Raw genomic sequence first — 57,671 nt, 5'->3', positions numbered from 1 at the left:
CCATCACCGTCGGGCAGGCCGAGGTCGAGCAAGACAAGTTCTGGCAGGCATACATCAAGTTGATGCAGAGCATCCACTTTTCGGCGAACCCATATGACGTCTAATCCCTGGTCTGTGAGGGCAATACGTACGCCGTTGCCGAGATCGATGTCGTCTTCGATTAGGAGAATTTTCACAATAGTGACTTTATCAACAGTGAATGAAGAACGTCTGAAGAAAAAACGGTATCAGTAAATCTATCAGGTTTGCAGAACGGGTACTTACTTCAGTATTTCTTCATTTTGGGCTCATGAGAACTTCAGGGTCAGCATTCAAACTGAGCGTTCTGGCGTTTAAAACCGCTTGCATCGTAGTCAGTTGACCCAACAAGGACTTCCTTAATGAGAAACATCGAACTGAGTCATAAGTTCCTCCCTTCACTCTCGGGGCAACCCCTGGGAAAATTGTTGTCAGGATTTGTCCTCGCGTTACTGGCAACCCCAATACTGGCAGCAGAACAGAAACAGGGCAACGAGTTGACCCTGGGAGGAGGCGTGGATGTTGCGCCACGTTATTCTGGTTCGGATGAAAGCCGAGTCACGACGGCCCTGGTGATTGATTACTCTATGGTAAATGGTTTCTTCGTCAGCTCCACGCGTGGTATCGGTTACGGTAACAACATCGGTAAATTTGATTACAGCGCTGCGCTGAGTTATCGCGCAGGCAGAAAGGATCGTGACGTGGACAGCGACTCGCTCAGCTACGGTAGCGACGACTTGCGAGGTATGGGTGACGTTAAAGGCTCAGCTATCGTTGTGCCTGGCCTGGGATACAAGGTGACCGACTGGCTTAATTTGCAATTGCAGGCTGAGGTGCCGATTTCTCAGCGAAGCAATGGTGAGGCCCTGCATTTCAGCATTGTCAGCCCGCTCTATACGTCATCGAAAAACGCTGTGACGCTGGCGCTGACCAGTAGTTGGGGGACCAGCAAGTACATGCAGACTTACTACGGGGTAAGTGCATCACAGTCGGCCGCATCGGGGTTTACTCGATATGAAGCCAGATCGGGAATTTATGCCTATTCACTGAATATGGACTGGACGCACAAGCTTAATCAAGACTGGAGCGTAGTTGCCGCAGCAGGTTTTACGCAGTTGGCTGGTGATGCACGCAACAGCCCAATTGTTCAACGAAAAATATCGCCCACTGGCAGCCTGAAAGTGACATATAGCTTCTGATCGTTGTTCGACGTGTGCTTCCCGGTAGCTTGTGGCTATGCACTGTCAATAAATACACATTCGCCCCACCCCATTTCAGATGATGGGGCGCTTGTAAGTATCCCGCTTAAGTGCCCGTTATGTGAGACGGGCATTTCGTATCAGGTTGCGTTGTTATATTCGGATGTCGAGAGCAGTGTTTTACTTCCTTTCAAGGTAAATACTGAAATAAGGGTAAAGCTCAGTGTGATACAGCCTAAAACAAGATAAGCCTGGTGGAAGCCTACGGTGTCATACATCCGGCCTACCCATGTCGACAGTACGACGCCCGAAAGTTGCTTTGATAAATTAAAACCAATCAGGAACAAGGTTGCCGAAAGTTTTGGGTTAAATGCGGAGGAGATATATTTAAAGGTGCCGACCAGGAGGAACGGCAGTTCGAACATATGGAGCATTTTTAAGATAACCACTTCTGTGGCTGAAGAGGCAAAAGAAGAACCCAAAATACGCGCCGACATAATGACGCCTGCGGCCAGGAGGGCGTTCTTCGCACCAATGCGATTAACGATGGCAGGGGCAAAAAACATAATCGTTGCATTGAGTATTTCCCCACCGGTAGTGACAAAACCAAACACTTCGGTCCCGCGTTGTGGGCTGGAGAAAAAACCTTTGAAGAAGTTAGCAAACTGCTGGTCGAATACGTCATAGACACTGGCGACGCCTACAACGTAAATAATAAATCCCCAGAAGCGTGGCATCCGCAATAGCTCGGCGGCGGTACGCATAGAAAATGCCTGGCGGTTGGCACCAAGCGCGTCGATAACCCGCTCGCTGTTGCTCCCTTCCGGGCGTGACATCCATAACAGTACGGCAAGCGCCAGGGCAAAACCGGAGGCAATCCAGAATGTAATATTAGGGTCGATGCTAAATAAAATACCGGTGATTGATGCACATAACGCCCAGCCAATACAGCCGGAAACGCGAACCTTGCCGTACTCAAAACGGTTAGCCCGACTTACGCGTTCAATATAGGCTTCTACCGCTCCGGATCCACTGGAGAAGACGACGCCCAGATAGATCCCGCCAGCCAGTGCACCAGCAAAAATATTCATCTGCAGTAGAGGGGACAGAACAAAAATAAAGAATGGCGCAAATAAAATCAGTAAGACCGTGATAATCCAGAGCAGGTGTTTGCGTAATCCCAGTTTATCGGAGAGCAGTCCAAACACCGGCTGGAAAATAATTGCAAACAGCGAGATAGATGAAAACACAATCCCTGTTTCTGTTTTGGTTAAGTGGTTAACTTCTGCCAGCCAGACCGGAAAGAAAGGAAAGTAGGCCGACATAATGAAATAATAGAAGAAAAAGAACAACATAAAGTAAATGAAGTTATGTCGTTCTCTTGGTGCGAGTTCAGAGAGTTTCATTTTGACTGTTCCATCTGGTTATGCCGGTAAGCCCGGGGCTCACGCTTCGATTATTATTGGAAATGAATCGTTAACTGATATTTCCATTGTGTTTCAAGCAATAGCCATTGCTGCAGTACGCTGGGCGTCCAGGAGTCATCACCGCCGACGCCCATGTGCTGCCCATCAAGGGTTATCCAGACGCCACTTTCCGGCTGCATCCAGTGCCAGTGGTCAGTCTTCATTAATTGCTCGGTGCCGTAAGGCTGTAGGGAAAAGTGGAAATCGCCCGCCACGTGCCAGCGCCCCCAGTCCAGTGCTTTGTTATCACAACGCAGGCCATTCTCGGTGGGGAATATGTACGGTGTCGTCATCTCGTCCAGCGGCAGTTCCCAGCGGGAGAAACAGGCGCTGGTGCGACGATCCGGGTAGTTCTCATGCGGGCCGAATCCCAGCCATGAGACCGGTTTGTTCTGATCCAGTACCTGGAAATTCAGCCCGATGCGTGGCAGCGGCGGCAGGGTGCCAGCACGTTCGCCGTCAATGGCCAGGTGCAATTTGCCCTGCGCGTCAAAGGTCATCTGCCAGTGGCTGACGATCATAACCTCGTCCCCGTTCAGGTAATGCCAGCGGCTATCTACCACAACGCTGCTGTTCAGACGCTGCGCGTCACACTGCACGCAGCGGGTAGTGAGGTTGTACAGGCCAGCACTTTTCCAGCGTTCAACCCAGGCGTTGGGATCGATGCGCTCCACTTCACTCACGCCAATATCATTATCCAGTGGTGCGCGTACAAACTGGTCGCGCAACGGGGTCAGCAGTTGCTCCACGCCGTCCACCTGCCAGTGTGTCAACAGTCCGCTTTGACGGTCGATCACCCACTGCTGGGAGCCGCTGCGCACCGCCCATGCACTGTCACTGACCTCAAGCTCAGGGGCATTTCCTGCTGACAAAGGCGCCCGAAGCACCAGCGGTGCTGCGAGGGCAAACTGCTGCCAGGCGACGCGATGCCCGGCATCGGACCATTTCGTGGCCTGCGGCTGGATAACCTCCAGCGTGAGCCATACCTCTTTGGCCCCGGCAGGCAGTGTTAATGTCCCCGACAGCGTCAGCTCGCGCTGTCCTTCAGGGCGAAGCTCAAGTGTTAAGCTGCCACTGGCAACCGTTTCTCCCGCAGCCTGGACCTGCCAGTGCAACTCCTCGTTATCCGTTGTGCGAAACAGGTACTCACTGGTGATGCTAATGCAAAGCGGAGTTTGCGACAGCAGGGTAAACTGGAAGTATTGCTGTGCATGTTTGGCTTCAATTAATGACGGATGAGGGCTACGGTCGGGGAAGACAAGACCGTTCATACAGAACTGGCGATCGTTGGGTTTATCGCCAAAATCACCGCCATATGCCCAGCCGACGCTGCCATCATCGAACGTTTTAGTGATGGCCTGATCGGCCCAGTCCCAGATAAAGCCCCCCTGCAGGCGCGGATAATCACGGAATGCCTGCCAGTAATCGGCAAAATTTCCCAGGCTGTTGCCCATGGCGTGAGCGTATTCGCAAAGGATTAACGGGCGCTGCTCGCCAGGCAGGCTGATCCACTTTTTAATCCCCCATTTCGGTACCGCAGGGATAAGCTGATCGCTGTCTACGCGGGCATACATCGGGCAAAGAATATCGGTGGTCGTGCTGTTAGCGCCGCCGCCTTCATACTGCACCGGACGTGACGGGTCGTTACGCTTGAGCCAGTGGTACATAGCTTCGTGATTGCCACCCACGCCGGACTCATTGCCCAGCGACCAGATAATAATCGACGGATGGTTGCGATTGTTTTGCACCATCCGTGTGACGCGGGCGCTCCAGGCCGCTAACCAGGACGGATCGTCGGAAAGACGGCTCATTGGCACCATGCCGTGGGTCTCGATATTAGCCTCATCGACCACGTACAGGCCAAAGCGGTTACAGAGTTCGTACCAGCGTGGCGCGTTAGGATAGTGAGAGCAGCGAGCCGCGTTAAAGTTATTCTGCTTCATCAGCAGAATGTCCTGCACCATATCGTCTTCGGTAACAACCTGACCGCGCTGGTGGTGGTGCTCATGACGGTTTACCCCCCGGATCAACAGCGGTTTACCATTCAACTTCAACAGGCCATTATCGATTTCAACCCGGCGAAACCCGATATCCCAGGCTTCGGCTTCAATCAGTTCATCGCCGCGCCACAGTGAGACGACTGCCCGGTAGCAGTTCGGTGTTTCCGCGCTCCACAGTGCCGGACGTTCCACAGGGAAACGTATCACCGTGCGTTCAGCATAATTGCCGCGTTCATCCGTGACGGGTGAGCCGAGCGACTGCTGATGTCTGGCGACCCGTTGCGTGTCATTCCACAGCTCAACGGCCACCGTCAGTTTTTCCAGCAACGGTGTCGGGGCGGCGACGGTGGCATTGACCTCCAGTTCGGCATCGCGATAAAGCGCATCGAGTTGCGGAGTGAGGTGGACATCGCTCAGGTGCAGCGTCGGTTTATTCAGCAGCCAGACGGAACGGAAGATCCCGCTCATACGCCACATATCCTGATCTTCAAGCCAGGTGCCTGCGCTCCAGCGCATCACCATGACGCAGAGGCGGTTCTCGCCCGCCTGTAGGAACGCACTGAGATCGAAGGCCGCGGGCAGGCGACTGTCCTGCGAGTAACCGACCCATTCGCCGTTGCACCACAAGTGGAATGCGGAGTTCACGCCATCGAAGATAATCTGCGTCTGGCCCTCAGCCAGCCAGTCTTTCTCCACGCTAAACGAGAGTGAATAGCAGCCGGTCGGGTTTTCGTCTGGTACGCGTGGCGGCGTCGTATCGATGGGGTAACGCACATTGGTATAGATTGGCGCGTCATACCCCTCCATTTGCCAGTTCGAGGGGACCGGTGTACTGCGGCTGCCCGCCAAATCGTTTTCCAGCCAGCTGGCGTCCACCTCAAACGGGCTGCGGGCATAAGAAAATTGCCACTGACCATCCAGCAGGCGGCGCTGTGCAGAGAGCTGATTCTCCCTTGCCGAGCGAAGATCGCGCCAGCTGGCAAAGGTCGGATGGGCCGGTAAACGGTTCAGGTGCGTAATGGTCTGGTTTTGCCAGTCTTCACGGGCAAGTACGTCATGAAAAAGAGGACCACCGGAGAGGTGGCAATCGTGATGTCGCATAGGTCTACCTGTAGGATCAATGTAAAATGTCATTCGCCAGACAAGATAGAATGAGTTATCAGATATTTTGTTCAAAGCGGCAATCATGTTGAAGTTGAAACTCACGGACGATCACGAAACAAGGCTAAAGCAACAATGTATTGTCGTCTTTCTGACATAAAATGTTAGCGAACGACATTATTGTTAACGGGTAAAGGAGAAGACGATGGAGCGCCGTACGGCAACCTTAGAAGATGTGGCTCGCGAGGCCGGGGTATCCCAGCAGACGGTCTCACGCGTGCTGAATAAACCTGATGTGGTGGCTGAGCGTACCCGCGATAACGTCATTCGTGCAATGCAGGCACTGCACTATGTACCGAACCGCTCAGCACAATTGCTGGCGGGGAAGTCGGCACCGTCTATAGGGTTGATTACCGCGTCGTTGACCCTGCACGCGCCCTCGCAAATCGCTGCTGCGATAAAAAGTCACGCAGGTACACATCAACTGGAGGTTGCTATCGCGATGCCGGTGATGGCTGACTACGCCTCACTTCAGGCGCGGCTGAATGAATTTCGCGCACAAAATATCCGGGGCGCGGTGATTAATCTGCCCCTTGAGGATCACATTGCGGAAAAACTGGTGAATGAGAACCCGGATATTTGCTGTCTGTTTTTAGATGTTTCGCCGGAAACGGATGTCTGCTGCGTACGGTTTGATCACCTTAATGGCTGCGGAGCATGCATCCGTCATCTCTGGGAACTGGGGCATCGTGAGTTCGGCCTGCTTGCAGGGCCAGAGAGTTCCGTTTCGGCGCGTATGCGATTGAGTAGCTGGCGTGAGACATTGCACCGGCTTGGAGTGAGTAATGCGGTTACGGTCTTTGGTGACTGGAGTGCCGCCAGTGGCCGGAATAAGGCCCTTGAGCTGTTACATCAGTATCCGCGGATTAGCGCGATCGTCGTCGCGAACGATCAAATGGCGCTAGGGGTTTTGAGCGCCCTCGCGCAACTGAATCGCACCGGCAGCAGGATGGTTTCCGTCACCGGTTATGATGATACGGCGGACAGCCTCTATTTCCAGCCACCGCTCACCACCGTTGCGCAGGATTTCAACAAGCTGGGTAAGCGGGCCGTCGAGCTGTTAATCCAGCAGATGGCCGCCCCTCAGATTCACATCCGTGAATTGCTGCCGACACATTTGATTATCCGCCAGTCAACCTGTCCTTACGGTGGAGAAGAAGAGGATGAGAAAAAATCTGTCATTGCACAATTAAAATCACTGGTAGAAAAGCTGTGAAAATTATCAAATCCTCCCCGACAGGCAGAGGTGTTACCGCTGATAAATCTGTGCCTCATAAGCCCGTAAGCTTTGTTGTTTCCCCTGCTCCTGATAGTTGCTCAGCAACGGTTGCCAGCCGTCCAGTAACAGCTCTTGCGGATCTATCTCCTGTTGATGGGCACTGAAATTGACGATCACCAACACCTGCTGCTCATTCAGACTACGGGTATAAGCATAGATCTGCGGATGTACCGGCAGCAGGAGTTGATAGGCCCCTTCGATCAATACCGGCATCTGCCGGCGCAGGCGAATGAGCGCACGATAGAAGTTCAGCACGGAACCGCTGTCAGCGCGTTGATCCGCCACGTTGATCTCAGGGTAATTACTGTTCGCAGGGAACCAGGGGGTAGCATTGCTGAAACCGCCGTGGGTACTCTGATCCCACTGCATTGGGGTGCGCGAGTTATCGCGCCCAGTGCGGCTGAGAAATGCGAGGATCTCGTGCTCTTCCCTGCCCTGTCGGCGCATTTCAACGGCGAGTTTCTTCGCGGCAACGTCGTCAAAATCCTCCAGGCTGGCGAAATGCGTATTGGTCATGCCAAGTTCCTGCCCCTGATAAATAAACGGCGTACCTTTCATCAGGAAGAACATCGCCGCAATGGCGGTCGCGCTTTCACGTTGATAATTTTTATCGTCGCCCCAGCCCGATACCACACGGGGAAGATCATGATTTTCTACGTATAACGCGTTCCAGCCTTTGTTTTCCAGCAGTGTCTGCCAGCGCGTGAAAATCTCTTTTAAGCCGGGTAAATCGAGACTGGCCTCCTGGGTGTCCTTTTGCCCATCCTGCCACAGCTTCACGTGCTCAAACTGAAAGATCATATTCAGCCTGCCCCGCTGCTCGCCAACCCACTCTTCACCCTGTTCAGCGGAGGCACCGTTCATTTCGCCGATGGTCACAATGTCATAGTGACTGAACACCTGTTCGCACATGTCATCGACGTAATCAAGCAGCCCGTCATAGTTGAGGTGGCGCTCGAATGACGGCACGTAAGGCAGCGCCAGGGGATTAGGCATATCGCTGAAAGTCGGCTCTTTTTTCATATGGCAGATGGCATCAATGCGAAAACCATCTACCCCTTTGTCAAGCCACCAACGCATCATGGTGTACACCGCCGAACGCACCTCGGGGTTTTCCCAGTTCAAATCTGGCTGCTTTTCGGAGAACAAATGCAGGAAATACTGCCCGGTCGCCGCGCTGTATTTCCAGGCAGAACCGTTGAAGATGCTTTCCCAGTTGTTCGGCTCGGCGCCCGCTTTACCGTCGCGCCAGATGTACCAGTCGCGTTTCGGGTTATCCCGTGAGGCACTGGACGCTAAAAACCACGGATGCTCATCAGAAGTATGGTTCACCACTAAATCAATAATCAGGCGCATACCGCGCGCATGCACCTGTTCAAGCAGACGGTCAAAATCCTCCATCGTGCCAAACTCAGCCATGATTTTCTGGTAATCGCTGATGTCATAGCCGTTGTCATCATTGGGGGACTGATACATGGGGCAGATCCAAATCAGATCGATGCCCAAATCTTCCAGGTAATCGAGTTTTTCCGTGATGCCATTCAGGTCACCAATGCCATCGTTATTGCTGTCGTTGAAGCTGCGCGGGTATATCTGATACGCCACGGCCTCTTTCCACCAGTTTGCCATCACAGCCTCTCAATAAGTAATGCAAAGGATTCATAAGGTTGCAGTTCCATAATCGGCTCCAGCCGCTCCCGTGGCGCGTAATTGTTGATGAGACAATGGCCCTGCTGGCTCTGCAGGTTGTCGGGGATCGCCAGCATCACAGCGTCTCGCGTGAAATTGTTGATCACCACCAGCGTCTGCTCCCCCAGCGTGCGCAGCCAGGCAAACACCTGCGGATGGTCGACAACGATCTGCCTGAAGTCGCCGTGCACCAGCAGCGGCAGCTGCTTACGCAATGCCACCAGCTTCTGGTAGTGGTAAAAAACAGAGTCAGGATCGTCAAGCGCAGCCGCAACATTCACTGTACTGAAGTTGGGATTAGCCTCAATCCAGGGCTGACCGGTGGTAAACCCGGCATGTGGACTGCTGTCCCACTGCATCGGCGTTCGCGCATTATCGCGCCCGTTGGCGTGGATACCGCGCATCATCGCTTCATGGCTCATCCCTTCGGCGATCCGCTCCTGATAAAGATTCAGGCTTTCAATATCCCGATAGTCGTCAATATCAGCAAAACTCACGTTGGTCATGCCAATCTCTTCACCCTGATAAATGTAGGGTGTGCCTTTAAGGCAGTGAAGCGCGGTGGCGAGCATTTTTGCTGACACCACGCGATATTCACCGTCATCACCAAATTTGGAGACCGCGCGAGGCAAATCATGGTTGCTCCAGAACAACGAGTTCCAGCCATGGTCAGCCAGTGCCGTCTGCCACTTGTCAATCACGGCCTTAAAGCGCAACAGATCAAACGGCTGGTTGCACCACTTCCCGTACTGTTCATCCCAGAAAAGTTTGATGTGCTCAAACTGAAAGACCATCGTCAGCTCTTGCCGCTCTTCGGCACTGTAGAGCAGGGCGTCTTCCGGCGTTGCGCTCCACGTCTCCCCTACCGTTACGCTGCCGCGCGGGCCAAAGGTCGCCCGGTTCATCTGCTGAAGATACAGGTGAAGATGACGGCCATTCGCCATGATCTGTTGATCCACTTCTTTCCCGATCAGGTCGATAACGTCCATTCGGAATCCCCCGATGCCCTTATCCAGCCAGCGGTTCATCATGGCGTGGATGGCTTCGCGAACGCGCGGGTTTTCCCAGTTGAGATCGGGCTGGCGCGTGGAAAACTGATGCAGGTAGTATTCACCGCTGGCCTCATCAAGCGTCCAGGCACTGCCACCAAAGTTCGAACGAGAGTCATCAGGCGGCCCGCCGTCTGCCGCCGGTTTTCGCCAGATATAAAAGTCACGGTAAGCACTGTTTTTTGAGGTCAGTGCGTCGATAAACCAGGGATGCTCGTCAGAGGTATGGTTGACCACCAGATCCATCAGGATCCCGATATCACGCGCTTTAGCTTCTGCAATCAGGCGCTCCATGTCGCTCATCGAACCAAAAATGTCGGCAATCTCTTCGTAATCAGAGATGTCATAGCCGTTATCGTCCATCGGCGAACGGTATACGGGCGACAGCCACAACAGCGTGATGCCGAGCTGTTGCAGGTAATCGAGCTTGCTGATAATACCGTTGAGATCGCCGGTACCGTCGCCGTTACTGTCCATAAAGCTGCGCGGATAGACCTGATAAACCACGGCCTCTTTCCAGTGCGGTGTGCTGTGCATAGCATTGATCACGTGATTTTCCCCCAGACGAATTAGTGTACTTTTGCCAGATGACGTTGGAATGCCTGGCCGTGACTGTCGAACAGGTAACAGCATTCCACCGGAAGCCGTACCCCAACGGTTTGGCCAACATGGATGGCGGAACGCTCGGCATGCCGCACGACCCAGGGTTCGCCCGCATTGCCGTTGTCCAGATACAGCAGGGTTTCATTGCCCATCTGTTCCACAAACATCACCTCGCCCTGGTATTCGCACTGTTCCACATTGCCACTGCGAATATGTTCTGGACGAATACCGATGTTGACGCTGCGGCCCTCCGCCTCGGCCGGGGTGGCGATGGATAACACCAGCGTTTTGCCATTGTCCAGTTCCACCACGCTTTGCTGTTCGCCCGACCGGCGGAGCGTGGCCGGGATCAGATTCATCTTCGGCGAACCGATAAACTGGGCGACAAATTCATTGGCGGGCTGGTCGTACAGCTCAAGCGGCGTTCCCACCTGTTCGATATTGCCCTGATTGAGTACCACGATCCGGTCGGCCAGCGTCATCGCCTCGACCTGATCGTGTGTCACATAAATAATGGTGACACCCAGACGTTTATGCAGGGCAGAGACTTCCATACGCATCTGCACCCGCAGCGAGGCATCAAGGTTGGATAGCGGCTCATCGAACAGGAACAAGCGCGGTTCGCGCACAATGGCACGCCCGATCGCCACGCGCTGACGCTGGCCACCCGACAAATCTTTTGGCCGTCGTTCCAGCAACGGCTCCAGCTGTAAAATGCGTGCACACTCCCTCACCCGTTGATCAATTTCCGCCTTTGAACAGTGCGCAAGCTCCAGCGCGAATGCCATATTCTGATAAACACTCATATGCGGATACAGTGCATATGACTGGAAGACCATGCCGATACCGCGTTCGGCCGGGCTGTCGTCATTGGCGTAGTGACCATCGATGTACATGCCCCCGCCGCTGATCTCCTCCAGCCCGGCAATCATACGCAGCAGCGTTGACTTGCCGCAGCCAGAAGGCCCAACAATCACCACAAACTCTCCGCTTTTAATCTGCAAATTCAGCGAACGGATGACCTCCGCCTTCGCGCCATAGCGTTTTTGAATCTTATCCAGCGTTAACTGCGCCATATTCCCCTCCCGGTTCTCGATAAAATGATGCCGGCCAGCCACCGGCATGAATGAAATGACGCTATTTCAGATAGTTGAGCCAGGGCTGTTGACGAGAGATCATCACATCGACCAGCTCGGGGATCGCACGGCATTGGTTATTCACAGAGTCCACAAGCAGCGCCTGAATCACCAGATCGCGCGATCCGGCAATAATGGCCTCGGCCGTGAGATCGTGAATGGCAATCTGATTACTGAGCAGCCCACCAATACCCGGTGGGATGTCTACCTGAATACCGTGCACGCCTTTACGGTCAATGATTGCCGGCACTTCTACCGCGATAAATTCGGGCAACTGTTTAATAAATCCACGATTAGGAATGTTGACGGCGGCCTCCTCATAGCCGGAGTCGGTCAGGATGCCCTCCATAATCGACACCACTCTTTCCTTTAATTTAAGCTCGATCTTCGGCTGCACCCCGCCAAGGTAGTTACGGTAGAAGGTGTAAAAATCGAGAATGCCACGATGGTCACTGACCTCACCCGCCCAGCTGATGTATTCGCCAAAGTGGCTATCCACGGTGATAGGCATGCAGTGGAACTTCTCCAGGATCTCTTTGAACAGGGTGCGGTCTGCCCACGGATACGAACTGTCTTTGCCGCCCAGCGCATGACGCTCAGTACTGCCCTCGGTATCCACCAGTTTGCCGTGCTGACGGGTATACGCCAGGATGTCGCTGTAACCTGGCAGGCTGGCGAAATAGTCAGGCGCTTTGGCGCGGACATCGGCATAGGCATCTTTGCCACTGTCTTTGTAACGCGCGTCCAGCAGCACGCTGAAGTGGTTAAGGCCGCCTGCACGCAGGCTCAGGTTATCGAACGAGGTGTTGAGCATTTCAGGCAGATAGCGCTCCAGTGAGGCAATTTCGTGGCACATGCCAACAAAATTGAGTTCCGGGAAGCGGCGATGAACGGTGGTGCAAATGCGGCTCATGGGATTTGAATAGTTAAAAATCCAGGCATCAGGACAGATGTCAGCCACATCGGCACAAATATCGAGGATCGGTGGAATAATACGCAGCGAATGGAATAACCCCCCCGGCCCCCCATTCTCACCATAAACCTGCTGAATGCCGTACTGCTGCGGGATCTGCCAGTCAAGGTCCCACAGGGCAAAACGGTCGCCCACCTCAATCGAAATGATGACAAATTCGGCCCCGCGCAGTGCCGTGCGACGGTCGGTGGTGGCACTGACGATGAACGGTAAATCTTCTTTTGCCAGAAAGTCTTTCGCAGTCTTTTCGGTCACCGCCAGTGCAACAGGATTAATGTCATGCAGGATGATTTCACTGCCGTACAGCGCACGGCTCTGAAAGATGTCACCCAGGGTGCCGTAGCCAAACTGTGCACTGCCTGCACCCACTAAAACAATTTTTGTAGCCATGTTTACGTCTCCTGACGAGGATAATGTGGGCATTAGCCCTTAACTGCACCGTTGGTTAATCCACTGACGATGCGTCGCTGGAAGATCAGCACCAGCGCCACAATGGGAAGCGTCACGATCACCGAGGAGGCCATGATGGCTCCCCAGGGAAGTTCAAATTGAGAAGATCCCTGCATCATGCCGATCGCGACAGGCACGGTGCGTTTATCACCGGAAATGACAAACGTCAGGGCGAACATGAATTCATTCCACGCGCCGATAAATGCCAGCAGTCCTGTTGTCACCAGCGACGGCCCCATGATCGGCACGAAAATGCGACGGATGATGGTCCAGGTACTGGCACCGTCGACGATGGCCGCCTCTTCCAGCTCCGTTGGGATAGCCTTCATAAAGGTGGTCAGCACCCAGATGGTGAAAGGCAATGAAAAGGTGGTGTAAGAGAGCACCAGCGCGCCAAGCGAGTCATACAACCCCATAAAACGCACCAGCTCAAACATGCCGGAGAGCACTGCCACCTGTGGGAACATCGACACGCAGAGAATGGTGAACAGCAAATACTTGCGGCCTGTAAACTGAATGCGCGACAAAGCAAAAGCGGCGGTAATCGACACCAGAAGGCACAGCCCCACAGTCAGCGTTGCCACCACTGCCGAGTTGAAAAGGCTGCGGGCGATGCCGTTATCCATCAGCGCCGTGACATAATTTCCCCAGTTCATTTCATTGGGTAGCCACTCCACGTTGAAGAGATTCTGCCCTGAACGCAGGGACGTGATAATGGCGTAATAAAACGGGAACAGGCAGATCAGACAGGCGAGTGTCGCTGCGGTCAGAATCATTAAACGCCGGGCAAGCTGTTGTTGTTGACGGTTCAGCCTCATGATTTTGCCTCTCCATTGCTGCGGCGGCCCAGCATCACAAAGCAGGCTGCAATCCCGGCCACCATCATGAATACCAGTACCGACGCAGCGGAACCGGACCCCATTTCCTGATAACTCACTAACTGATCGCGTGCGTAACCTGACACCGACACCGTCGCCTCACTGTTGGAGGTCAGGATATAAATCAGATCAAAGACGCGCAGCGCATCCATGACGCGGAAAATCAGCGCCACGATCATCGCCGGCATAATTAAGGGCAGCGTGATGCGACGAAAACGCTGCCACGCGTTGGCACCATCAATACGTGCCGCTTCGTACAAGTCGCGGGGGATCAGCTGCAGCGCGGCCAACAGCATCAGTGCCATAAACGGCGTGGTTTTCCACACGTCAACGATCACTACCGCCCACATTGAGAGCACCGGGTCCGCCACCCACGCCAGCGGCGTGTTGATCACGCCCATTTTGAGCAGCAGGTCGTTCACCACGCCGTACTGATCGTGAAACATCCAGCTCCACATTCTGGCTGACACAATCGTCGGGATCGCCCAGGGCACGAGGATTGCGGTGCGCACCAGCCCCTGCCCGCGAAACTTCTCGTTCATCAACAGCGCCAGCAGCATGCCGAAGACCAGCTCAAGCGATACCGACATCATGCTGAAACGCAGCGTGTTACCCACGGCCATCCACCACAGCGGGTCCGCCAGCACGCCGTAATGATGGCCACCCGCAGCAACGTCAAAATAATTGGAAAAGCCGACAAAGTGGTAATCGTCAGGCGCATCCAGCATGGCATCAGTGAAGCTGTAAAACAGCGTACGAAAGAGAGGCCAGCCAGCGACGGCGGCCAATAACAGTAGCGCAGGCGCCACCAGCAGCCAGGCAATACGGCTGCGGCGCAATTGATAGCTGCGCTTCGCCACCGGTGCGCTGGCGGTGTTGTCAGGAAGGGACAGGGATGGCGTTTCTTGCTTCATACATCGTACTCCGGACCGTTAATGGGGCATTGGGTTCAACGCCATCCTCTGGCTTTAATTCTCTCCAGCCGCTGCTGTAATCCGGCCACCGCGGTTGCCCCATCAATGTCACCGCGCAACACGTTGTAGGTGGCGTTATAGATCGCTTTAGAGACCTGCGCGTACTGCCGCCGGGTCTGCGTGGCGGGGCGCGGTTTGGCCAGCAAGAAGATGTTTTTGAAGTCAGACAGATAAGGTGCCTGCGCCAGGACCTCAGGATCGTCATACAGCGCGGTGCGTGACGGAGTCCACCCCATCAGCGCCAGGGTTTTCTTCTGTGATTCGGCACTGCTGACGATCTTGAGCAGGGCAATGGCTGCCTGTGGATTTTTGGTATACGCACTGATCGCCCAGTGCCAGCCGCCCATGGCGCTGACCGATGTGCCATCGTCGCTGGCGGGTAACGGCATAACGCCGACCTTGCCACGAATGGCGCTGCTGCGGTCTTCTGCCAGCGTATAGGCGTAAGGCCAGTTGCGCATAAACAGGGCATCACCGTTTTGGAATACCGAACGCGACTCCTCTTCCATATAGCCCAGCGCCCCAGGCGGGACGATTTTACCGATCCACCCTGCGGCCCTATCCAGCGCTTGTGCAGCGCGCGCGTTGTTGATGGTAATATTGCCTTGAGAATCAATGACACTGCCGCCGTTCTGTGACTCCACCCACTCCAGCGCGTTACAGGTCAGCCCTTCATAGGCTTTGCCCTGAAACACCATTCCCCAGAAATTTTTATGCCCTGATTCGCGTTCACTCTGCTGAATGCGCGTGGCAATGCGGGTCAGTTCTGTCCAGGTCACCGGGGGCTTTTCGCCGTATTTAGCCAGTAAGTCTTTGCGGTAAAACAACGCTCCCGCATCCATATAGGCGGGAATCGCTTTCACGCGTCCATTGACCACATCGTTTTGCATCGCGGTGGGGAAAAAGTCATGGCGGATATCGCTAACGCTGTCCGTCAAATCGAGAAGATGTTTGTCCAGCACGCCAATCCATACGGTATCCGCCTGAAACAGATCAATGGCATCGGAGTCTTTCGCGGCAAACAGCTGCTGAAACAACGACAGTTTTTCATTGGAGGCAGGAGGAAGATCGATAAATTTCAGGGTATGGCCCGTTTGAGCCTCAAACTTCTGCTTAATATAGTGACAAAATTGACGGCCTTCCTTGCTTGGCGGGCACTCCATGCGCAGGGTATCTGCAGCAGCCAGACCCGATGTCAGGGTCAGCACGGCAAGCACCAGTTCCGGGATCACTCTTCTCATAGTTTGTTCTCAGGTGGGGCGAGAATATCGTCATAGGAAAAAAAATAGCGAAACCATGACATTGACGGAAATTGATTTTCACCGCTAAGCTATAGAAAAAATCTATAGCATGAAGGGAATATGTGATCGTGGATAAAATTCTTCGTCAGTTTATTGAAGTCGCGATGTTCAAAAATGTGAGTCATGCTGCAAACAAACTTTGCCTTAGCCAGCCCACCGTTACCCATAATATGAAGAAGTTAGAAGAGAGTCTGGGCGTGCAGCTGCTGGAGCGCACGTCAACGGGCGTGAAGACCACCGAGTATGGCGACCTTTTGCTGGAGCAGGCGCAAATGATGCAGCGGATTTATGAAAATACGCTGACAAAACTGGCGTTTATCAAAGCACGTCAGGTGCAAAGCCTGCGCATGGGCACGGGGCATGCCTGGTGGCATCTGTTTATCCGCGACAGCTTCACCGCTTACCGAACGCTGCACCCTACCGTCAATATTCACATCGACCAGGGAAACCATCTCAGGTTGATGGATCTGTTACTGGGGGGGGATATCGATCTGTTTGTCGGGCATGAAATTCAGGGTCTGAATTCGAAGGCGGGGATCAGCTTTGTGCCGCTGTTTAGCGTCACTGACAGCCTGTTTGTCCGGCAGGGTCATCCGCTGAGCAACAGAGTTATCGAACCGGTTGAACTGCAGGACTATCCTTGTGTGGAGTTGACGCCGGATGAGGGTCGCTTTCAGCATATGATGGAAGATATGCAACCGAAAAGGCAGGCAAGAAACCGCATGCATTTAGAAGAGAGGGTGATCTGGTCAACTAACTCCATGATGGCGGCAGTCGATATGATCAACGAGTCGGACGCCGTGATGTTGAGCTATCCGTTATGCATGGCTGACTACTTTTCTCGCCATAAGATTGTTCCCTTGCAAACCACGCAACCCAGCCCACGCTATAACGTCGGCTTTTATTTGATGCGTGAGAAGAGGGACACGGCTCACGTGGTGCAAATGCAGGAACTGATGCAACAGCATCTTGAGCCGATCCGCCACCTGCTGGTTTAACGACGGTGATCGGTTAACCCCGTCAGCGCCTCATACAACGAACGGGAGTTACCCGGGCCGACAACCAGGTGATACTCAGTGCTGTGCTGAGCCGTGTCGACTTCCAGCACGGATTTAATCGCGTCTAACGCTTCTAACGCGTGCCTGTCGAAGCACGCGTTGTCACGAATGGTCACCCTGATGCGACTGGCGCAGTAACTCAGCTTAACGAGATTATCCGCCCCCCCTAATGCCTTCAGCACACCCGCCGCGAGCTGTTGTTTTTCCACATTTCCTCCTGAGAGCCTTTCATATTTTCCGCTGTAGCATAGGGTTGGCATCAGGCGAAGTGAAATTGATTTATTGCCGAGAGATATAGAGTCCATCTATAACTCGCTTCAACAGCATAGCGCGGTGGATATTTTTCAATGAAAAAAAACAGAACTATCCCCCAGAGAGAAAAAGAAACTAAATCGATTCAGCTTAATATCACTCATTCTGAATAAAAATAGAGAACATGATTCCTTTTAGCGACGTAAATTTTATTTCACATTTACTTGATCACTCAAGAGTCGCATAATTAAAAAAAACAAAAACACTCGCAATAATTAATAAAAAATCAGTCAAAAAGTCTATTTTTGACATTACCATCTCAATACTTTACCCCACACATATTAAAGTGATAACTCATCACCTCTCTATATTTTAGGATTAATCATAGGAGAATTATGTTATGTCCTCTCAAGGATTGAAAACGGCTGTCGCTATTTTTCTTGCAACCACTTTTTCTGCCACATCCTATCAGGCCTGCAGTGCCGGGCCAGATACCGCCCCCACGCTCAACGTTCAGCAATCAAATGCTCTGCCCACATGGTGGAAGCAGGCTGTTTTTTATCAGGTATATCCACGCTCATTTAAAGATACGAATGGGGATGGCATTGGGGATATCAATGGCATTATTGAGAATTTAGACTATCTGAAGAAACTGGGTATTGATGCAATTTGGATCAATCCACATTACGATTCGCCCAATACGGATAATGGTTATGACATCCGGGATTACCGTAAGATAATGAAAGAATACGGTACGATGGAAGACTTTGACCGTCTTATTTCAGAAATGAAGAAACGCAATATGCGTTTGATGATTGATATTGTTATCAACCACACCAGCGATCAGCATGCCTGGTTTGTTCAGAGCAAATCGGGTAAGAACAACCCCTACAGGGACTATTACTTCTGGCGTGACGGTAAGGATGGCCATGCCCCCAATAACTATCCCTCCTTCTTCGGTGGCTCAGCCTGGGAAAAAGACGAAAAATCAGGCCAGTATTACCTCCATTACTTTGCCAAACAGCAACCCGACCTCAACTGGGACAATCCCAAAGTCCGTCAAGACCTGTATGACATGCTCCGCTTCTGGTTAGATAAAGGCGTTTCTGGTTTACGCTTTGATACCGTTGCCACCTATTCAAAAATCCCGAACTTCCCTGACCTTAGCCAACAGCAGTTAAAAAATTTCGCCGAGGAATATACTAAAGGTCCTAAAATTCACGACTACGTGAATGAAATGAACAGAGAAGTATTATCCCACTATGATATCGCCACTGCGGGGGAAATATTTGGGGTTCCTCTGGATAAATCGATTAAGTTTTTCGATCGCCGTAGAAATGAATTAAATATAGCGTTTACGTTTGATCTGATCAGGCTCGATCGTGATGCTGATGAAAGATGGCGGCGAAAAGACTGGACCCTTTCGCAGTTCCGAAAAATTGTCGATAAGGTTGACCAAACGGCAGGAGAGTATGGGTGGAATGCCTTTTTCTTAGACAATCACGACAATCCCCGCGCGGTTTCTCACTTTGGTGATGATCGACCACAATGGCGCGAGCATGCGGCGAAAGCACTGGCAACATTGACGCTGACCCAGCGTGCAACGCCGTTTATCTACCAGGGTTCAGAACTCGGCATGACCAATTATCCCTTTAAAAAAATCGATGATTTCGATGATGTAGAGGTGAAAGGTTTTTGGCGAGACTACGTTGAAACAGGCAAAGTGAAAGCTGAGGAATTCCTTCAAAACGTACGCCAAACCAGCCGTGATAACAGCAGAACCCCCTTCCAGTGGGATGGAAGCAAAAACGCAGGCTTTACCAGCGGAACCCCCTGGCTAAAAATCAATCCCAATTATAAAGAAATCAACAGCGCAGATCAGATTAACAATCCAAATTCCGTATTTAACTATTATAGAAAGCTGATTAACATTCGCCACGACATCCCTGCCTTAACCTACGGCAGTTATATTGATTTAGATCCTGACAACAATTCAGTCTATGCTTACACCCGAACGTTTGGCGCTGAAAAATATCTTGTGGTCATTAATTTTAAAGAAGAAGTGATGCACTACACCCTGCCTGGGGGTTTATCCATCAATAAGGTGATTACTGAAAACAACAGTCACACTATTGTGAATAAAAATGACAGGCAACTCCGTCTTGAACCCTGGCAGTCGGGCATTTATAAACTTAATCCGTAGAAGATCCTCGTGGGGCTACAAGCGTTTGTAGCCCCTTCCAGGCTCAAAAAAGGCCTGGCGACCCGGTTTACTCTGCTGCCCATTCGATTCGGTTCTTGCCCCGGTTTTTCGCTTCATACAGGGCGACATCCACGCGTTTAAGTAAATTCTCGACCGTTTCGTCTTCTTTTTTGTGACCGGCGCCGATACTGACAGTAAAGCGTATTTCATCCCGGATGATTAAGTCTCGGGTTCGGGATAATATCTTTTCCGCCACAACGCTGGCGTCCTGTTGTGATGGCAATTTCACTATAACGGCAAATTCTTCACCGCCGATTCTAGACGCGGTAACATTACCGTCATGCAGGCTACTCAACAGATTACCGAACTCCCTAAGGACTTCATCACCCATATCGTGTCCATATTTATCATTGATGTTTTTAAAAAAGTCGATATCAATGATAAAAACATAATTATCTGTGTTTTTTAACTCCAGAAGAATGTTTCTGAAATACCGTCTGTTTGGCAAGCTCGTCAATTCGTCACGATAAGAATCAATGCTGATATCGGCATATTTGCCATTGACATATCTCACAATAAAATAGATGCCAATCGAAACACAGAGCATCCCTGCCAGCTTGAAGACATCTTCAATATAATACCCCACCCACCGTGGCTGCTGGATAAATTCATCCATCACATCAAACGCAGCAGAGATGATCCAGATATGCAGGCCCAGATTAATGCCTCTGCGCAGGCTGGCGTTAACCGTTAAACGGTTAAAACTCCATAAGATAAAGTTAAGTATTAGCCACTGAATGATGTCCACTATCCAGCCGGAATTTTCCATCCATGAATGTCCAATTTTCTTTTCCGGAAAGCTGGCCAGATTAATAATCACCACAAAAAAACATAACACCAGAGAGGATAGCATTGGTATGTAAAGATTTTTTAGTGATTCATTTTTTGTAAAAAGTCCGTCTTCATATTTCACAAATGGCATACTAACCCCTGATAAATATTGAAATGAAAATCATTCTCATATAAATTTTATGCCTGAATATTTCATTATTTACCTATCCCTGGCGGTTATAACAACATGTCATCTCCTTGTTTTGGTTTGCGTGAAAACATTGTGCTGATCTTCTCGGAACATAACAACTGGCTACCTGAATTTTACCCTGTACCAAAATCCTGCCGCACTCAGCAACAGAATTCCGGCATGATAAACACGCTCCTGAACGGAGGAAGAATGAGAAAAGCCCGCTCAGGAAATCCTGAGCGGGCTTTTTGTTTTTCATAACTTTGCACGAACCTTTGTATGATTTTAATGCATTGAGGTGAACGGGAAAGACATCCCTACTGTTACCCTACCGTTACCCTACCGGGAAAAAGGTCAGAATAGCCCGTTAAGAAATGTCATTTTATTCTTTCGCATCAAGCTGAAGATTTTTGCGCACGACCTTATCCAACAATGACGCAGGCGCGAATCTGAGAATAAAATTCAACTGTCCTGCCAGCGCGCCCGCCGTGTAACGCACCTTCGGGCGTAACGCCTGAGCCGCTTTCACCACCACGTCAGCCACAACCTCCGGGCCTTCCGCTGCGTCCATTGCTTTGCTCACCACTTTCGCAAGTTTAGCCCGGATCAGATCATACTCTTCACGCTTCGCATCCGGCTCAATGTTATTGGCTTCAAACTGCGTTTTCGTATAGGCCGGTTCGATGACGGACACTCTGATACCCTGCGTGCGCAGTTCATGATCCAGTGCTCCCGTATACCCTTCGACCGCATGCTTACTGGCCGCATACAGAGCCACGTAGGGCAACGGAACGATCCCCAGTATTGAACCGATGTTAATGATCCGCCCACTGCCCTGACGGCGCATGTGAGGGATCACTGCCCGCGTCACCCTGACGATGCCCAGAAAGTTAGTGTCGAAAATGCGCCTGGCCTGTTCGACAGAACTTTCTTCCGCCGCCGCCGGGGCAATTCCGAAGCCCGCATTGTTCACCAGAATATCGATTCGCCCCTCCAGACGCAGCAATTCCTCAATGGCAGCCTCGACAGAAGCGTCGTCCGTCACATCCAGCGTTAATAACGGAAACGGATGCGTTCCCGCCTGGGAGCCACGCCGACTCGTACCATAGACCGTATAACCCGCGGCTAACAGTTTATGAGCCGACGCTTCGCCGATACCTGAGGAAGCGCCGGTCACCAGTGCTACACGTTTTTTTGTCATGCTGAACAGGACCTTATTCACTAAAGCGTTTTATATCGCTCTGCGGCTTCATCTTGTTTGATGTCCGAAAGCAGAGCCTGACGCGAGGCATCGAGGGTGTCCCAGCGTGCAGCATGATGCAGTGGTGGGATGGTGACGAGTTCACGGCGATCAAAGCCCACCAGTGCGGCATCCACTAACTCGCCCACTTCCATGAATTTTGACGCATTAGTGATGTCGATCCCCGCACGATCCCAGATTTCCGTGTAAGTGCCGGCAGGGAGCACCGCCTGGACATAAATGCCCTGAGATGACAGCTCGACATTCATTCCCTGAGACAGGAAAAGAACAAAAGCTTTGGTTGCGCCGTAAACCGACATAGAAAATTCAGGGGCCAGGCCTACGATAGAACTGATGTTGACGATCGATCCTTCACCCGCTTGCACAAACCGTGGTGTCACGGCACTGGCCAGTCTCGTCAGGGCGGTAACGTTAAGCGCGATAAGGCGTTCTATCGAATCAGGCGTCTGCTCTGTAAAACTGCCGGACTGCGCGATACCCGCGTTATTGATCAGAATGCCAATCTGCGTGTCTTCACGCAGGCGGGCTTCGACCACGGCTAAATCACGCGTTTGCGTGAGGTCCGCAGGTAACACATCGACAGAAATGCCATTTTCCTGTCGCAGGCGATCGGCAAGTGTCTCTAACCTTGCTTTGTCGCGTGCAACCAGAACAAGGTTGTGTCCCCGGCGGGCGAACCGCTCAGCATAAACAGCACCAATACCCGTCGAAGCGCCTGTAATAAGAACTGAATTTTTAGTCATAAGGTGATCTTCTTTATTAATGTGTAATCAGAATCCGCAATGTGCGGTCCGGGTAGAACCTGGACATCGGCGCTTTACTTGCTGGTTTCAGCAAGCGACGGGTAATCGGTATATCCCGCTGCGCCACCGCCATACAGCGTGTCAGGGTTAAGTGAGGCCAGAGGTGCGCCCGTTTTCAGCCTGTCCACCAGATCCGGGTTAGAAATGAATGGGCGGCCAAACGCGAACAGATCGGCTTTGCCTTGCGTAAGTTGAGCGGACGCCAGCGCCAGGTCGTAGCCGTTGTTGCCGATCCAGGTGTTTTTAAAGCGGCGGCGCAGGGAGCCGTAATCGAACGGCGATACATCACGCGGGCCACCCGTCGCGCCTTCAACCACATGGAGATACACGATGCCTAATGCATTGAGTTGATCGGCAACGTAGTCATATTGCGGCTGCGGATCGCTGCATGAAATCGCATTCGCAGGTGAAACCGGTGAAATGCGTACGCCGGTGCGATCAGCGCCGATCTCCTCTTTCACGGCCGCCGTCACTTCTAACAGCAGACGCGCACGATTCTCGACAGAGCCGCCGTACTCATCGGTACGCTGATTAGCGCCGTCTTTCAGGAACTGTTCCAGCAGATAACCATTTGCGCCATGGATCTCTACGCCATCAAACCCGGCGGCAATGGCATTGGCCGATGCTTTTCTGAAATCGTCGATAATCCCCTGTATTTCTGGTAACTCGAGCGCACGTGGCTCAGAGACATCAGCAAAACCGTTGTTCACAAAGGTCTTCGTCTCGGCACGAAGAGCAGACGGTGCGACCGGCGCAGCGCCACCCGGCTGTAAATCGACATGCGAGATGCGTCCTACGTGCCATAGCTGTACAAAAATTCGCCCACCTTTGGCATGAACCGCGTCAGTCACTTTGCGCCAGCCTTCGATTTGCGCTTGCGTATAGATGCCCGGCGTATCCTGATAGCCCTGTGCCTGTGCTGAGATCTGCGTGGCTTCGGTAATCAGTAATCCTGCGGTGGCACGCTGGGCGTAGTAGGTCGCCGCCAGTTCGCTGGGTACCAACCCTGCTGCTGCCCGGTTACGCGTCAGGGGTGCCATCACGAGATGGTTGGCCAGGGTGATGGTCCCCAGCTCGTAGGGTTGAAATAGTGTCTGGTTTGTCATGTTTAATCGCCTGCTCAGTGGATGGTCAACGTGTTGATGTAATGATGATGATCGTAATCTATAAAGTCAACTGGTTTGATTATGGTCATCATCAATGTATACTTACCTCCTATTTTTGAAACGGGCAGAAAGCATGAAAGTGTCGAAAGAGCAGGTTCGGGAAAACCGAATACGCATTGTTGAAACGGCCTCAGAACTTTTTCGTGAGCGCGGTTACGATGGCGTGGGCGTCGCGGAACTGATGTCAGCGGCAGGCTTAACCCACGGAGGGTTCTACAAGCACTTTGGTTCCAAGGCTGATCTGATGGCGGAGGCAATGAGCTGCGGTTTCACGCGATCGGCAGAAAGCACGGCAGGTGTGAACCGGGAAAAATTTATTGAATACTACCTCTCACGACAACATCGCGATGAGATGGGAAAGGGATGTGTGATGTCGGCGCTGGGCACCGATACGGCCCGTCAGTCTGAATCCATCAAGGCGACATTTGCGGCCGGGATTGAACGTCAGCTGGCCGTTTTAGGCAATGAAAATGGATCGCGCGCTGAGCTGATAGACACCATTGCGCATCTTGTCGGCGCCCTGGTGCTGTCCCGTGCCTGCCCGGATGATTCCGCTCTGGCTGATGAAATTCTGGATGTATGCCGCACTCGCCTTCTCATTCCCAGGGTAAACCTGGCTCCCAGCGTTCCACAAGCAGATCAATAAAGGCTCTGATTCGCGGTGATAAATGGCGTTTGCTGGGATAAATGATCCGAATGGGTTCCGGGGGGAAAGGATACTCCTCAAGTACAGGGATTAACTTACCGCTACGCAAATCTTCTCCGAGCAAGTAGGTGGGCAAGTGAACGAGACCAAATCCAGCAATAGCCGATGCCCGCATGGCTTCCGAACTGTCGAGGTTCAGCCGACCGGGTCCTTCATAGACAAACGTGCCTTCCGGAGTCGCAAACCGCCAGCTGCGTCTCTTTTCTGCACTCAGAAGAAAGATAGTGTCATGCCCGGTTAAGTCTGCGGGTGTTTCTGGAACGCCTCGTGAGGATAAGTACTCGGGTGATGCACAAGTGACAATATGTTGCGAAGCAATCGTTCGGGTAAGAATGCGTGAGTCGTCGCGAGGTTCACCTATGCGAATAGCAATATCAAAACCTTCTTCTATCAGGTCAACAAACCTGTCGCTAAAGGAGACTTCTGCACGAAGTTCTGGCCACTTTTTCAGATAAATATCCAGAACAGGAAGGATATGTCGCTGCCCAAAAGAGAGCGGCGCACTCAGCCTGAGAGTCCCCGTTGGCTTAACCCTGCGCATGGCCATGGTGGCATCGACCTCCTCCAGGTCATCCAGTATCTGTCGGCAACGATCAAACATGACCCTCCCTTCATCGGTGAGACTCAGACTTCGGGTAGTACGGTTCAGTAAACGCACCCCCATACGCGTTTCGAGCCTGACAACACTTTTGCCAATGGCAGAACGAGTAAGCCCAAGGGAACTCGCTGCGTGGGTATAACTCCCGGCTTTTACCGCAGCGACAAACGCTGCGATATCACCAATGCTGTTGATCTCCATGCTTTATTTATCTCATCCAATACGGGCGTTAACGTACCCTGATATGGGAAACACATTCCCCAAATGTTTATATATTATAGGTTCCTGTTCTTTTTTAACGCAAATACAAACAGGAATAAAAATGTTGAATCAACAAACCAGGCAAGCCGTAAAAGAGTGGTCAGAAAGCCTGGCCGGTCTGGGTCCAATTATTACGGGTGAGGATACCGTAACGCCGATGAGTGAGGTGCGTGAAGCCTATACCCGTATGCTGGCTAAAAATCCTGCACCTGCCGGTGTCAGCTTTACTGAGATCGACATGGGGGGCGTTCCGGGAACGCTGGTGACTCCCGATACTCTTAAAACAGAGGCCATCGTTATGTACATCCACGGCGGGGCCTATATTGTCGGCGAACCGGCTGGCTATCACGGTATTGGTGGCAACTACGCCAGCATGCTGGGAGCACGGGTGTTCATGCCGGATTACCGACTGGCACCAGAGTATCCTTTCCCGACGCCCGTTACCGATACAGTTCGTGCGTATGAGTGGTTGATTGAACAAGGCTTTGACGCCAGCAAAATTGTGCTGGCCGGCGAGTCTGCGGGCGGCGCGATGGTTATCACCGTGATGGTTGCTGCTCGCAACAAGGGTCTGCCACTCCCAGCCGGCGGTGTTTCTATTTCACCCTGGGCTAACCTTGAGCACACTGGCGTCTCTATGACCAATAGAGAAGGCCTTGATCCTCTGAATACCAAAGCGGGTCTTGATTTTCTTGCGCGAACGTTCCTCGGCGAGGCATTGCCTAATCATCCAATGGCATCACCGGTATTTGCTGATGTAACGGGCCTGCCGCCGGTGCTCATTCAGATTGGCGAGAACGAACTGATGCTGAGCGACGCTATGCGTCTTGCAACTCATCTGGGTGATAACCGCGTTCGCGTAAACCTGGAAGTCTGGCCGGGTATGTTCCACGCCTGGCATTTCTTCTCCACGCTACAGCCTGAAGCGGTACAGGCGCTTGAGAGTTCAGTCGCTTTTATTGAACAGGCTTTGCGGGATGCAGCGAAGTCATCATTATTGATGATTGACTAAATAACGGGCGCAGCAGATGAACGCTGCGCGCTAGCTAACCGTGTCGGCAACTCTTTTTTAAGTTCCTCAAGTAAGACTCTCACTTTGGGAAGCACCGCATGAGTCCTGGGCCACATTGCAGAAATGGGGGTGGGTGGTGCCTGATATGCGGGTAAAATTGTTTGAAGCTGCCCCTTTTTAATGGCATCCCCGCACAACCAGTCAGGCAACTGCGTCACCCCACATCCGGCAATGGCGGCCTCCAGCATGGCATGACCATTATTGAAACGATAAGCAGAGGATACGACATGCCTTACAACGTGCCCCTCTTTACCCCTGATTAACCAGTAAGTTTGCCCATCTGAAGGCAACCCTGAAATGCAGTTGTGTGATGAAAGCCCATGAAGATCAATGGGGGTGCCTGCTCGTTCCAGATAGACCGGAGAGGCGCAAATAATAAGCCTTTGCTCGCCCAGTCGGGTGGCTACCAGGTCGCCTGAGTCAGGCAGAGGGCCAAGCCTCAGAGCCAGATCAAAGCCGTCTGTCGCCGGGTCGCGAACACGATCGCTGAAATCAACTTCGATATTCAGGGCGCGGTATTTTAACGCCATGATATTGAGTAAAGGCATCATAAAAAGATGCCCAAAGGCCACCGGTACCGTCAGGCGCATCAGCCCGGAAGGTTCCACTGTCCCCGCCTCGATTTTGCTTTCGGCATCTGAAATCATCTCCAGAGCAGCATTGCAGCTATTGAAATAGATCTCCCCTTCCGGTGTCAGCGACAGGCTCCGCGTACTGCGGTTGAGTAAGCGAACCCCCAGACGTGTTTCCAGACGCTTGATGCTTTTGCTGAGTGCCGAACGCGTCACGCCTAAACCGTCAGCTGCAGCGATGAAACTGCCTTTTCTGACCACTTCAGTAAATTCCTGTACGCCATTGAGTTGTGCCGTCACAGATATTGGTTCCTTTATGTCAACACTGAGGGTTTTTTTGACCAGGTAATCAGGGCCTGTAAATCAAGGTAAGATCCTCGACACTAGTTTTTTACCATGAAATTCATTCAGGAGACAGAATGAGCGAGTTATTGAATATCTATACAATGAATGGAATAAGTCTTCGTAATCGCGTCGTTATGGCACCAATGACCCGATCCCGGGCTTACAATCTTGTCCCCACTGACAGTATGGTCACCTACTATCGTCAGCGCGCCACAGCAGGTTTGATTGTTTCCGAAGGTTCACCTGTTTCAATGGAAGGTCGTGGACAAGCTTACACACCGGGAATATACACTCACGAACAGATAGAGGGCTGGAAAAAGGTCACTGAGGCAGTACATGCGGAAGGCGGGAAAATATTCATTCAGCTTTGGCACGTGGGACGTTCTTCCCACATTGCTCACCAACCTGATGGACAGGCACCGGTCAGTTCCGTCTCACGTATTGCAGAAGGCTGTACAACTCACATTCCCGGGGAAAACGATCAGTCTGTACGTGCATTTCACAGCCAGCCTCGGGCATTAACAACGGATGAAGTACCGCGGGTGACGCAGGATTTCGTTCAGGCGGCTAAAAATGCCATTGAGGCGGGATTTGACGGTGTAGAGATCCACGCTGCTAACGGCTACCTCTTTGAGCAATTTATCAATGGCGGACTTAACGACAGAACAGACCGCTATGGCGGTAATATTGCTAATCGCCTGCGATTCACGCTGGAAACGGTGGATGCGGTCTCTGCTGCCATCGGGAGTCATCGGACGGGTATCCGTATTGCACCTTTTGGTCGCCTGCAGGATATGCATGGCTTTGATGATGAGCAGGAGACCTGGCTAGCCTTGGGTATCGAACTGCGTCGTCGTCATCTTGCTTATGTGCATTTGAGCGATCAGGAATCTCTGGGAGCTCAGGCCCTCCCTGCCGGCTTCCTGACAACGTTTCGCGAGACCTACGAGGGAACTCTCATCGTCGCGGGCAGCTATACACCGGAGCGCGCAAAACGGGCACTCAGGGAAGGTTTTGCCGACTTGATCGCATTTGGACGCCCTTTTATCGCCAATCCCGATCTCGTTACACGCATGAAGAACGAGTGGCCGTTGGCTGTTCCTGACAAGAATACGTTCTACACCGGGCGAGATGCAGGTTATATAGATTATCCCTCGTATCACGTGGATTAGGTAAACCCGCGGTAATATCTCTGTGCCAGATGAGGACTCACCCGCGCAGGTTCTCTTTTTAATTGATGACAACGTGTCTGGCTTTACGCCATGCTTACGTCAATGTTCATCAGGATGAAATCAGACATGCTCATCAGGCCCGCTCCACTCTCTGTGGATTTGCCCGACTGTGGTTACAATAACGTCAGTCCCCCCAGCCAGGCACAATTCTGGCGTGATTCGACTACGGGTTATGTGGAAAGTCGTCGCGCCTGTAACAGCCGTGCATGTTATAAGCCACACAGTCACCCCACCTTTTCAATAGGGGCAGTGGATGCAGGCGGTAGCACATTTACAGGAGCGTCCGGGGGCCCTTGCGCTCTTCGGCCAGGAATGATGGTTTTCATTCCCGCTAACTGCGTTCATGCCTGTAATCCATTACCCGATCAGTCCTGGAGCTATCAGATGTTGTATCTGGATGCTGCATGGTTAAATGAAGTCATGGCTGAAATAAGCCCTATTTCAGGGGAATTCATCAGTAAAAAAGACATTCGAATCATTGATAATGAAGCGGTCTATGGCCGCTTTTGTGAAATGAATGCCACCCTGTTTTCAGACGCCAGTGCAGAAGACAAAAATACGGCGTTAATAGAGTTTATTGGCGACTGTGACTGTGGCATCAATCTGGTAGACACATTTCCTGGGTTATCAGCGGGTGTCAGGCTGGCGCTGAAAAACGTTATCGATGTGTTGCAGCAAACTGACCGGCAGCCGTGGGCATTAGCCGCGTTGGCAAATATTGCAGGCATGAGTCGCTATCAACTCATCAGGGAGTTTCGCGCGGCCACCGGAATGACACCACATGCTTACCAACTCAATGTGCGTATTAATCAGGCACGCCGCTGGCTACAGTCAGGCCATGAAATAACAGAAATTGCTTATCGACTGGGTTTTGCCGATCAAAGCCATTTTCAGCGCGTATTCAAGGCTTATGCTGGCGTAACGCCGGGTTGCTATCGAGCCTGAGTAAAATGCAATTTTATTCAATACAATCCTGTCTCAAGGCTGCACCCTATTAAAAAATATTTTCTAAAAGGGTGATACCGTGATGCAACAATTTCTTATCGTGGCCGCAGCGCATTTTTTGGCGTTGCTGTCGCCAGGCCCGGATTTTTTTCTGGTTGCCCGAACCTCAATTAAAGCTGGCTGGCGTCACGCAGCGAAGGCTTGTCTGGGAATCGCGATCGCTAACGGTGTTTTTATCTTCGCGGCTTTCAGTGGTCTTACGCTTCTTCGCCCTGGCAGCATGAGCTTTATTGCCATTCAGCTTGCAGGCTGTGCCTACTTACTGTACATCGGTATACTTTTCATCCGTTTTGCAGGCACGAGCACTATCGCCGAACATCATGTCAAAGCACCCGGGCGTGTCACCGCATCTGCCGATGTATTGAGTCACTGGCGTGTATTCGGCATGGGCTTTTTATCGGGTATTCTCAATCCAAAAAATGCGCTGTTTTACGTCAGCCTGGCCACGCTGATTGAGGGATCTCATACCGAGACAAATTTGAAGGTCTTCTATGGTGTGTGGATGTTTAGTATTGTGCTGCTGTGGGATTTACTGATAGCCATCTTCATTGGTAATCGTCTGGTATTACAATCCTTTTCGCAGTCATTACCCTGGCTGGAACGTATCTCCGGAGTCATGCTGATTGGGCTGGCGCTGAGTGTCCCCGTGGTCAATGTCATGGCACTGGCTTGAAAAGCAGCGTGCTCCCCGCTTCCGACATCCGTATTATTTCTCAGCATCCACGTCTGCTGCTGGCACGGCGCAGATCGAGGCCGGTAGCAGGTCTGCGATAAGCGGACTAAGGTCTATCCTATCCGTTCGGAGCTGTAACCGGCACATTCCAAAGCCTTTGTATCCATTCCTTAATGATTTTATCATCTATGATAAACCCTTCTGTCAGCTTGACCTGGTTTATCAGGGATAAAATAACAAGGACTAAACGCATGCTTACCGTAAATATTCGAGCCACGATCGGAGGGGCTCTTTTATTGATGTCAGTCGTGGTCTCAGCGTCCGCAACTCAGTCTTTGTCCGTACCTTCTGAACATCCGAACTCGCAGCGTATCTCTGTACAGACGGAAGGTTCAGGAACGGATGTCATATTGATTCCGGGGCTGGCGTCGTCTCGCGAAGTTTGGGCCGAATTAGCATCAACTTTACGCAGGAGCCACCGTATTCATCTTGTTGAACTTGCGGGCTTTGCAAGTACGCCTGCCATTTCCAATCCTGAGGGAAAGGTCATCGCTCCGGCAGTTGACGCCATTGCTGATTACATTCACACCCAGCACATAAAAGCACCGGTGATCATTGGCCATTCTCTTGGAGGGGAGATTGCATTGATGCTGGGGGCCCGTCATCCCGACCTGGTCGGTCGTTTGATGATCGTCGATGCCTTGCCGTTCTATACGTTGATGATTGACCCTGCGGCGACCACCAAAACCGCTGCCCGGCATGCCACAGCCACGCGGGATTGGCTACTGGGGCAGTCGCCGGAACAAATCAAAGAGTCTCAGAATACATCTATCGCCCGTTTAGCTAAGACCGAGGCTGTGAGGCCTGCTCTGGTGGCTGCGGGGATCCATTCTGATCGCAAAACCGTTGCGGATACCGTGTATGAATTGATGATTACCGATTTGCGCCCCGAGCTTGGACGCATTAGAGCGCCGATTGAGGTCGTGTACGCGTATGACGCCTTATTCGGGGTTCCTGCAGCCAGCGTGGATGCGATGTACCGTAAAGCCTATGCATCTGCATCTGCATCTGATATCCATTTCACGCGTATCGATGACAGTTTTCACTTTGTCATGCTTGATCAGCCAGAACGTTTTTCCAGCGCGGTTGAGTCATTCTTAAATCAATAAAGGATGCTGCTACACATCAAGTTGACGTTGGAGCTGCAGCTAAGTCCGGCCAGCAGATATAGCTGCCAAAAACAGCGATCCGGTGAACCCACTTGCCGCTCCGCTTAAGTGAAAGGCATCGCGGCATGAGGTTTTTTTGATGGTAAACCGGTCACACTCGCTGACCGGATCCCTGCTTAGCATCCTGATTAAAGCATCATGGTGTCATGCCCGTCTGCTGGCATCATGTCAGGCTTTGTTTTCGGTAAACTCCCCCTTATCGGGCCGTATCCTGAACCAGATGGCATACATGGCAGGCAGGAAGACCAGCGTGATGATGGTGCCGCCAAAGGTTCCGCCAATCAGGGTATAAGCCAGCGTGCCCCAGAACACCGAGTGCGTCAGTGGGATAAACGCCAGAATGGCGGCCATTGCCGTGAGCAGCACCGGCCGGGCTCGCTGCACCGTTGCCTCCACCACCGCATGGAAGGGTGCCAGCCCTTCCTGTTCGTTGTGATGGATCTGCCCTATCAGGATCAGGGTGTTACGCATCAGGATGCCCGATAGCGCAATGAGTCCGACCAGCGCATTGATGCCAAACGGCTGATTGAACAGCAGCAGCGTGGGCACCACGCCAATCAGCCCCAGTGGCGCGGTGAGGAAGACCATCACCATCGCCGACATCGACCGCACCTGCAGGATAATAATCAACAGCGTCATGGCGATCATGATCGGGAACAGCGGTGCCATCGCCTGGGTGGCTTTCCCGGATTCTTCAATAGAACCCGCCTGCTCGATGCGGTATCCAGCCGGAAGTGTATCGATGATCGGCTGCAACGCTGTCATCATTGCCGTTGAAACATCCGGCGGCTGCAGGTTTTCGGCAATGTCCCCCCGCACAGTCATAGTTGGCGTACGATCGCGACGGCGCAGAACAGGATCTTCCATTTGCACCTCAACCTCCCCGATCTGCGACAGCGGAATGCGCTGGCCGGCAGAGCCCACTAAGGTAAAGCCCGCTATTTTGGCCGGGTCGAGCCGGATATCTCCTGCCGCCCGCCCCATGACCTGCACCGAACGAATATCTTCACGCACAGCGGTAACAGGAACCCCAGAAAGCAGGAACTGAAGCTGCTGCGCGACCGCATTCGATGTCAGCCCCACCGCCTGCAGGCGGTCCTGATTGAGGGTGAAATGCAGCGCCGGTACACGCGGCCCCCAGTCGGTGTTGACGGTCCTCATCATCGGGCTGGCCTGCATCACCTTTTCGACTTTGCCTGCAATTTCGCGCAGTTGAGTCGGATCCGGCCCCATAACACGGTAAGCCACCGGATACGGTGAATACGGACCAAACACCAACTGCGTCACGCGCACGTGCGCCTCAGGCGCCAGGCCGCTGGCCGCTGCCTCACGCAGTCTGAACTTGAGCGCTTCGCGCGCTTCCTGGCTGTCCGTCAGCACGACAATTTTCGCGAACGACGGATCGGGCAGCTCGGGTGCCATCGCCAGATAAAAACGTGGCGATCCCTGGCCGATGTAAGATGTGACGATTTTTGCCTCTTTTTGCTTTTCCAGCCAGGCTTCGATTTTCACCGTCGTGGCGCTGGTCTGTTCAATCGCGGTGCCATAAGGCATCTGCACTTCGACCAGCACCTCCGGACGATCGGAGGTAGGGAAAAACTGTTTTTTCACCAGTCCCATACCGAGAATCGCTACCGTAAAGACGGCAATAACGGTGCCAGCCACTATCCACTTGCGCGCGATCACGCGGGTCAGTACACGGCGAAAACGGTTGTAATGGCGGGTGTTGTAGATAGCAGCGTGTCCCCCTTCAACCTTTTTGATGTCGGGCAGCATTTTCACGCCCAGATAAGGCGTAAACACGACCGCCACAACCCAGGAGGCAATCAGGGCGATACCGACAATCCAGAACATGTTGCTGGTGTATTCGCCGGCGGTGGACTGGGCAAAACCATTGGGCATGAAACCGACGGCAGTGACCAGCGTGCCCGCCAGCATCGGGGCCGCCGTGTGGCTCCAGGCATAGGCCGACGCTTTGACGCGGTCGTAGCCCTCTTCCATTTTCACCACCATCATCTCGATGGCGATAATGGCATCATCGACCAGTAACCCGAGAGCCAGGATCAACGAGCCCAGGGTAATGCGGTCAAAGTTTTTGCCGGAAGCCTCCATCACCACGAAGACGATCGCCAGCGTTAACGGCACCGCTGCGGCCACCACCACGCCCACGCGCCATCCCATACTGACGAAGCACACCACCATCACCACCAGCAGCGCGACAAAGAATTTAATCATAAACTCGTCAACGGCGGAGCTGATGTTGACTGACTGATCCGTGACCTTGGTCAGGGTCATGCCCAGCGGCATGCCCTCATTGATGTTGACCATTTCCGTATCCAGCGCCTTACCCAACTCCAGACCGTTCCAGCCGTCGCGCATGATGACGCCCAGCAGCAGCGCCGGTTCACCCTGATTGCGGATCTTAAAGGTTGCAGGGTCTTCATAGCCACGCTCAACGGTGGCTACGTCAGAAAGCTGCAGGGTCCTGCCCTGCACAACGATGGGCGTTTTGCGGATTTTTTCCAGTGTGTCGAAGGCACCATCCAGGCGGATAAAGACCTGCGGCCCCTGGGTATCAATCGAACCCGCGGGCGTCAGGACGTTCTGGCTGTTAAGGGCGGAGAAAATATCCTGAGGCGAAATACCCAGCGTGGCCAGCCGGTCATGCGAGAACGAAACAAAGATGCGTTCGGCCTGTTCGCCGATGATATTGACCTTCTTGACCCCCGGCACATGCAACATTCGCTGGCGCAAGGCTTCCGCATCGCGCACCAGCAGCCGCTGTGGCTCCCCTTTCGCCTTCAGCGCGAAGAGCGCAAAGGTCACGTCGGAGAATTCATCATTGACCATCGGCCCGATCACGCCTGCCGGCAGGTTTTTGGCCTCATCGCCGAGCTTCTTACGTGCCTGATAAAACGCTTCCTGCACCTGTGACGGCGGCGTGCTGTCCTGCAGTGACAGCATGGTAAAAGCCAGACCGGGACGCGTGTAGGTCTCAGTGCGGTCATACCACTTCAGCTCCTGCATCCGCTTTTCCAGCGGTTCAGCCACCTGATCCTGCATCTCCTGCGCGGTGGCGCCCGGCCAGGCAGAAATAATGGTCATCTGCTTGACCGTAAACGGCGGGTCTTCAGCCCGTCCCAGTTCAAAAAATGAAAGAATACCGGCCACAGTAATCAGGATAATCAGGAACAGCGTGATTGAGCGCTCACGCACGGCGAGCGCTGAAAGATTGAATCGCCCCCCGCTCATGGCTGGCTCCCGGCGACGCGGGCATCGCTTTGTTCGGCCATGCGTACGGCCTCACCGTCATGCAGCAGATGCGCTCCCAGGGCGACCACCTGCTCTCCCGGCTTAAGGGAACCGGTCACCCTCGCCGCATCGTCACCCAATCCCTGCACCTGCACAGGCCGCCATGACACTTTGGCGGGCTTACCCGAAATCTCCCAGACCCCCGGCCCTTTGCCCGGATCATAGATGGCCGCTAAAGGCACCTGCATCACCTGGCCCGGTAATTTATCGTCTGCAATATGAAGGGTAACGGTGGATCCCAGAGGCGCGCTCGCCAGTGCCCCCTCAAGCACATATCTTGCCTCGAAGGTACGTGTGAGTGGATCTGCCGCATCGGAAAGGAGCCGCAGTTTCGCAGGGACGGACTGTTTACCGGTGCCGTACAACGTTGCCCCGGCCTCGCTTCCGGCAGCCGGGCGTAGCGTCTCGGGCAACTGCACGATGGCCTCGCGCTGCCCTGCTCTGGCCAGACGAACCACCGGCTGACCGGCACTGACAACCTGACCGGGTTCAGCCAGCGTATCCATGACCACGCCGTCGGCATCCGCCAGCAGCACGGCGTAGCCCGTCGCGTTTTGCGCCACATTCGCCTGTGCCTGGGCCGCACTGAGTTCGGCTTTCGCCGTATCGGCAACGGCCTTGATCTGATCGTAGGCCGATGCCGATACGGCACCGCCCGCAACCAGCCCGCGGTAACGCGCCTCGTCAGCAGACGTTTGTTTTGCACGAGCCCGTGCCGCCGCGACGGCCTGTTGCTGAGCCTGCGCCTGCAGGCTCAGGTCAACCGGATCCAGACGCATCAATGGCTGGCCGCGTTTAACGGTCTGGCCGGTATCGACCAGACGTTCAAGGATTTTGCCTTGCACTCTGAAACCGAGATCGCTTTGAATCCGGGCGACAACAACGCCGGTAAATAATCGGGAGACATCGGCAGCACTCACCACGGTCGCAGACCTGACCAGAGGAGGCTGAGTACGAGGGTCGTCGGTGACGGAAGTGTCACCGCAGGCCACAAGGGCAAGTGGCAACAGGCAAACGGCAAAGGTGGCAGGATTAAGCCTGAGCATGGGTTCCCTTCATTACGTTAACAGGAGAGTAACCGCATTCTCAGACTAGTGACCAATAATGTCAATAGTCACCTTTTTAGGGTGACAAACTTCTCAGGATCAGTGAGGACAGGAGCGTAGCCGCAGCCGGTGCTGTTTCCAGATTGTATTGTAACTGGACAGGACTGATGTAAGGCCGCATGACCAGATATATCGCATGAGCCGCCTCGTCCAGCGGGGTTTTACGTTCAAATTCTCCCGCTTGCCGCCCTTCAACAATGATTTGCTCAATCAGTTTTCGCAACCGTTCTTCATGAGCCTCTGCTGACGGCCACTTGTCCCGCGCCGCGACGGCAGCAATGTCGTAAAGCTTGCGATCGTGAAAAAACAGATCACTGCCGGCTTCAGTCAGTGCTCTGAATAAACGCCGCAATTTTTCGGAAGCTGACGGCGCATCAGCAATCGCTGAATTGACAATCGCCATGATCATCGCCAGCCGGTTGGTGCAGATCACCTCGCCGATCGCCTGCTTGGAATCAAAAAATTTATAGATATAAGCTTTTGAAAAACCTATCGCTTTTGCCAAATCGGAGACGGTGGTTTTTTCATAGCCAAAATGCCCGAAATGCTCTGTGGCCGCGTCCACAACCTGATCGCGAACACCGTGATCCGATGGCCCCCTTGGGGCATGTACATTTATATGTTTAGTCATTTTTCCAGCTTAGCTCAATGAGCCCTGATTGACAACGAGTGACCATTTGGTAATGTAGTCACTCCTCAAAATTGACTCAAGGAATATCAATGTTCCCCCTCCGTACTCCTGGTGTTAATGCCTTAAACGAAGAACGGATCTGAGCACGTTTTTACCCGCCGGTGGTTGTGATGAGGAAATCAATCAATGTCTTTACTCGTTTCGTTTTACCCGCGCTTTTCGGGTAATAGACATAAACCGGTGGGTATGTTTTCCAGTAGCGCTCCATCACGGGGATCAGTTTTTCCCGATCCGGTTGTAACCGGTGAATAGGTTCAAATAACCTTCCAATCCCCAGCCCGTTACGTATTCCGTCAGCCATCACCTCAATATCATTGCTGATTAACTGGCCGGGCATCTCAACGGTCAACTGCTCCCCGTGGTCATCCAGGATCAGGGGCAGAATTCGGTTGTTGGTGATGAAGCGATACCCGATAAGCTTGTGCTGATAGAGATCGGCGGGTGCCTCAGGCGTACCGTACTCGGCAAGATAGGCAGATGAGGCATACAGCCCTTCCCTGAAGGGCTTCATTAACGGGCGTGCCACTACGCCGCCATCCAAAATATCGCCAAAGCGGATCCCCAGGTCGAAGCGATCGTCAATGATATTCACAGTGCCGTCGTAAACCGAAATCTCTAGCTGGATACCCGGATACTGCTGACAAAATGCGGCCATCACGGGTTTGAGTATCAGCAAATACGCGAAGCGAGAGAGGGTAATCCTCACCAGACCTGACGGTTCCTGATTCTGATCGCGGATGCTTTGCAACGATTGCTCAAGCGAATCCATCGCTACTGCGGTTCGCTCAAGCAACTGCTGCCCGATATCGGTCAGCTCAATGCGCCGCGTGGTTCGTACAAAAAGCGGATGCCCAATGTGTTGCTCCAGCAACTTCAGGGCATGGCTCACAGAGGGAGGGGTAATTTCATGCTTACGAGCGGCCGCTGAGATACTGCCTTCCCGGGCAATACTTTGAAAAATACGTATCTGGTTATAAATGGCGTTATTCATAGCGTCATCCTCAAACAATAGCCACCTGATTGTTAGATACAGACTAAATATCCTTAAGTCAATGATGGCCTAATCTTCCCGAAAAAGTGAACTTATACTTCCCATCTGTTCAATCTGAGAGCCAATTCGGGAGACTGAAATGCGAGTTCTATGTCTGGATAATTGGAGGCTGATATGCGGGATTATCGTGACAACCAGAATGCGCAACGCATTATCCGTGAGGTGTACAAAAGCGAATGAATAATATTCTGATTATTTCCAGCCATCCTGACCTGAGTTCATCCATCGGTAATGCAACCATTCTGCGAGAAGTGGCTGCTGCCAGGTAGGCAGTTTATCGCACGACTGAAAAAGTGATTTTCCGTTATATGAATATTAACCCTCGATGATAAAGGTTATCTGTGAAAAACATTGGCGTAATGACCCTCAGTCTGATGATGAGCAGTTCCGTCATCGCGAAAGCAACGAATTCTCCGCACAGCCCGGTAATGAGCATTTTTGAGCTCAGCGTGAAACCCGATAAAAACCCGCAATATGATGAAATGGCAAGGGACACGATTTCCACGTCACTCGACGAGGAAGCGGGGACGCTGGCGATGTACGCCCTCAAGCATAAGGATCATCCGCAACAGGCTTACATGGTTGAAATATATAAAAACATAGAGGCTTATCACCATCACCTTAATTCTGCGCAATATAAGAAATTTATTGCCCATGCCCCTGAAATAATCAACCAGAAGCATCAGATAAAGTTAACACCACAATTTCTCAGCGATAAGCCCGTGATACAAAATTCAGGAACCATCAATAATCTGGTGGTTGTCGATGTGAAACCTGAATTTCAGGAGGCATTTAAACGTATTGTTCTTCCTGAAATGGCGGAGTCCATCAGAATTGAGCAAGGCGTTCTTGCTATGTATGCCGCAACGGATGTGAACAATAAGTACCGCTGGTATTTTTATGAAATTTACGCCAGCGAGGCGGCTTATCAGCAACACAGGCAGACACCGCACTTTCGGGACTACATCGCGCAGACAGCACACATGGCCGTCAGCAAAGAATCCCTCCCTGTCGCCCCGCTCTCTCTGCGAAATAAAGGCGAAATACGGTTTGTTGAGTGAGGCTTCAGCTTAGCCGTTCAGACAACAGGAGAGGCGCTAACATGAAAAAGGTCATTGCGGCAGCGGCAATGTCGCTTGTACTTGCAGATGTGACGAATGCAAATGAAAAAAGAGGATTAATACGCCTTACATGAGGGGTGGAGGGTTGTAGTACAACAATGAATTGATTCAACTAAAAATTAACCGTCAGAAACATTTCATGTAACCTAAGCGCACTTTTTTCAAATGGATAGCGGATACCCCCTACCGGAGAAATGCTCAGTGATTGATGATTCTGCACGGCGCTGGTTGCTCGCGCTTTCAGCCCCGATGGTGGCGATAAATGCCGGAGCGGGTGCCGCCTACGACTGCGATCAGTTTTATCCGTTTGATACCGGCGTGGATCTGAGTGACAGCTGGGGCATTGATTCCCGTGAAGAGCTGTTTGAGATGATTGTCAGGATGAGCGACAACGGCCACGCGGACGATCTGGCCCATTACTTCAGGCTCTGGCACCGCCTGAGCCTGAGCGAGTGGCAGGATTATGGGGCGCATCAGGCGCCGGACGTACAGCCCCTGCTGGCACTGGTGGCTGACAGCGCCGTGATGTGCGGTGATGGCGGGATCCGCGCCTGGGATTTGGCAAGAATGGGCTTCCTTTGCCGTATCGCGCTGCTTAACGGCTGGATAACGCCTGAAGAAAACCTGTGGTTGCACAGCCGTCTGGCAGCGCGAGCCCGTTACTATTACACCAGCTGGCAGCGCTATAACGCCGGGTTTATCATCGGAAGGCTCTACTGGCAGTCACTCAACGCTTCCAACGCCGATGCCCGGCGTTATGCCTTGAGCGCAGACGCCGGTAGCACCACCAATATTGAATTAATGCGCCAGCTTTACACGCATCCGGATAGCCCGGTATCCCAACTGCCGTGGCACATCGCGATGAATGAAATTGAGAAACCCGCATCATTGCCGGAGATGGATCTATGAGTAACCCGTCATGTTGGGAAACCCTGGGCATTGAACCGACGCAGGATCAGCAGGTGATTCGCCAGGCCTACCGCGACCTGCTGCCCACCTGCCACCCGGAAAGCAATCCGGAAGGGTTTAAGCGTCTGCGTGATGCCTATGAACAGGCGCGTAAAGGCGTGGATGAACCCGCCACCCTGATGCCGTTTGCGCCACCAGCCCCCTCGCCAGAAACCCCCTCAGCCGATCCCACGGGCCTGCTTGATGCCTTCAGCCAACTGATCGCCTCCCCCGCTGAGCGTTATCTGCCGATCAACTGGCTGCGGTTTATCAGCCAACTCGACGCTCACCCCGTCGCCACCATCGACCAGCTCCGCTGGCCGTTACTGGAGGCCGTTTTGCAGGTGAATTTTGTCTCGGCCGACTGCCTGCTACTGCTGGCTAACCGCCTGCAATGGCGCATGCGTCTGCAGGAACTTGATCAGGACATGGGCGCACGGGCGGACGACTTACTGAACTTTGCCGAGGGCGGCGACATTTTCGATCTTTCGACGCTGGCCCCTCTCAGTCTGGCAGCACAGGACGAAACGCTGGGTTATTTCCATCAGATTCGGCACTTTTACTGGGAACAACCGACGGGCTGGTTGCGGCATCTGCTGAGAGAACCGCGTGTGATTTACTGGCCATCGTGTCCACGCCTGATGAAACAGGTAGCACGCTGGTTTAATGTCGCGGCAGATTCTAACGCGGAGGTGCGTGACTACTGCCTGCGGCAACAGGAACGCCATCCGGATGACCCTGAGTGGCTTTATCTGAGCGCCAGCCACTGCAGTATGATGGGGGATCATGACACAGCCTTCCCGCTGTGGCTCATCCTGCATGAACAGTACCAGCATGCCGAAGCCGAACAATGGCTGCTGGCGTGGTGTGCCAGCCATTCTCCGGATTACCTGCCCCTGCTGATTCAGGCCTTTGACCGCCCGGATGTTCCACCGGCGGCCTCCGCCACCGACGAGGAGGAAACTGCTTATCGGCCGCAGGCACAATCACCTCAAACGCTGGTGCGCTGGGCCGAAACGATACCTGTGGATGTGTCCCCTGTCACCACTGACTTCATCAGCTGGAAATCAGGCCGCTATCGCGCGCAGGTGATGTTCCCGCATCTTTTGCAGGTCGATGGCTCGGATACACTGCTGCACCTCTACTGGCAGGCCAGCATGTTAACGATGGGCAATGAAGCCTTATTACAGGCGATCCTTGACCAGCCGCTTCCCACGGCACCGCTGGAAGCGCTGATCTTACGCGGTCTGCAGCGCCAGGCCGCACTGCGCCTGGCGTGGCTTCAGGATTCACCGGTGCTGGCGGCTTTCAGCGCGTGGTTATCTGCGCCAGAAGAGACGCCGCTGCCTGAGATTTTCGCCGACAGCGAGGGTGCCGCCTGGAAACAGAGCATCGCCTGGTTGTGGCACTGGCGCCCGCTTCCCCCTCACAGCCTGTCCAGGATGGCGCAACATCCGGCGTATGGCGAGAGCGTGTTGCCAGCGCATACCAGCTGGCTGTGCTATCTCCTCGGTCATGCCAATATTGCCTTGCCGGAAGAGGACCAGACGCCGCCGCACGATGCGCTGCGTCAGGTGATGCTGCTGGAGACAATGCTCGAACTGGATATCGGCAACATTTCCCTGCTCAGCCAGCTGAAGGATTTCCCGCTGGATGAACAGCACCCCTTCTGGTCGATGTATCAGGTATTTACCCAAATTGACCCGGCTCAGGGTGATGAAGTTGGCCAGCTCAAAAGCCATCTGGACCTGAACAACTCGCTGCATTTCAACTGCTGGACCCGGCTACCCGTCAGTATCGAAGAGTATATTGCGCGGCGTGAAGAGCTCTCATCTAACTCGGCTCACTATTTCTATCGTTATCAAGCCGAGTGGCAGTCACGGCTGGAGCAATCCCCCTTCGCATATCAGGCCCTGTACCACGCGGTTTTCCTGTCGCATGACAATGCGCAGTATGCACAGGACAATCTGGATGCTCTGGAGGCCCTCACCGCCAGCTCGCCAGAAGCAGCCGCGTTTAAGCAGCAATTGCTGTTACGCCAGTTGCCGGTATTCCCGACAGACGACACGGTTGCCAGCGGGGCAAGCGACGCGTCGGCAATCGCCCTGGGGATCCATCAGCTTGGCAGCAATCCGGAATATTTGCTGGATGCTAAACTGAGTGCCGCTGCCGGGCACTGTGCTGACGACCCCGCGATGGATATCGCGTTGCGCTTAGCGGCAGCGACGATGCTGCAAGTCAATACCCGCCGTCAGAATGCGTTCGCACAGTACCCGCAGCGCCGCAGTTATTTCTGGCAGTTCTGGCGGGTTAATTCACGCCTGGGTCGGGTGGGGTTGATATTGCAGATTGTGCTGGGGAGCGAGCTCGCTATCCTGCTGGTAAACGCGATTGTCGCTGAAGGGCAGCTGGCGAATACCGCGCTGTCAGCGCTGCTGGTGGTGATGAACGTTTACAGCGCGATCGTGCGCCGTGGACGGGATTTAGGCCTGGCCTCTGCGGATAAACTGAAAGAGATTAAAATTCCGGTGCTGAAACTGCTGGGGATGTATCTGTTCAAACGCGGGATGCCTGAGCCAAACCGCTTTGGCCCTCCGCCCGGCTGGCGGCGAAAGAAATAGTCGGAAAGGTGAGTATGCCGCCCTGGTTCACGGGCGGCATATTTTTTTGGTTTTACAGCGTCATGTCCTTGAGCATGCCTTCCAGTTGCTGACGCAATGGCGCGATACGGCTTTCCTGTTGGCTGGCTAACGCCATTTCAAACTCTTCTAACCACAGGCCAATCTGTCCACGGGTATCGCCCAGCGATTGCGCCCAGGATTTCTCCAGACGCGCCAGCAAGTTGCGGTTCACCAGCGTGTCGCGGGGATGAATTTTCACCGCTGTTAACCGTTCACGGCTGCGCTGCTGCTGTTCCGGGCTGAGGCCAATCGGGCTGTGGTCGATCACTTTACTTAGTGACTCACCGCTTTCGGGCAAATGCACATCCACTTCCAGCAATCCGTTAATGTCATAACTGAAGCGCACGTCGATATTCTGTAACGCGCCGTTGGGTTTGACCGGCACCTGTAATTCATCGATAAAAATGTTGTTGGCGACCAGGGGATTCTCACCCTGATAGATAGCAATGCGGATAAACGTCTGTTCGACGTGACGGGTCGTGAACGTCTCCACCCGTGACGCCGGTACAACGGTATTACGCTCAAGGATCGGGGAAAATATCCCGCTCCTTTGCTCGCTGGCGGTGGCAATACCGAGCGTATAAGGGCAGACATCGGTGAGGATCACCTCTTCAATATCTTCATTACGCAAGCGACAGGCGGCCTGTGCGGCGGCACCGAGCGCAACAATGGTGGCAGGGTCCAGATGCTGGTGAGGCAACTTCCCGAACAGTTTCACCACCAGCTTCTGAATCACCGGCATACGCGATGCACCGCCGACCAGGACCAGATGATCAAGCTGCTCCGGCCGCAGACGGGCATCGTGCAGCGCCTGTTCTATCGGGGCTCGCAGACGCGTCATCAGCGGCAACCAGATCTGTTCAAGTTTCTCTTCATCAAACAAGAGCGTCCACGCCTTATCCTGCCACTGCCAGCTCAACTGATTCGGGGCATTATGCTGACCGAGCTGGCATTTTAGCTGTTCAGCACAATCGGAGAGGCGCGCCAGTTCGGTCGCGGGGATTGTCTCCGCGTTGAGCTTCCACTCACGGAGACAGGCATCAATCATCGCCTGGGTAAAATCTTCACCGCCCAGATAATTGTCGCCAGCCGAACCATGCACCTCGATCAGCGGCAGATCGTATTCCAGCACCGTGACGTCAAAGGTTCCCCCGCCGAGATCAAAGACCAGCGTGCGGCCGGTATTTTGGGTATGCAACCCGTAGGCCATGGAGGCGGCGGTCGGTTCGTTAATCAGCCTGACAGCATTGAGCCCTGCCAGTTCTGCGGCAAAGCGGGTCTGTTTGCGTTGTTCGTCGCTGAAATAGGCAGGCACCGAGATCACCACGTCGGAAATGTCATGACCAAGGTAAGCCTGAGCATCCGCTTTCAGGGATTTCAGCACCAGCGCCGATAACTCGGGCGCATCAAAGGTTTGTGTCTCAAGCCGAAACTGTTTCTTACTGCCCATAAAGCGCTTAAACAGCGCCGCTGAGCGCTGCGGATGGGTGGTCAGACGCGACAGTGCCGGGCGGCCAATCAGCATTTGTCCATCGTCATCCAGGCTCACCACCGACGGTGTTAAATATTCATTCAGCGCATTGGGGATCAGCCGTGCCTGGCCGTCCTGCCAGACGCTGATCAAACTGTTGGTGGTGCCTAAATCAATACCGATCGCAGGGACAGCCATCTTCAGTTCCGTCATGATTCTTTCTCATCAATGATGTGTTCCATCGATTTTATTCAATCATATTGAATTATAGAAGCCTTTGTCACACAGCAGAGTCACCATACTGTATCAAGCCGAGTGAAATTGCAGGCGCCTGCTGACAGACTGCTGCCAGGTTCAGGGGGGACAGGGTAACAGTGGCCCACAAGAACGTGGACCGTTGAAGTTTATCTGGCGTTATGCTCATCACGCTTTTGTTTCAGATAGCCTAATAGCCAATGCAGAAATTCAATCGCTGATGGATAGAGATAAGACAAATAACCAGATTCCAGCCGGGTGATTTCATTAAGAGTGGAAGCCGCAGATTCATTATCTGGATGCTCCTCAATGTAAATAGAAACTTCTGTTACAAGGTCATCAACTAAACCTGGGAGAAGATGTGTTGATGCATCAACAATTTCACTATAACTATTGCCATAAGCATCTGCATCTGCGCCCATAAATGTTGTTAAGAAAACCGCCAACGTTTCATATTTTTTCATGACTGCGGCCAGTTGCACCGGGGTCATGGCAATACTAAAACCGTTTTCCATCACATTTCCCTGTTATTAAACAATCCAGGGCTGAGGGTAAATAAGTGGGGTGACGCGGTAAATATTATCCTGTGCGACATCCTCTTTCTATAAAAACACTGACACGGCACTGTCATGTCACAAGTTCCCAGGGGTGAGCAAATAGCCACGGCGCTCGCTGGCGGCGTTTATTTTCCTGATGCTGCGGATCGGCAAAAGGAATGCTGTCGATCAGCGATCGCGTATAGTCACTGGCAGGCCGGGAGAACAACTCACTGACCCGCCCCTGCTCAACCACATGACCGTCTTTCAATACCAGCGCCGACTGGCAAAGGCTGCGCACCACCGCCAGGTCGTGGCTGATAAACAGGCAGGCAAACTGATACTCCTTTTGCAGATTGCGCAGCAGTGTGAGGATGCTTTCCTGGATAGAGACATCCAGTGCCGAGGTGGGTTCGTCAGCAATTAATAGCTGCGGGTTCAGCGCCAGCGCACGGGCAATCGCAATGCGCTGGCACTGCCCGCCTGAAATCTCATACGGATATTTCTGCTGCCATTCGGCGGGAAGCCCAACCTCCGTGATTAATGACGTCACCCGCTTGAGGATCGCCGCCTCTTTTAACGTGGTGTGCGTGCGTAAGGGTTCAGCAATCGACTGGCCGAGCGTCATGCGGGGATTCAGCGAGCTAAGCGGGTTCTGGAAAATAGCCCCGACCTGCGATTTCATCGCTTTGCTGCGCGTGCGGCTGGGATGATAAATCGCCTCACCCGCCAGCGTCAGCGTTCCCTGGTCCGGTTTAATGATGCCCAGCAGGCTGCGACCCAGGGTGGTCTTCCCCGATCCGGACTCCCCCAGCAGGCCGAGAAACTCGCCTTTGCCGATGTTAAAAGAGACGCCATTAACAATGTTATGCCGCTTGCCAAACCCTGCCGGATAACTGATGTGCACGTCATCCACCTGCACCAGTGCCTCAAACGTTTCCTCAACGGCGACCGGCGTTGATGTGGATGATGGGATCGCCGCCAGCAGCTGGCGGGTATAGGCACTTTCAGGCGTACGGAACAGGGTTTTTGCCGCGCTGTTTTCCTCAATTTTCCCGTGCCGCATCACAATCACCCGCTGCGCAATATCGGCGACCACACCCATGTCGTGGGTGATCAGCAGCAGCGCCATACCGGACTGCTGGTTCAGGCTGAACAGCAGGTCGAGTATTTCCTGCTGAGTGGTGACGTCCAGCGCAGTGGTAGGCTCATCGGCAATCAGCATCTTCGGGCGCCCGGCCAGTGCCATCGCGATCATGATGCGCTGGATCTGGCCACCTGAGAATTGATGAGGGTAGTTCTTCAGGCGTTTATCCGCCTGCGGAATACCCACCTGCGACAGCAGCTCAATGGCACGCGCCTTACGCTGTGGTGCCTTGAGTGACGGATCGCACAAGGCAATCGACTCATCCAGCTGGGCTCCGACGGAGAAAACCGGGTCGAGCGATGACGTCGGGTCCTGAAATATCATCGCGATCTCCCGCCCTCTGAGGGCGGAAAGTTCAGTGCGATTTAACCTCAGCAGATCGATACCCTGAAACAGGATCTTGCCGGAAACGATGGCATTCGCCGGTAATAACCCTGGGATCGCCTGCGCAATGGCCGATTTTCCGGCCCCCGACTCGCCGATGACGGCCAGTATTTCTCCGGCAGCGAGACTCAGGCTGACCTGATCCACTGCGGTCACGCCTGCGTCCTGCCCCGGATAGCACACGGACAGCCCTTCAATGCGGAGTAACGGTGTGTTATCCGGCATTGTCGATTAATCCCTGCGCCAGCCAGCTGTCTAACCGCGGAATGGCGATCGCATAGACTTTAAACGCGCGCTTCAGGTTTTCAATCGACACAAACTCGTCAGGGCCGTGCGGAGAGCCATGCCCGTCAGGGATAAAGTCAGGGCGCTCGCTGACGTTTTCACCGTTAAACAACGCCGATGCACCCCGGCCAAATCCCGGGCCAAAGGTGATGGCGTTCGGCAATACCCGCGCATGGGTGCCGCCGCCCATGGTGTAAGGGTCGGTTTTGGCGTCCGCTATCGCGTCATAGGTTTGCTGCAAGCGCTGCACCAGCAGGCTGTCTTTATCCACATGCATCGGCACGTCGTCACGCAGGATCGTTAAGCTGCCGTTCAGCGGCGCAATGGTCTGTTTCAGCGTCGCCAGCAAACCGTCTTTATCGGTAAAAATCGGATAGCGAATATCCAGATAGATCGCCACACCGTGCGCATTCGGGATCGCTAATCCCCCGTTCAACGTCAGCTTACCGGTCTGCTCATCTTCAAAGGCAATACCCGCTCCGTGCCCCCAGGGATCGGCCAGCAGCTGCGCAATCAGCGTTGCCGCATTGAGATCTGCATCAACCAGCAGCCCGGCACCCACGGCGGCATTCAGCAGCAGCGGGATGGCATTTTGCGTGTTTTCAGGAAAGGCGGCGTGCCCGGATTTGCCATGCGATACCAGCAGCACATCGCTGCCGTCAGGCGTAATCGACAGCGATTCGCGCAGCCCGGCCGGTAATCGGGCAAGCGCGCTGTCAACGGTGGCAATGTCCGTCGCGGTCAAACGCAGTGTCGCACTGGCCGGAACGGCATTTTCCGCCACGCCCGCCGACAGACGGGATAACACCGGGCCGGTCGGGATCTGTAAAATCAGGTTCAGACCGCCTTTTTGCGCATAGTTGACGGGGAATGCGCCATCGGTGATCACGGAAAAGCGCGGAACCGGCCCGTTTTTCGCGAAGTATTTCATGTCGCCCATACCAATTTCTTCTGCGCCCCCGTAGATCACGCGCAGCTTGTGATGCAGGGAGACGCCGAGATCGCGGAAGGCACGCAGCAGGTAGAGGTCCAGCAGCGCCGGGCCTTTGTTATCCGATGCCCCGCGGCCAATAACGAAACCCTGTTTGTGGAACGGTTCGAACGGCGCAAAGGTCCAGTTATCGCCAGGTGGCACAACATCAAGATGCGAGATCAGCCCCAAATCCTGGGTCGCGTTGCGGTTATCCGCCAGCACAGACAGCGCGTGCCCCTGATGCGCTTCGGTGGCAAAGCCCAGCTTCTCCGCCTGCGCTTTAACGTGCTGGAAAATCGCTTCCACCTCGTTACCATAGGGTTTGCCGTCCTGCGCTAATTTCTCATCGGCAATGCTCGGATAAGCCACCCATTGCAGCAGGTCCTGAATGAATTCTTCACGGTGTTGCTCAAACCACTGTTCAATTTTTTCCGAAAAAGCGGTCTCCTCTGCGGAGAGATTTCCGGTAAAGCCTTTTTCCTGCAGTGACTGACTCATGCGCTTTTCCTTTTTTGGGAGAGTTTCAGCGAGTGAAGGTGGATATCTTTCACCGGGACCGCAGGCCGTGGATTTAACACCCGGGCAAGCCCCTCGCCGATAAAGTTGATCGCCAATACCATCAACACAATAGTTAAGCCGGGGGGGATCCACAGCCACCATTCGTCATCAATGACTCTGATACTTTGCGCCGCCGACAGCATGTTGCCCCATGACGGCTGCGGCTGTTTGACGCCCAGCCCAATAAAGCTCAGCGCGGCTTCGGCAAGAATCGCATTCGCCACCGCGAGGGTAAGATTTACGACGATGGGCGCGCAGGCATTCCTCAGCAAATGCCGCCAGACAATCGTGAAGCTGCTCACGCCCATGGATTTTGCGGCCTGAACATAGCCGCTTTCGCGCAGCGACAGCAGTTCAGCGCGCACCAGCCGGGCGATGCCCGTCCAGTGAAGCACGCCGATGATCAGAATCACGTTCCAGACGCTGGCACCCAGCAGGGCGGCGAGAGTTATCGCCATCGCGTAAAAGGGAAAACACATGATGATGTCGGTGATGCGCATAATGATCATATCGGCCACACCGCTTTTATAGCCCGCGATGCTGCCGAGTACGATGCCGATCGCCGCCTGAAAGAGCACCGCGGCCAGCGCGACCATGATGGATACGCGGCCGCCGTAGAGCAGCCGCGAGAAGACATCGCGGCCAATCTCATCGGTACCCAGCCAGTGTTCGCTGCCGGGCGGTGCCTCAATATTGTAGAGATCCATATCATCGGGGTTGTAGGGTGTCAGCCAGGGCGCGAAGAGGGAAAAAGCAGCAAGCAGCGTCAGTAGAATCAATCCACTGACGAAATAGTGATCCTTCAGCAGGGGATGCAGCCGGGTTCGCGGCCGCAGAGCCGCGTCATCATGGTTCAGCATCATCGGGTCAGCCTTACTCGCGGGTCGGCGAGTGCATAGAGAATATCCGCGAGGATATTGATGGCTAAAGTGATCACCGCCAGAAAGAGCACAATGCCCATCAACAGGGGAAAATCGCGTGACTGGATAGCATCAAAACTCAGACGTCCGATGCCCGGCCAGTTAAAGATAATCTCGGTCAGCAGCGTTGCCGAGAGCAGCGCCGGGATCTCCATCCCCACCACGGTAATCAGCGGTTTGGCGGCATTTTTCAGCAAATGCGGATAGATCACGCCCGATCGCCTCATTCCCCTGGCGAACAGCGCCTTGATAAAGTTCTGGTTAATTAACTCGCTGATGCTGGAACGCAGGTAACGGCTAAAAATAGCGATGTTGCCTAACGCCAGCGTGACTGCGGGCAAAACAAGGTGTTTAGCCACATCGACAATATGATCAAAACCGGTAAGGTGACTGCCCAGCGTAGAGACGCCCGAAACGGGAAACCAGCGCAGATTCATGGCAAAGACTTTCACCAGTAAAATGGCAATAAAAAATACCGGAATGGAGAGGATGACAAAAGACAACAGCGAGACCGCGATATCCGCCGTAGCACCACGGCGCAGACCGAGATAAATCCCCAGCGGCAGCGCCACGATTAAGGTGATCAACAGCGAACTGCCCGCCAGCAATAGCGTGTTGAAGACCCGTTCACCGATAAGCGTGAGTACCGGTGCCCCACTCTGTAAGGAGTAACCGAAGTCACCCACCATCGCTCGCGAAGCCCAGCGCAAGTATTGCAGCCATATCGGGTCCAGGTAGCCAGCCTGACGCAGCATTTCCTGTTTCTGCTCTGGCGTTGTTTCGGGCGAGATCATGCCGACCAGCGGATCGCCGGGCTGTAACTGTATTAAGAAGAAGACCAGCAGCGAGATGCCGATAAGCACCGGAACAGCGATCAGTAACCTGTGAAAAATAACCCTGAACATAAAAAATCCCGTGCTGAAGTGAACGGGTTTTACAGAAGAGGTGCTCTGTAAAACCCTGTACCGTGCAATGCGTTACTGTTTTACGCTCCAGCCAGCGACATCGGCGAAAGGTTCATAAGGGTAAGAGTGATAGCTTGTTATTCGCTTACTCAGGGCGTAGCCGATATTGGGGATGTAGAGCCAGACGTGCGGCACTTCTTCATTAATCCCGGTTAACCACCCGCCAACGCTGGTCTTGAGGGCGTCACGGTCGATGGTGGCATTAAACTGACTGGCGAAAGCGTCCAGCTGTGGGGTGGAGAATCGTTCCCACCAGAAGTTGTTATCATATTCGCCAGGCCTGAAAGTCCCTCCCATCAACACGCCATCGTAGACTTGCGCTTTGTCCTGCAAAATAGAGAGCGTGGCGTTGAAGTCGGCGACGTTAAGCACCACGTTGATGCCGATTTTTTTCAGGTTTTGCTGAATAACGGGTGCGGTGAGTTCGCGGGTGCGGTTCCCTGTCGGGTAGTTAATGGTTAGGGTGAAATCTTTGCCGTCTTTATCGACAACGCCATCACCGTTGGTGTCTGCCCAACCGGCTTCTTTTAATAACGCCTTCGCCTTTTCAGGGTTATAGGCATAATTATTTAACGCTTTAGGGTAGTAAGGGCTGTGCGGATTATCTTTGGTATTGAATATCTGAGCGTGACCGTAGAGTAATTTATCGATAATCGCCTGTCGGTCAATGCCATAGACCAGCGCCTGTCTGACCCGGCGATCGGACAGATTTTTATTGCGCGTATCCAGTGATAAATACTGTGCACCTACGCCCGGCTGCTCAATAATCTGAATGCCGGCATTTTTATACGTCTGTAAATCGCGGCCATTCCATGATGAGAGTTCAGCAATATCAACGTCGCCATTGATCAGCTCATTCTGTACCGTCTGTGCGTTAGAGACTTTAAATATCAGCGTTTTGGTTTTCGGTTTTCCGCCGTAATAGTCGTCGTTGCGTTCCAGCTTGACGTACTGATCCGGGAGAAACTCGACAAACTTGTAAGGGCCGGTGCCGACCGGGTTGCGCAGCAGGTCAGTCGCTTTATTCCACTCTTTAACCGGGACTTTGCTCCAGATATGTTGGGCCAGCACAGGACGGTCGGCAAAGTGAGAGAAGGCCGCAGCATACGGGGCTACAAAGGTGAAGCTCAGGGTTTGCGCGTCAATCACCTTGATGCCCGCTAAACGGTCCGTTTTACCCATATGGTAATCCTCGTAACCCACCAGGTGTTTGACAAAGCCAGGGGTGTCTTTCGGGAAGCCCGCATCGGCTTCGGTGGCATAGGTAAAATAGACATCTTCCGCGGTAAACGCGGTGCCATCATGCCATTTCACGCCCGGTTTTAAATGCAGCGTCAGTGTTTTTCCGTCAGCCGAGTAGTCATATTTTTCAGCGAGAGACGGTTTTGGGTTTTGCTGTTCATCGAGGGTAAACAAGCGGCCAAACAGAGTGAATATAACCGCGCGATCGTAGTCAGTAAAATAAAGCGTGGGATGGAAGTTACCGCTGGGATTGCTCCATATTGCGTAGCGAATAATATTATTACTGTTGTTATTCTCTGCCGCTGCAACGTTAAACGCCGTCAGGCTCATTGCCGCAAAAGCAATGGCTTTTGAAAATCCCTTCATTCCCACCCCAGATAAAGTTGTCATAATTCACCCCGTCATTTTACTTCCAGAGGTAAATTAATAATAAGCCCATCGTTAATACGCTATTTTTAACAACGTTACTGTTTGAAACAAACACAAGCAAATAGAATGATTGGTAATGGTTATCTGATTATGTTGCAAGTGAGGTGACGGCACGCTGACGCCCACGGGCGCACGGCCAGATTCGCCAGCTGGCTGAAAATTCGTTATTATCCGCTCCCACTCGCTACCGGGGCAGCCTGATGTCTGTGATTTTCGATACCTTTATTGCCCCACCCTGCCATGACAAGATTGAAGTCCTGTATCAGGACGATCACCTGGTGCTGATCAATAAACCCGCCGGGCTGCTCAGCCTCTCGGGGAAAAATCCGCTCAATCTCGATTCAGTGCATCACCGGCTGGTACAGCTTTTCCCCGGCTGCACCCTGATCCACCGGCTTGATTTCGGCACTTCCGGGCTGATGCTGATTGCACGCAATAAGGCGATCAATGCCGCCCTTTGCCAGCAGTTCAGCCAGCGTACGGTGACCAAGGTGTACAGCGCACTGTTGTGCGGGCATCTGGATAATGATGAAGGGATCATTGATGCGGCGATTACCCGCGATCCGGCGCTGTTCCCGCTGATGTCGATTTGTGCCATCCACGGTAAACCCGCCCGCTCCCGCTATCGGGTTGTTGAGCGCATTGTTCGGGAACAGGAAGACGGGACGTTACTGCCTGTGACGCGGGTACAGCTCACCCCGGAGACCGGGCGCACCCACCAGCTACGCATTCACTGCCAGCAGCTGGGCCACCCGATTCTGGGCTGCGATCTGTATGGCGGTCGCCTGTTGCCAGGCACCGAACTGACGCCGCGGATGATGCTGCACGCCAGTGAATTACATTTTGTTCATCCGATCAGCGAAGAGCCGATCAACGCCTGCAATGCCTCGCCGTTCTGATTTACCACATCAAATCATCAGGCACTTTGAAATCAGCATACGGATCGTCTTCGTTTTGCTCTTCCAGGCTCAGGGCGCTATTTAACACGATGCTGCCTGCATCGCGCTGCGCAATCTTATCGGCGACCACGGCGGGAATGATGACGTATTCGCTTTCGCCGCTGTTGCCCAGCAAACGTGCAATGGCAAGGCGACCGCTGATAAGCTGAGCTTGCGTGGCCTTATCGACGGCGATTTTCTTAATCAGGTTGTTATCGGTGAAATTAAAATCAATGTTGCCTTTGGCAATGTCGACTTTGTTCATCTCAATCAGCTGCTTCACCTGCGCTTTATACTCTTTCGATAACGCCGCCTGCTTCTGCTGTTCACTGAGCAGCTTATCCCGCTCAATCTGCGCTTTTTTATTCTCTTCTACCGCTTCTCTGGCCTCACGGGCCTGAGCCTTAGATTTTTTGACCGTTCTCTGAACTTTGGCCATTTTTTTGCTGCTGACTAATCCCGCTTTCAGCATCTGCTCTTGTAAGGTGAGTTTTGTCATGTTCGCTTCTAAATCAGGTGAATAATGCGGGGGATTATACCTTTAATTTTTAGAGCTGTACCAGGTTGCGCCAAAATAGCCAGCCTTGCCGGATGACCCCACAGGCTGTTTACTCTGCTACTGCGCACTCTCTGCAAACGGCACTTTCACTTCCCGACTGACGGTGGTGGTTATCTCAGACTTATCGGTAAACGACGGCCAGTCGGAAGATTTGGTGATGAACTCCCAGGCATAGTACGCCTTCCCCTGGTCCCGTATTTTCAACTGCAAAACACGCCAGCTCTCATCGTGACAATGGGACTTGCGGGCATAATCCTGTTCAGAGAAACAGGCCCGGATCATTTCACGGGAGGAAAACAGAATATCTTTGAAGGCGGCGTTGTAACTTCCGTCATCATTCAACTGCATAAAGTCGGCGTAATTTTCTTCACGCCCGCCGCCCGAATATCCCGTCGACCATTGCGACACCAGGGCAACCGCCTGCTGGCTTTTACTCAGGGGATATAACGCGGGATAGAGTGTGACACCGTTTGCAGACAGCTCATCATCACCCTCGTTCTTATCACTGTGACTGTGATGATACGGGCTAAAATCCCACGTTCCTTTCACGCGCCAGGTGCTGCCCGTTTTCTCAATCTTCATCAACTCGGGGGAGGAATTGATTAAATAGACGGTGTTCGCATCGGCCTTGCTCTTCCATAAGGTGGTTTCTTTCCCGGCGTTACAGCGATCTTTTAAAGCGGCACACAGACTGTTGTACTGATCGCTGCCACTTTTCACCGCCGTCAATGCCAGCGGCCTGATGGAAGATGGCACCTCAGCCGCCAGAAGGGATGCCGATGCCACGGCCAGAAACGGAACCCAAAACCTGATCATAGTGCTCTCAAATAATGATGGCGTATCAAGGGATTATGAAGAATACGCCAGGCGATGCAAAGCAGTAATCAACGCAGGCACGTCAGATGTCGATATAACGCAGTCGCCTGCGCGTGCGTGAGGGTGGCTCCAGGGCCGCCTTCGCTATCGCCGCACCAATGTCCGCACTGACGGTAATGCCCTGTACAAAAGGCCGATCGTGCATTAAATAAGGCAAGGCACCAAACGCAATGCGCCCCCGTGCACTCTCCGGCGACAGCAACGTGTAATCGTTGCCGACGTCAGGAATATCATCCCCACAGGACTGCAACTGGGCGCGCAACGTCGGAAATGGCAGGTCACGGGTCTTCAGCGGTTTTTGCCCGCGGGCATCAATAAAGACATCAAACACCCGCGTTTGCCCTTTAGCGGAAATCACGGTCTGGTTGTCATCTTCGTGCAGATGATAATCCTGCCCGAGGGCCTGGATGCTGATGATCCCGGCTTCGCGCAGCGCCAGCAGTCGACGGATCGATTGTGATGGAATGGCGGCATAATTATCGATAAACACACGGGCCAGACCACCGTTGAATCTTTTCGCGTCTTTGTCATTGAGAAAAGGGACGATTTCTTCAACGGCTTCGTGTAAACGCAGCACGGTATAACGCCAGGCCACCGTGTGTTTTTCGCGCTTATTGCGCTCGACTTCATTAAGATTGGCGCAGGCCCAGTGAAAAGGGTCATGCTGATGCCGATCGGCGAACCAGGCTGCGGAAAAACCGTCGACGTCCAGCGTCCGCAGCGAGATATGTTGGCTCCAGGCCGGATCGCTTTGTGCCATCTCCTCAACCATCAGCCCGAACACCCGGTCAAGCAGGCCGTCCGCTCCCTCCGCAATGGCGTTTTCGATGGCCTCTGGCGTGACGATGCTCAACGGTTCATAAGGGATCGGGCAATAAAAATCGGCCTCCGGCAGGATGCCTGTGCGCGACATCAGCGTGATGTTCAGCCGCTCACTTCCCTTATTCAGTCTGAAGGTTATCTGTTCGTCATCGCCTTCTTTAAATGTCCCATGCTGAGCCACCACTGCCATTGCCGCATCAATGCCACTCAGCGACGTGCCCATAATGCCGACTTCACAGGGGGGAATACGGGCATCCATGAGCCCGGACCAGGGGCTGGGGAAAAAGGTGCGGGTCGCCTTGCTGTCATCAGGCCAGACATGCCCTGTGGCAATCACCGCGAGATCAAACAGCGCCGGGATGCGTTCACCCTGCGCCCAGATATGCACGCCCTGGGAGGTGGCTTCCAGATCGGTCACCTGGCACGCTTCATGGATATTGACTTCAAAACCCTGACGTTTAGCCTGAGCGACGATTTCCAGAAACTGTTCACGGAAATATTCACCCAGCAGGATCCGCGGCAGGAACTGCCGCACATGCAGGGAAGAAGCCTCGACGCCATAGCGAGCCAGATGGCTGTCACTCAGGGTGCGCAGCCACGCAATATAGGTGATAAAAACAGGCGGAATTTCAATACTGGCGATATTGGCCAGCATCATCCGCGAGTTATCTTCATCGCTGTAGGGCATGCCGACGCCCGCCTCGGTGGCCTGCTCATAGACAGAGACAGACAGCGGTTGCGGATTGCCCAGCAGTGCATAAAACGTATAAATGCCTGTTGGCCCCGCCCCGATGATGGCTATCTTTTTCATTGCCGCTCCCGCCTTATTATTGTTGTTAAATCCAGCTATTTTCCGGGAATACCTCTTTTCTGAATGAACGCCATTCCCCCCCTTTCCTGAACAACGCTCATCAGCCGGTAGATCAAGTCTATATGACTATTTTCGTTGTGCGCGTGGTCAGTGCCATTACGGCACTGGCCAGGGTAAAGAGTGCGATAATCCAGCCCATGGTCCAGGGCGTGCCATCGCTAAACAGCGCCAGTAGCAGCGAGGAGATAATGCCGCTGCCATACTGTAACGATCCCACCAGTGCCGATGCCGAACCCGCCATCTCCGGCGCAGCATCCAGCGCAGCTGCGGTCGATGTTGCCGCGATAATGCCGTTCATGGAGAAGAAAACGAATACCGCCGCGATAATCAGGCCTATCCCGCCCATGCCAGACCCGGTCGCCACCGCTAATAGCAGTGCGGCAAGTGCGGCAACGGAGGCGGCACACTTAAGCAGGGTTTCCAGCGGATAGCGATGTACCAGCCGTCGGTTCACCATGCTGACCGCCATTAATCCGACAATATTCACGGCAAACAGCCAGCCGTAATGCGCGGGTTCAACACCAAAATACGAGATGTAAACAAAGGGTGAGCCGGTAATAAACGCATAGGCCGCGACATAATAAAACGTCACGCAGAGCGTGAAGCGCATAAAGGTGGCATGCGTCAGTAAGCGGTAATAATTGCGAAAGGCACCGGACAGGGAGGCTTTCACCCGTTTTGATTCAGGCAGAGTTTCAGGCAGCCAGGCGATTGCCAGCAGCATCACGGCTCCGATTATCGCCAGCAGCCAGAAAATGGCATGCCAGGAGGCGATGTGAATCATCTGCCCCCCCAGCAGCGGCCCGGCTATCGGGGCAATGGCCATGACGATCATCAGCGTGGACATCATCTGTGCCGCACGGGTGCGGCTGTAGAGATCGCGGATCATCGCCCTGGCCAGCATCGGCCCGGTACAGGCACCCAGCGCCTGAAATACCCGCCAGAAGACGATATGCACGATATCAGTGGATAAGGCACAGCCCACCGACCCCATTACAAACAGTACTATACCGATGCACATCGGCAAACGCCGACCGAAGTGATCGCTGATCGGTCCCCAGACCAGTTGAGCTATGCAAAAACCGATTAAAAAGCCGGTGATGGTCAGCTCCGCATCGCCCTGTAAATCCTTCGCCATCACGGGCATGGCGGGCAGATAAATATCGGTCGATAACGAGGTAATAGCCATTAGTGCACTGAGGATCAGTACAAAGGTAAAGCCGGTGGTTTTTGGGGTGGCTAACGGCGTATGCGCCTGAGAGTCAGTCATGACAATCCATCGGGACAGAAAGGGAGAACGGTAGAGTAGCGGTTTGCCATCAGAAGATAATGTCAGGTAATCAGGTCGTCGTTATGAGCTGAATTCATAAATGGCGATAGCGGAAAATCGCACATCAACGAATTTCCAATAAAATACGCCGTTGTTATGCTTGAGCATCAGTGATGACTTATGGATGAAATTAAGGATATTTATGCCATTTAAGGAAACTAAGGATGGAAGTCTGCGCCTGATGACATTGGGTGAGATTAAGATGGCGAAAGATATTTTTCGCGACACCATAAACTACGGCAAAGTGTGGGTCCATAAAGGAAGTTACTTGCCTTTAGGCTTACAACTGCAACGCGTCTCGATGTCACCCAATGGAGAAATGTATTTTCGGAAAGATTATAGATCTGATTTTTCAAGTGCGGACAGGATTCGTCAGCACATATTCATCCATGAACTTTCACACGTATGGCAATATCAGCACAGCATGAACGTTAAACTAAGGGGACTCACTAGCTGGGCAGCAAAGTACGATTATTCTTTAGACAGCTGGCCGCTTAGCACTTATGGTATGGAGCAACAAGCCCAGATTATTGCGGATTACTATCTCCTTACGCAATTTAATGGTCG

The 57,671-nt window shown here is 53.2% G+C and carries 47 protein-coding genes (2 of these 47 running past the window's edge); 15 read left to right on the top strand and 32 right to left on the bottom strand.

From position 1 onward, the window contains the following. Window positions 1-176, bottom strand: the beginning of a protein-coding gene (locus tag HHI26_RS12550; protein WP_171149203.1) for a response regulator. 502 nt of this gene lie to the left of the window's left edge; the window shows 176 of its 678 coding nt (coding positions 1-176); it begins with the start codon at window positions 174-176; the stop codon falls past the left edge of the window. 204 nt (window positions 177-380) lie between these two features. Here HHI26_RS12550 and HHI26_RS12545 point away from each other — a divergent pair, with 204 nt between their 5' ends. Next, window positions 381-1,217: a MipA/OmpV family protein gene (locus tag HHI26_RS12545; RefSeq protein ID WP_171149202.1), complete on the top strand. Its 837-nt coding sequence runs from the start codon at window positions 381-383 to the stop codon at window positions 1,215-1,217. A 140-nt stretch (window positions 1,218-1,357) separates the two neighbouring features. Here HHI26_RS12545 and HHI26_RS12540 read toward each other — a convergent pair whose 3' ends face one another. After that, window positions 1,358-2,623 (bottom strand): MFS transporter, encoded by a 1,266-nt coding sequence (locus HHI26_RS12540; RefSeq protein ID WP_133841667.1) that lies wholly within the window; start codon window positions 2,621-2,623, stop codon window positions 1,358-1,360. 53 nt (window positions 2,624-2,676) lie between these two features. Next, the gene (locus tag HHI26_RS12535; protein ID WP_171149201.1) at window positions 2,677-5,784 is read right to left on the bottom strand and encodes a beta-galactosidase; all 3,108 of its coding nucleotides are present in this window, start codon (window positions 5,782-5,784) and stop codon (window positions 2,677-2,679) included. 205 nt (window positions 5,785-5,989) lie between these two features. Between HHI26_RS12535 and HHI26_RS12530 the strand changes: the two genes are divergently transcribed. Next, window positions 5,990-7,060 carry a LacI family DNA-binding transcriptional regulator gene (locus tag HHI26_RS12530; protein ID WP_133841665.1) on the top strand — a complete coding sequence of 357 codons (1,071 nt, stop codon included), beginning with the start codon at window positions 5,990-5,992 and terminating at the stop codon, window positions 7,058-7,060. Window positions 7,061-7,093: 33 nt separating this feature from the next. Here HHI26_RS12530 and HHI26_RS12525 read toward each other — a convergent pair whose 3' ends face one another. The 7 genes from HHI26_RS12525 to HHI26_RS12495 all read right to left on the bottom strand — a co-directional run bounded on the left by HHI26_RS12525 (window position 7,094) and on the right by HHI26_RS12495 (window position 16,116). Then, on the bottom strand, window positions 7,094-8,752 hold the full coding sequence (locus tag HHI26_RS12525; protein ID WP_171149200.1) for an alpha-glucosidase: 1,659 nt from the start codon (window positions 8,750-8,752) through the stop codon (window positions 7,094-7,096). Beyond that, a complete protein-coding gene (locus HHI26_RS12520) occupies window positions 8,752-10,398 on the bottom strand; it encodes an alpha-glucosidase (RefSeq protein WP_171149212.1) in 1,647 nt (548 codons plus the stop codon). The genes HHI26_RS12525 and HHI26_RS12520 overlap by 1 nt, the downstream gene beginning before the upstream one ends. A 32-nt stretch (window positions 10,399-10,430) precedes the next feature. After that, on the bottom strand, window positions 10,431-11,540 hold the full coding sequence (ugpC, locus tag HHI26_RS12515; RefSeq protein ID WP_133841663.1) for a sn-glycerol-3-phosphate ABC transporter ATP-binding protein UgpC: 1,110 nt from the start codon (window positions 11,538-11,540) through the stop codon (window positions 10,431-10,433). A gap of 61 nt (window positions 11,541-11,601) precedes the next feature. Further along, window positions 11,602-12,963, bottom strand: a complete 1,362-nt coding sequence (locus HHI26_RS12510) for an alpha-glucosidase (RefSeq protein WP_133841662.1) — start codon at window positions 12,961-12,963, stop codon at window positions 11,602-11,604. Window positions 12,964-12,995: 32 nt separating this feature from the next. Further along, window positions 12,996-13,841, bottom strand: coding sequence for a carbohydrate ABC transporter permease (locus HHI26_RS12505; protein WP_133841661.1), 846 nt, complete (start codon window positions 13,839-13,841; stop codon window positions 12,996-12,998). Continuing rightward, window positions 13,838-14,815, bottom strand: coding sequence for a sugar ABC transporter permease (locus tag HHI26_RS12500; protein ID WP_133841660.1), 978 nt, complete (start codon window positions 14,813-14,815; stop codon window positions 13,838-13,840). Before HHI26_RS12500 ends, HHI26_RS12505 begins: the two co-directional genes overlap by 4 nt. A 35-nt stretch (window positions 14,816-14,850) precedes the next feature. Beyond that, entirely contained in the window at window positions 14,851-16,116 is a 1,266-nt protein-coding gene (locus HHI26_RS12495; RefSeq protein ID WP_159336420.1) for an ABC transporter substrate-binding protein, read from the bottom strand. 122 nt (window positions 16,117-16,238) lie between these two features. Between HHI26_RS12495 and HHI26_RS12490 the strand changes: the two genes are divergently transcribed. Further along, on the top strand, window positions 16,239-17,174 hold the full coding sequence (locus HHI26_RS12490; RefSeq protein WP_133841658.1) for a LysR family transcriptional regulator: 936 nt from the start codon (window positions 16,239-16,241) through the stop codon (window positions 17,172-17,174). On the opposite strand, the gene HHI26_RS12485 is transcribed toward HHI26_RS12490, so the two are convergent. Continuing rightward, on the bottom strand, window positions 17,171-17,443 hold the full coding sequence (locus HHI26_RS12485) for a PTS transporter subunit EIIB (protein WP_171149199.1): 273 nt from the start codon (window positions 17,441-17,443) through the stop codon (window positions 17,171-17,173). The two genes, HHI26_RS12490 and HHI26_RS12485, sit on opposite strands and share 4 nt — an antisense overlap. Window positions 17,444-17,886: 443 nt before the next feature. On the opposite strand from HHI26_RS12485, the gene HHI26_RS12480 reads away from it, so the two are divergent. After that, on the top strand, window positions 17,887-19,689 hold the full coding sequence (locus HHI26_RS12480) for an alpha-glucosidase (RefSeq protein WP_171149198.1): 1,803 nt from the start codon (window positions 17,887-17,889) through the stop codon (window positions 19,687-19,689). Between the two features lie 67 nt (window positions 19,690-19,756). On the opposite strand, the gene HHI26_RS12475 is transcribed toward HHI26_RS12480, so the two are convergent. The 4 genes from HHI26_RS12475 to HHI26_RS12460 form a co-directional block, all read right to left on the bottom strand. Continuing rightward, window positions 19,757-20,671 (bottom strand): GGDEF domain-containing protein, encoded by a 915-nt coding sequence (locus HHI26_RS12475; RefSeq protein WP_171149197.1) that lies wholly within the window; start codon window positions 20,669-20,671, stop codon window positions 19,757-19,759. Between the two features lie 421 nt (window positions 20,672-21,092). Then, a complete protein-coding gene (locus HHI26_RS12470) occupies window positions 21,093-21,911 on the bottom strand; it encodes an oxidoreductase (protein ID WP_133841654.1) in 819 nt (272 codons plus the stop codon). Window positions 21,912-21,931: 20 nt separating this feature from the next. Continuing rightward, window positions 21,932-22,714: an SDR family oxidoreductase gene (locus HHI26_RS12465; protein ID WP_133841653.1), complete on the bottom strand. Its 783-nt coding sequence runs from the start codon at window positions 22,712-22,714 to the stop codon at window positions 21,932-21,934. Between the two features lie 74 nt (window positions 22,715-22,788). Then, window positions 22,789-23,880, bottom strand: coding sequence for an alkene reductase (locus HHI26_RS12460; RefSeq protein ID WP_133841652.1), 1,092 nt, complete (start codon window positions 23,878-23,880; stop codon window positions 22,789-22,791). A 133-nt stretch (window positions 23,881-24,013) separates the two neighbouring features. On the opposite strand from HHI26_RS12460, the gene HHI26_RS12455 reads away from it, so the two are divergent. Next, complete coding sequence (locus tag HHI26_RS12455) at window positions 24,014-24,586, top strand: TetR/AcrR family transcriptional regulator (protein WP_171149196.1); 573 nt, start codon at window positions 24,014-24,016, stop codon at window positions 24,584-24,586. Here the strand turns inward: HHI26_RS12455 and HHI26_RS12450 are convergent. Further along, on the bottom strand, window positions 24,537-25,445 hold the full coding sequence (locus tag HHI26_RS12450; RefSeq protein WP_159336412.1) for a LysR family transcriptional regulator: 909 nt from the start codon (window positions 25,443-25,445) through the stop codon (window positions 24,537-24,539). The two genes, HHI26_RS12455 and HHI26_RS12450, sit on opposite strands and share 50 nt — an antisense overlap. Window positions 25,446-25,566: 121 nt before the next feature. On the opposite strand from HHI26_RS12450, the gene HHI26_RS12445 reads away from it, so the two are divergent. Then, a complete protein-coding gene (locus HHI26_RS12445) occupies window positions 25,567-26,517 on the top strand; it encodes an alpha/beta hydrolase (RefSeq protein WP_159336411.1) in 951 nt (316 codons plus the stop codon). Here HHI26_RS12445 and HHI26_RS12440 read toward each other — a convergent pair. Then, window positions 26,514-27,449: a LysR family transcriptional regulator gene (locus tag HHI26_RS12440; RefSeq protein ID WP_133841648.1), complete on the bottom strand. Its 936-nt coding sequence runs from the start codon at window positions 27,447-27,449 to the stop codon at window positions 26,514-26,516. The two genes, HHI26_RS12445 and HHI26_RS12440, sit on opposite strands and share 4 nt — an antisense overlap. Window positions 27,450-27,568: 119 nt before the next feature. Between HHI26_RS12440 and HHI26_RS12435 the strand changes: the two genes are divergently transcribed. The 4 genes from HHI26_RS12435 to HHI26_RS12420 all read left to right on the top strand — a co-directional run bounded on the left by HHI26_RS12435 (window position 27,569) and on the right by HHI26_RS12420 (window position 31,573). After that, on the top strand, window positions 27,569-28,666 hold the full coding sequence (locus tag HHI26_RS12435) for an alkene reductase (protein ID WP_133841647.1): 1,098 nt from the start codon (window positions 27,569-27,571) through the stop codon (window positions 28,664-28,666). A gap of 90 nt (window positions 28,667-28,756) precedes the next feature. Beyond that, the gene (locus HHI26_RS12430; protein WP_205945488.1) at window positions 28,757-29,671 is read left to right on the top strand and encodes an AraC family transcriptional regulator; all 915 of its coding nucleotides are present in this window, start codon (window positions 28,757-28,759) and stop codon (window positions 29,669-29,671) included. Between the two features lie 82 nt (window positions 29,672-29,753). Beyond that, window positions 29,754-30,404, top strand: a complete 651-nt coding sequence (locus HHI26_RS12425; protein ID WP_167863847.1) for a LysE family translocator — start codon at window positions 29,754-29,756, stop codon at window positions 30,402-30,404. A 251-nt stretch (window positions 30,405-30,655) separates the two neighbouring features. Next, a complete protein-coding gene (locus HHI26_RS12420) occupies window positions 30,656-31,573 on the top strand; it encodes an alpha/beta hydrolase (protein WP_171149194.1) in 918 nt (305 codons plus the stop codon). Window positions 31,574-31,801: 228 nt separating this feature from the next. Here the strand turns inward: HHI26_RS12420 and HHI26_RS12415 are convergent, their stop codons facing one another. The 4 genes from HHI26_RS12415 to HHI26_RS12400 form a co-directional block, all read right to left on the bottom strand. Next, window positions 31,802-34,885, bottom strand: a complete 3,084-nt coding sequence (locus HHI26_RS12415; protein ID WP_171149193.1) for an efflux RND transporter permease subunit — start codon at window positions 34,883-34,885, stop codon at window positions 31,802-31,804. Next, the gene (locus HHI26_RS12410) at window positions 34,882-35,991 is read right to left on the bottom strand and encodes an efflux RND transporter periplasmic adaptor subunit (RefSeq protein ID WP_171149192.1); all 1,110 of its coding nucleotides are present in this window, start codon (window positions 35,989-35,991) and stop codon (window positions 34,882-34,884) included. Before HHI26_RS12410 ends, HHI26_RS12415 begins: the two co-directional genes overlap by 4 nt. Before the next feature lie 76 nt (window positions 35,992-36,067). After that, window positions 36,068-36,682, bottom strand: coding sequence for a TetR/AcrR family transcriptional regulator (locus HHI26_RS12405; protein WP_133841643.1), 615 nt, complete (start codon window positions 36,680-36,682; stop codon window positions 36,068-36,070). Between the two features lie 151 nt (window positions 36,683-36,833). Then, window positions 36,834-37,733, bottom strand: coding sequence for a LysR substrate-binding domain-containing protein (locus tag HHI26_RS12400; RefSeq protein WP_133841641.1), 900 nt, complete (start codon window positions 37,731-37,733; stop codon window positions 36,834-36,836). Window positions 37,734-38,134: 401 nt separating this feature from the next. Here HHI26_RS12400 and HHI26_RS12390 point away from each other — a divergent pair, with 401 nt between their 5' ends. The 3 genes from HHI26_RS12390 (at window position 38,135) to HHI26_RS12380 (ending at window position 42,483) form a co-directional block, all read left to right on the top strand. Further along, window positions 38,135-38,854, top strand: coding sequence for an antibiotic biosynthesis monooxygenase (locus HHI26_RS12390; RefSeq protein WP_227534701.1), 720 nt, complete (start codon window positions 38,135-38,137; stop codon window positions 38,852-38,854). Between the two features lie 261 nt (window positions 38,855-39,115). Then, window positions 39,116-39,823: a DUF1266 domain-containing protein gene (locus HHI26_RS12385; protein ID WP_346775680.1), complete on the top strand. Its 708-nt coding sequence runs from the start codon at window positions 39,116-39,118 to the stop codon at window positions 39,821-39,823. Beyond that, the gene (locus HHI26_RS12380; RefSeq protein ID WP_171149191.1) at window positions 39,820-42,483 is read left to right on the top strand and encodes a hypothetical protein; all 2,664 of its coding nucleotides are present in this window, start codon (window positions 39,820-39,822) and stop codon (window positions 42,481-42,483) included. The genes HHI26_RS12385 and HHI26_RS12380 overlap by 4 nt, the downstream gene beginning before the upstream one ends. Window positions 42,484-42,535: 52 nt before the next feature. On the opposite strand, the gene HHI26_RS12375 is transcribed toward HHI26_RS12380, so the two are convergent. The 7 genes from HHI26_RS12375 to HHI26_RS12345 all read right to left on the bottom strand — a co-directional run bounded on the left by HHI26_RS12375 (window position 42,536) and on the right by HHI26_RS12345 (window position 51,669). Next, the gene (locus HHI26_RS12375) at window positions 42,536-44,227 is read right to left on the bottom strand and encodes a molecular chaperone HscC (RefSeq protein ID WP_133841639.1); all 1,692 of its coding nucleotides are present in this window, start codon (window positions 44,225-44,227) and stop codon (window positions 42,536-42,538) included. A 191-nt stretch (window positions 44,228-44,418) separates the two neighbouring features. Next, window positions 44,419-44,784, bottom strand: coding sequence for a hypothetical protein (locus tag HHI26_RS12370; RefSeq protein WP_171149190.1), 366 nt, complete (start codon window positions 44,782-44,784; stop codon window positions 44,419-44,421). A gap of 112 nt (window positions 44,785-44,896) precedes the next feature. After that, entirely contained in the window at window positions 44,897-46,561 is a 1,665-nt protein-coding gene (locus HHI26_RS12365; protein WP_171149189.1) for an ABC transporter ATP-binding protein, read from the bottom strand. Beyond that, the gene (locus tag HHI26_RS12360; protein WP_171149188.1) at window positions 46,551-48,092 is read right to left on the bottom strand and encodes a Sapep family Mn(2+)-dependent dipeptidase; all 1,542 of its coding nucleotides are present in this window, start codon (window positions 48,090-48,092) and stop codon (window positions 46,551-46,553) included. Before HHI26_RS12360 ends, HHI26_RS12365 begins: the two co-directional genes overlap by 11 nt. Then, complete coding sequence (opp4C, locus tag HHI26_RS12355) at window positions 48,089-49,015, bottom strand: oligopeptide ABC transporter permease (protein WP_205945486.1); 927 nt, start codon at window positions 49,013-49,015, stop codon at window positions 48,089-48,091. Before opp4C ends, HHI26_RS12360 begins: the two co-directional genes overlap by 4 nt. Continuing rightward, a complete protein-coding gene (locus HHI26_RS12350) occupies window positions 49,012-49,977 on the bottom strand; it encodes an ABC transporter permease (RefSeq protein WP_133841635.1) in 966 nt (321 codons plus the stop codon). The genes opp4C and HHI26_RS12350 overlap by 4 nt, the downstream gene beginning before the upstream one ends. A gap of 72 nt (window positions 49,978-50,049) precedes the next feature. Then, entirely contained in the window at window positions 50,050-51,669 is a 1,620-nt protein-coding gene (locus HHI26_RS12345; RefSeq protein ID WP_241008277.1) for an ABC transporter substrate-binding protein, read from the bottom strand. A 239-nt stretch (window positions 51,670-51,908) separates the two neighbouring features. On the opposite strand from HHI26_RS12345, the gene HHI26_RS12340 reads away from it, so the two are divergent. Beyond that, window positions 51,909-52,607: an RluA family pseudouridine synthase gene (locus tag HHI26_RS12340; RefSeq protein ID WP_171149187.1), complete on the top strand. Its 699-nt coding sequence runs from the start codon at window positions 51,909-51,911 to the stop codon at window positions 52,605-52,607. Window position 52,608: 1 nt separating this feature from the next. Here the strand turns inward: HHI26_RS12340 and HHI26_RS12335 are convergent, their stop codons facing one another. The 4 genes from HHI26_RS12335 to HHI26_RS12320 all read right to left on the bottom strand — a co-directional run bounded on the left by HHI26_RS12335 (window position 52,609) and on the right by HHI26_RS12320 (window position 57,044). Next, window positions 52,609-53,145 (bottom strand): DUF2058 domain-containing protein, encoded by a 537-nt coding sequence (locus tag HHI26_RS12335; RefSeq protein WP_133841633.1) that lies wholly within the window; start codon window positions 53,143-53,145, stop codon window positions 52,609-52,611. 117 nt (window positions 53,146-53,262) lie between these two features. Beyond that, window positions 53,263-54,021, bottom strand: a complete 759-nt coding sequence (locus HHI26_RS12330) for a hypothetical protein (protein ID WP_171149186.1) — start codon at window positions 54,019-54,021, stop codon at window positions 53,263-53,265. Window positions 54,022-54,103: 82 nt separating this feature from the next. Next, window positions 54,104-55,714 carry an FAD-NAD(P)-binding protein gene (locus HHI26_RS12325; RefSeq protein WP_171149185.1) on the bottom strand — a complete coding sequence of 537 codons (1,611 nt, stop codon included), beginning with the start codon at window positions 55,712-55,714 and terminating at the stop codon, window positions 54,104-54,106. 118 nt (window positions 55,715-55,832) lie between these two features. Beyond that, window positions 55,833-57,044 (bottom strand): multidrug effflux MFS transporter, encoded by a 1,212-nt coding sequence (locus HHI26_RS12320; protein ID WP_171149184.1) that lies wholly within the window; start codon window positions 57,042-57,044, stop codon window positions 55,833-55,835. Window positions 57,045-57,246: 202 nt separating this feature from the next. On the opposite strand from HHI26_RS12320, the gene HHI26_RS12315 reads away from it, so the two are divergent. After that, window positions 57,247-57,671 carry the 5' portion of a type IV secretion protein Rhs gene (locus HHI26_RS12315; RefSeq protein WP_234472423.1) on the top strand. It continues 109 nt past the right edge of the window, so the window shows 425 of its 534 coding nt (coding positions 1-425); its start codon is at window positions 57,247-57,249; its stop codon lies off the right edge, out of view.

The sequence above is a fragment of the Erwinia sp. JH02 genome (genome assembly GCF_013074405.1).
In the GTDB taxonomy this organism is placed as follows: Bacteria; Pseudomonadota; Gammaproteobacteria; order Enterobacterales; family Enterobacteriaceae; genus Erwinia; species Erwinia rhapontici.
The sequence above is the reverse complement of the archived record's forward strand: the minus strand, read 5'-3'. Positions and strand labels throughout refer to the sequence as shown.

What these genes read in the sequence shown, in the direction of transcription:
- HHI26_RS12415 (WP_171149193.1), bottom strand. Translation starts at nt 34,885, where the DNA reads ATGAGCGGGGGGCGATTCAATCTTTCAGCGCTCGCCGTGCGTGAGCGC.
- opp4C (WP_205945486.1), bottom strand. Translation starts at nt 49,015, where the DNA reads ATGATGCTGAACCATGATGACGCGGCTCTGCGGCCGCGAACCCGGCTG.
- HHI26_RS12365 (WP_171149189.1), bottom strand. Translation starts at nt 46,561, where the DNA reads ATGCCGGATAACACACCGTTACTCCGCATTGAAGGGCTGTCCGTGTGC.
- HHI26_RS12535 (WP_171149201.1), bottom strand. Translation starts at nt 5,784, where the DNA reads ATGCGACATCACGATTGCCACCTCTCCGGTGGTCCTCTTTTTCATGAC.
- HHI26_RS12430 (WP_205945488.1), top strand. Translation starts at nt 28,757, where the DNA reads ATGCTTACGTCAATGTTCATCAGGATGAAATCAGACATGCTCATCAGG.
- HHI26_RS12470 (WP_133841654.1), bottom strand. Translation starts at nt 21,911, where the DNA reads ATGACAAAAAAACGTGTAGCACTGGTGACCGGCGCTTCCTCAGGTATC.
- HHI26_RS12400 (WP_133841641.1), bottom strand. Translation starts at nt 37,733, where the DNA reads ATGAATAACGCCATTTATAACCAGATACGTATTTTTCAAAGTATTGCC.
- HHI26_RS12530 (WP_133841665.1), top strand. Translation starts at nt 5,990, where the DNA reads ATGGAGCGCCGTACGGCAACCTTAGAAGATGTGGCTCGCGAGGCCGGG.
- HHI26_RS12345 (WP_241008277.1), bottom strand. Translation starts at nt 51,669, where the DNA reads ATGACAACTTTATCTGGGGTGGGAATGAAGGGATTTTCAAAAGCCATT.
- HHI26_RS12510 (WP_133841662.1), bottom strand. Translation starts at nt 12,963, where the DNA reads ATGGCTACAAAAATTGTTTTAGTGGGTGCAGGCAGTGCACAGTTTGGC.
- HHI26_RS12505 (WP_133841661.1), bottom strand. Translation starts at nt 13,841, where the DNA reads ATGAGGCTGAACCGTCAACAACAACAGCTTGCCCGGCGTTTAATGATT.
- HHI26_RS12450 (WP_159336412.1), bottom strand. Translation starts at nt 25,445, where the DNA reads ATGGAGATCAACAGCATTGGTGATATCGCAGCGTTTGTCGCTGCGGTA.
- HHI26_RS12500 (WP_133841660.1), bottom strand. Translation starts at nt 14,815, where the DNA reads ATGAAGCAAGAAACGCCATCCCTGTCCCTTCCTGACAACACCGCCAGC.
- HHI26_RS12370 (WP_171149190.1), bottom strand. Translation starts at nt 44,784, where the DNA reads ATGGAAAACGGTTTTAGTATTGCCATGACCCCGGTGCAACTGGCCGCA.
- HHI26_RS12335 (WP_133841633.1), bottom strand. Translation starts at nt 53,145, where the DNA reads ATGACAAAACTCACCTTACAAGAGCAGATGCTGAAAGCGGGATTAGTC.
- HHI26_RS12360 (WP_171149188.1), bottom strand. Translation starts at nt 48,092, where the DNA reads ATGAGTCAGTCACTGCAGGAAAAAGGCTTTACCGGAAATCTCTCCGCA.
- HHI26_RS12465 (WP_133841653.1), bottom strand. Translation starts at nt 22,714, where the DNA reads ATGACTAAAAATTCAGTTCTTATTACAGGCGCTTCGACGGGTATTGGT.
- HHI26_RS12325 (WP_171149185.1), bottom strand. Translation starts at nt 55,714, where the DNA reads ATGAAAAAGATAGCCATCATCGGGGCGGGGCCAACAGGCATTTATACG.
- HHI26_RS12460 (WP_133841652.1), bottom strand. Translation starts at nt 23,880, where the DNA reads ATGACAAACCAGACACTATTTCAACCCTACGAGCTGGGGACCATCACC.
- HHI26_RS12520 (WP_171149212.1), bottom strand. Translation starts at nt 10,398, where the DNA reads ATGCACAGCACACCGCACTGGAAAGAGGCCGTGGTTTATCAGGTCTAT.
- HHI26_RS12480 (WP_171149198.1), top strand. Translation starts at nt 17,887, where the DNA reads ATGTCCTCTCAAGGATTGAAAACGGCTGTCGCTATTTTTCTTGCAACC.
- HHI26_RS12350 (WP_133841635.1), bottom strand. Translation starts at nt 49,977, where the DNA reads ATGTTCAGGGTTATTTTTCACAGGTTACTGATCGCTGTTCCGGTGCTT.
- HHI26_RS12495 (WP_159336420.1), bottom strand. Translation starts at nt 16,116, where the DNA reads ATGAGAAGAGTGATCCCGGAACTGGTGCTTGCCGTGCTGACCCTGACA.
- HHI26_RS12545 (WP_171149202.1), top strand. Translation starts at nt 381, where the DNA reads ATGAGAAACATCGAACTGAGTCATAAGTTCCTCCCTTCACTCTCGGGG.
- HHI26_RS12425 (WP_167863847.1), top strand. Translation starts at nt 29,754, where the DNA reads ATGCAACAATTTCTTATCGTGGCCGCAGCGCATTTTTTGGCGTTGCTG.
- HHI26_RS12525 (WP_171149200.1), bottom strand. Translation starts at nt 8,752, where the DNA reads ATGGCAAACTGGTGGAAAGAGGCCGTGGCGTATCAGATATACCCGCGC.
- HHI26_RS12405 (WP_133841643.1), bottom strand. Translation starts at nt 36,682, where the DNA reads ATGACTAAACATATAAATGTACATGCCCCAAGGGGGCCATCGGATCAC.
- HHI26_RS12380 (WP_171149191.1), top strand. Translation starts at nt 39,820, where the DNA reads ATGAGTAACCCGTCATGTTGGGAAACCCTGGGCATTGAACCGACGCAG.
- HHI26_RS12540 (WP_133841667.1), bottom strand. Translation starts at nt 2,623, where the DNA reads ATGAAACTCTCTGAACTCGCACCAAGAGAACGACATAACTTCATTTAC.
- HHI26_RS12475 (WP_171149197.1), bottom strand. Translation starts at nt 20,671, where the DNA reads ATGCCATTTGTGAAATATGAAGACGGACTTTTTACAAAAAATGAATCA.
- HHI26_RS12375 (WP_133841639.1), bottom strand. Translation starts at nt 44,227, where the DNA reads ATGACGGAACTGAAGATGGCTGTCCCTGCGATCGGTATTGATTTAGGC.
- HHI26_RS12420 (WP_171149194.1), top strand. Translation starts at nt 30,656, where the DNA reads ATGCTTACCGTAAATATTCGAGCCACGATCGGAGGGGCTCTTTTATTG.
- ugpC (WP_133841663.1), bottom strand. Translation starts at nt 11,540, where the DNA reads ATGGCGCAGTTAACGCTGGATAAGATTCAAAAACGCTATGGCGCGAAG.
- HHI26_RS12410 (WP_171149192.1), bottom strand. Translation starts at nt 35,991, where the DNA reads ATGCTCAGGCTTAATCCTGCCACCTTTGCCGTTTGCCTGTTGCCACTT.
- HHI26_RS12445 (WP_159336411.1), top strand. Translation starts at nt 25,567, where the DNA reads ATGTTGAATCAACAAACCAGGCAAGCCGTAAAAGAGTGGTCAGAAAGC.
- HHI26_RS12320 (WP_171149184.1), bottom strand. Translation starts at nt 57,044, where the DNA reads ATGACTGACTCTCAGGCGCATACGCCGTTAGCCACCCCAAAAACCACC.
- HHI26_RS12330 (WP_171149186.1), bottom strand. Translation starts at nt 54,021, where the DNA reads ATGATCAGGTTTTGGGTTCCGTTTCTGGCCGTGGCATCGGCATCCCTT.
- HHI26_RS12340 (WP_171149187.1), top strand. Translation starts at nt 51,909, where the DNA reads ATGTCTGTGATTTTCGATACCTTTATTGCCCCACCCTGCCATGACAAG.
- HHI26_RS12435 (WP_133841647.1), top strand. Translation starts at nt 27,569, where the DNA reads ATGAGCGAGTTATTGAATATCTATACAATGAATGGAATAAGTCTTCGT.
- HHI26_RS12455 (WP_171149196.1), top strand. Translation starts at nt 24,014, where the DNA reads ATGAAAGTGTCGAAAGAGCAGGTTCGGGAAAACCGAATACGCATTGTT.